This window comes from Alkalithermobacter thermoalcaliphilus JW-YL-7 = DSM 7308, from assembly GCA_001584565.1.
In the GTDB taxonomy this organism is placed as follows: Bacteria; Bacillota; Clostridia; order Peptostreptococcales; family Peptostreptococcaceae; genus Alkalithermobacter; species Alkalithermobacter thermoalcaliphilus.
This window is the reverse complement of the sequence record LSFY01000001.1, coordinates 112998-170668: the sequence shown is the minus strand read 5'-3', so window position 1 is coordinate 170668 and position 57671 is coordinate 112998. Positions and strand designations below refer to the sequence as shown.

The window sequence follows — 57671 nt, the reverse complement described above, 5'->3', positions numbered from 1 at the left end:
CATCTACTAAAGAATGAACTGTTCTTCCATACTTTAGATCTCCACAAATTGCTATTTTATGGTTTGAAAGATCCTTTTTTAGTGATTTTATAGTGAGTAAATCTGTAAGAGTTTGAGTTGGATGAAGGTGTGATCCATCTCCTGCGTTTATCACAGGAATTGAAGAATATTGTGAAGCAAGTTTTGAAGCTCCTTCTTTAAAGTGTCTTATAACTACTATATCAGCATAACTTGAAATAGTTCTTATTGTATCTTCAAGACTTTCTCCTTTTGCAACTGAAGAAGCATTTGGATCTGAAAAACCTATTACACTTCCTCCTAATCTAATCATTGCTGCTTCAAAACTAAGTCTTGTTCTAGTTGAAGGCTCATAAAATAACGTTGCTAAAATTTTACCTTTGCAAGCATTATTATATTTTTCTGGATTGTTCATTATTTCTTTAGATAAATCTAATATTTCTTTTATCTCATCTAAAGAAAACTCTTTTAGATCAATTAAATGCTTTCCTTTTAACATTTTATTTCCTCCTTTTTAGCCTCACTGGACTATTTTAAAAGACAAAAAACCTTCCTACATTTAGGCGTAGGAAGGCATACATATCCCTAGTATTATTTAACAACCTTCCTAGCCTCTCTGGACTAGCTTAAAGATAACATTTCTTCATAAAATAATATCATTTAATCTACATAGTGTCAACGTATTTTTGTTCGACAATAAGAAGTATATTTTTATATTTTCACACATATTTCCCGAGAAATAATTTGTTATTTGACCTTATTTGTCACTAACTAGGTGCGACCCTTGCATTAAAAAGTTTAATACAAGTTTTGCTTCTTCTTCATTTTCTACTTCAACTACAATATCATTAGGATTTTCATTAACTATATACATAGCTCCTATTATTGATTTTGCATTTACTGAGTATTCTCCAGATTTAAGATATACTTTTCCCTTTAGTTTAGATACAAATTCTACAAATCTATTTATATCTTCTACTTTTATGAAAGTAACTTTCATATAATCATCTCCTTTATATTATTTTTCAATTATATGATACACATAATTTGTTAAATCTAAACACAAAAAGAGAACCCCAAATGGGATTCTCTGAATAATTTTTTAGTATATTCCTTGTGCCATCATTGCTTCTGCAACTTTTTTGAATCCAGCTATGTTTGCTCCTGCAACTAGGTTGTAGCCAAATCCATACTCTTGTGCAGCTTCCATAGCATTTTTATGAATGTTTACCATTATTTGATGTAACTTAGCATCTACTTCTTCTCTAGTCCAAGCAAGTCTCATGCTGTTTTGAGACATTTCAAGAGCAGAAGTTGCAACTCCACCAGCGTTAGCAGCTTTAGCAGGTCCTACTATAACTCCATTAGCTAAGAAGTATTCTATAGCTTCATTAGTACATGGCATGTTAGCTCCTTCAGCTATATACTTAACTCCATTAGCAACCATTTGTTTAGCATGTTCTAAAGTAATGTCGTTTTGGATTGCACATGGCATTGCTATATCAACTTTAACATTCCATGGCTTTTCTCCTGGGAAGAACTCAACGCCGTATTTATCTGCATAGTCTTTAACTCTAGCACCTTTATTTTCTTTTAACATTTCAACTAAGTAATCTATTTTCTCACCAGTTACTCCTTCTGGATCATAAATATATCCATCTGGTCCTGAAAGTGTAACTACTTTTCCACCTAACTCAGCAACTTTTTGGCATGCTCCCCAAGCAACGTTACCAAATCCAGAAACAGCTACTGTCTTACCTTCAAAAGTTTCACCATTATGTTTAAGCATTTCATTACAGAAGTAAACAACTCCAAATCCTGTAGCTTCCGGTCTAATTAAACTTCCCCCATAAGATAATCCTTTTCCAGTAAGAACTCCGTTTTCAAATGCTCCTCTTATTCTTCTATAGTGTCCATACATATATCCTATTTCTCTAGCTCCAACTCCTATATCTCCAGCTGGAACGTCTACATCTGGTCCTATATGTCTATAAAGTTCTGTCATAAAGCTTTCACAGAATCTCATTATTTCAGCATCAGATTTTCCTCTTGGATCAAAGTCAGATCCACCTTTTCCTCCACCTATTGGAAGTCCAGTTAAAGAGTTTTTGAATATCTGCTCAAATCCTAAGAATTTGATTATTCCTGAGTAAACAGTTGGATGGAATCTAATTCCTCCTTTGTAAGGTCCAATAGCTCCATTGAATTGAACTCTCATACCACGGTTTACTTGTACATTTCCTTGATCATCAACCCAAGGTACTTTGAATGTTATCATTCTTTCAGGTTCAACCATTCTTTCTAAAAGATTAGCTTTTATATACTCTGGATGTTTTTCTAACACTGGAACTAAAGAATGAAGAACTTCCTCAACAGCTTGAATAAATTCTGGTTCTGAAGCATTTCTTTCTTTTACTTTGTTTATAACTTTTTCTATGTACTCCTTAGGACTTAAAACTTGATTTGTCATATTAGGAAAGCCCCCTTTTTATATTATATTTGTAGAAATTTGTTTTAATTTGTTGAAAACATTTTCCCGTTCCCTAGTTAGATTATAACATGCAAATTTTATATTTGTAAATATACTTTACGAATTATTTATCAAAGTATATTCTAACTACTGTTATATCAATTGATATTACATTTATAAGAGTCATCTTTTCTAAGGCTGTAAATATATCTTGTTGCATTTGTCTACACAATGGATATATCTTAGTATAATTTATTCCTATCTTTAAAGATACTTTTATTCCATTATTAAAATGAGTTATATTCAATGTATAATTTTTTAAATATTCTGTAAACTTTGTTATTTCGTAGTCAATTATCTGTGATATAGCTTTTTGTGAAATGAAGTATTTTCCTAAATAGCTAAATGTAGGTCTTACTAGTGTTTTTTCAAACTCCTTTTCTTGACTATCTCTATTTTTAAACAAAAGTTTTATAGGATTTCTAAATAATCCCGAAAAATGTCTTTTCACCTCAAATGTAGGAACAGGTACAATATGTATTCCCTGCTCTATTCTCATCTTTCTTGCAATATTTATTTCTTCTTCAGTTGCTATATCATATATGCTTATTTCTTTGTATACTTTTCCAAGCTCAAGTCTTTTACAAATCTTATCTATCATTTTTCTTGATGTTCCTATTACTAAAATCTTTTTTATGTTCTCACTTTTTATTGCTAGCTTTACTTTGTTTCTATGAGATAAATCCTCAAATATTGCTCTTTTTACAGCTTCCATCTTAGTAGGTGCATTTTTTGCAGAAATTCCAACTACTATTTTATTTTTATATATAAGTATACCATCATCTATTATGTAATCTATATCATTTTCATAAGCTACCTTTAATGCTCTATAGCTTTTTCCTGTTCCACTTGGTCCTACTAAAGAATATACTTTCATAAATTCTACCTCTCTAATTTTTTTATACTACATAGGAAAGTTATAATTTGCGTAATGTGCTTTAAATATTTCAAAGAAAGACTTTTTTCTTAATATTATATATTAAACAAAAGAAAAGGAAATTATGATTTTTAAAAATCATAATTTCCTTAACTGTTATTTTTCGAATAAATGTCTTGTGTTATTTGCTATTTTAACAAGAGCAAGCATTAAAGGTACTTCAACTAATACTCCAACTACTGTTGCTAAAGTTGCTCCTGATTGAAGACCAAATAAAGATATAGCAACTGCTACTGCAAGTTCAAAGAAGTTACTTGCCCCTATCATAGCTCCAGGTGCTGCTATGTTGTGAGGTAATTTCCAAACCTTAGCCCATCCGTATGCTATAAAGAATATAAAGAAGGTTTGAACAATAAGAGGCACTGCTATTAAAACTATATGAATAGGATTATTTAATATTACTTCTCCTTGGAAAGAGAAAATTATAATTAATGTAAGTAAAAGCCCTATTACAGTTACATTATCAAATTTTTTCAAAAACACATTTTCAAAATAATCTAATCCTTTTTTATCTATTATATATTTTCTTGATAAATATCCTCCTAAAAGTGGAACTACTATAAATAATACAACAGAAAGTAAAAGTGTATCATAAGGTACTACAACATTAGTTACTCCAAGTAAAATTGCAACTATAGGAGTGAATGCAAAGAGTAGTATAAGATCATTTACAGCAACTTGAACTAAAGTATATGCAGGATCCCCTTTTGTTAAGTGACTCCAAACAAATACCATCGCTGTACAAGGAGCTGCTCCAAGCAAAACTGCTCCAGCTAAATAATCAGATGCTAAATCTGATGGTATAAGTCCTTTGAATACAATTTTTAAGAAAAATGCTGCTATTAAATACATAGTAAAAGGCTTTATAAGCCAGTTTGTAACACATGTTACTGTAAGGCCCTTTGGTTTTTTAGTTGCCTCAACTATACTTGTAAAATCAATCTTAAGCATCATCGGATAAATCATAAGCCATATAAGTATTGCTACTGGAATAGATACTTTTGCATATTCAAATTTACTAAGAGTTTGTGGAAACTGTGGGAATAGTTGACCTATAGCTACCCCAACTATTATACATATAGTGACCCAAACTGTTAGATACCTTCCAAAGAAATCCAATCCAGCAGTTTTTTTAGTTTCGTTTACCATTTTACCACCGTTACAGAAAACTTATAAAACTTTATAAAGTTCTTGTCAAACCTTATAAAAGTTTACGTTTCCTTCCTTGTTCATCGTGTCCAGTTTCGAAAAATCTACTCCTGTTTATTTAACACTCCGAAGGCTTAAATTCCCGACTAACGAATCGGTACATATCAATAATAGCTTTAGGTGCTATGCTATTGATTTACCATAATTTTTTAGGTTTATACTTGCATTTAAGTCTCTATCTATCTCGTGCCCACATTCATCACATATAAATGTTCTTTCTGATAAAGAAAGTTTGTTTTTTAAAGCACCACATATGCTACAAGTTTTAGATGAAGGATAGAATGTATCTGCAAGTATAAACTTTATATCATTTAAGGCACATTTATATTCCATTTGTCTTTTAAATTCGTAAAATAGCTGCTCTTGTATAGATTTTGATAATCTTTTATTCTTTAACATCCCACAAGTATTTAACTTTTCCATAACTACATATTCTGGCTTGGCTTTCACCAAAGATGCAGTTATTTGATGAATATAATTATGCCTTATGTTTTTAAGCCTTCTTCTCATTTTTAAAACAAGGAATTCTAACCTTTTTATATTGTTAGTTTTTCTGTAACGGTATTCACCTCCGTTCATTTGAATTTTGTTTAATTCATATTTTTTAGATAGCTTTTTTTGTAATCTTTTTTGTCTTTTCTCAAGTTTTTTAACTTTACTTGTTTTATTTATGTTTTTGTACTTTTGTCCTGTACTTATTGTAGCTAAATAAAAACTTGGTTTACTTTTCTTTTTTGACTTAAACTTAGGAAAGTTTGCTCTACCTTCAAAGAAATTTTTATATGCAATACAGGCATCTTTTATAGCTTGTTTTGTTATATTATTTGAGTAATTGTTAAGCCAAGTATATTCTTTTGTCTTTTTTAACTCTGTTAATCTTTTTCTAAGTTCACAATCACCTAAAAACTTACCACCATTTTTATAATTTTCTTGCTGTGTTGCTAACGCAAAGTTATATGCCCATCTTGCAACTGAAGCACACTCAAATAATTTTGTTCTTTGTTTATTATTAGGTAAAAGCTTAACTTTGTAAGTTTTAATCATCTTCTAATAGCTCCTTAATCATTTTCTTGGCTTTATTTGCTTTTTTACCTTGTAGTTTGCAACTAAAAACTGTTATTATTTGTATTAAATCTTCTACAAGTTCTTGTTCTTCAGTTTTTTCTGTGTTATCTATTATTTCTATTGTAGTTCCATATTTTTTACATAAATTTTCAATAATTTCAAAACCAAATCTAATAAGTCTATCTTTATATAAAATGACTATTTTATCAACTTCTCTATTAGTTATCATGTCAATTAATTGATTTAATCCTTTTTTATTGTAGTTAATTCCACTTCCTATATCTGAAATAATTTTAAATTGATAACCTTTAGCAATCATATATGTTTTAACATTTTCTATTTGTCTTTCAAGGTCATCTTTTTGTTTATTACTTGAAACCCTACAGTATCCTATAGTTATTTTCTTTTTAGGGTTTATGCCCAATACTGAGTTTAACTGCTCTTGGCTATACATCCTGTGTCCACTATCTGTAATGTAAGCAGGTTTTAATTTTCCTTGCTTATCCCAATTTCTTAATGTTTGCTCTGTTTTTCCTATCAACTTAGCAAATTCACCTATACTATAATATTTCATTTCTATCACCTCATAATAATCATAACATGATGTTATAAAAATTATAAGGCTTTTATATGAATTTATAAATATTTTTTAACTGTTTGCACACCCCTTTTATTCTTCACATTTATTTTTTACTTTATTGCAAATACAATCATCACTATACGATGTTATTTGTTTCATAAATTGACATATAGATTCAATAGTTTTAGTATTTAGCTCGTAGTATATCCATTTTCCTTTTTTCTGACATTCTACAAGACCTGCCTGCTGAAGAATTTTCATGTGATGAGACACTGTCGGCTGTGTAAGTTCTAGGCCTTGAACGATATCACAAGCACACATTTTTCCGCAAGATAACATTTGTAATATAAGTAATCTATTTTTATCTGATAATGCTTTAAAAATTTCTATTTTTTCTTCCATTTGCATTCTCCTTTTATATATAGATATATTTCAATGTGTCTATATATATGATATATTTTTATCTATTTTCTGTCAATCCCATTTTTATTATTGACTATTATTAAATTATTTATTTTAAAATGTCTTTTCAAATTGTATTTATATGGATATAATAGTAATATCAGTTGTATCATTTAGATACTTTCTGATAATACTATTATTACTGCATAAACAATTAAGGAGGTAATTTAAATGGCTTACGTAATTACTGATGCTTGCATAAGCTGTGGAGCTTGCGAACCAGAATGTCCAGTTAACTGCATAAGTGCTGGAGATGACATCTATGTTATAGATGCAGATACTTGCATCGATTGTGGAGCTTGTGCTGGAGTATGTCCAGTTGACGCACCTCAACCAGAATAGTATACATAAAAAAGCTACCAATTTACTTGGTAGCTTCTTCATTTTCATTTAATAAATACGAAAGAGTGTATAAACTTTCTGTTAGGTGAACATTTTCAACAACAACATGCTCTGGTAGATGCAAATCTACAGGAGCGAAATTCCATATACCTCTTATACCTGATTTTACTAAAACATCTGCTATTTGTTGAGCTTTTTCCTTAGGAGTACAAATTACAGCAATATGAATATTGTTTTCTTTTACATACTCTTCTAAAATATCAATGTCTAATACTTCAATGTCTTTGATTTTAAGTCCTATAATTCTAGGATTAATATCAAATATTGCCTTCATCTTGAATCCTGATTTTTGAAATCCTGAGTAGTTAGCGATAGCTTGACCTAAGTTTCCTGCTCCTATTAATATCGTATTGTATTCTTTGTTTAGTCCTAATATCTTTCCTATTTCGTTATATAATTCCGCTACGTTATATCCATATCCTTGTTGTCCAAATCCTCCAAAGTTATTTAAATCTTGTCTTATCTGTGATGCTGTAAATCCTATTATTTGGCTTAATTCTTTAGACGATATGCGATTTACATCTTTGTCTAAAAGCTCTTTTAGATACCTATAATATTTAGGTAATCTCCTTATTACAGCCATAGAAATTTTCTTTGCCATATTTTTCACCCACTCAATACGATGTAATTTGTTTTTGTGATGATTATAACAAACCTTATATTTAATGTCAATTATATTTAAATGTTTTATATTGCATAAATATTTGTTTTATATCTTGTTTGCTTGATTATGTGGATACTAACATTTATAATCTTTATGAGGAGGGTAAAGTAATGATAATTTTGTCTTGTAACAATATAAACAAAAGCTTTGGAATAGATACAATACTTGAAAATGTAAGTTTTGCAGTAAATGAAGGTGATACGGTTGGCCTTGTTGGTGTTAATGGTACAGGAAAAACTACTTTATTTAATATAATATCTGGAAAATATGGGTATGATTCAGGTGATATATATATATCTAAAAATACTACTATAGGGTATCTATACCAAAACCCTGATTTTGACTCAAATAAAACTGTGCTAGATGAAGTCTTAACTGTATTTGAACATCTAATGAAAATGGAAAATGATCTTAGAAATTTAGAAATTCTTATATCAAATGAAAGTAAAAATTCTGAAAAACTTGAGTCTTTAATGAACGAATACTCTAGTATGTTAGAAGAATTTTCAAATAGCAATGGATATGGCTATAAATCTGAAGCTAGAGGAACTCTTAAGGGTTTAGGATTTAATGAAAGTGATTTTGATAAAAAGATAGATATATTGTCAGGTGGAGAAAAAACTAGGGTATTGCTTGCAAAGCTTCTTTTAACAAAGCCTGACCTTCTTCTTTTAGATGAGCCTACTAATCACTTAGATACAGACGCTATAGAGTGGCTTGAAAATTTTATAAAACAATATAAAGGAACCATATTTATTATATCTCACGATAGATATTTCTTAGATCAAACAGTTAATAAAATCTTTGAGCTTCATAATAAAAATTTAAGAACATATACAGGAAACTACTCTGACTATATAAAGAAATCTTATGCAGAAAAAGAAATTGAGCTTAAAAAATATGAACAACAGCAAACTTTAATAAAAAAGCAGCAAGATGTAATAGATAAGCTAAAATCTTTCGGAAGAGAAAAACATATTAAAAGAGCTAGGAGTAGAGAAAAAGCTCTTGAAAAGATAGATGTTTTAGATAAACCTCAGATGTATAGAAAAAAGGCAAAAATTAGATTCTTTCCTCAAGTAAGTAGTGGCTATGAGGTTTTGAGCGTAAGTAATCTATGTATGAAATATGATGATAAGCTATTGTTTAAGGATATTTCTTTTGATATTTATAAAGGTGAAAAAGTAGCTTTGATAGGTCCTAATGGAACAGGAAAATCTACTATCTTCAAGATATTGATGAAAGAAATTTCTCAAACAGAAGGAACTTTTAAACTAGGAACAAATGTAAATATAGGATATTATCATCAAGAACAAAAGACTTTAAATTTAGAAAATACTATTATAGATGAGGTTTGGCAAGCTAATCCATCTTTAAGTCAAACTGAAATAAGGACTGTTTTAGCTTCGTTTTTGTTTGAAGGTGAAGAAGTTTTTAAAGAAATATATAAGCTAAGCGGTGGAGAAAAAGGAAGGGTTGCTCTTGCTAAACTTATGTTATCTAAGGCTAATTTTCTACTTCTTGATGAGCCTACTAACCACCTTGATATAGATTCGAAACAAGCACTTGAAGATGCTCTATCTAATTATGATGGAACGGTATTTGTTATATCTCACGACAGATACTTTTTAAACAAAATCGCAGATAAAATATTAGTCTTAAAACAAGATAAAATAGAAGAATACTTAGGAAATTATGATTACTATATAGAAAAAAGAAACGAGTTAAGAGAAATGGCTCTTGAGGATACTCATGAAAAAAGCAAAACAAAACTAAAGGAAGAAAGAAAAAAAGAAAAAGAAAAGAAACAACTTGAGAAAAAACAAAAACTTGAAAGAGAAAAAATTGAAAAAGAAATTGAAAATATAGAAAACGAAATTGAAAACATAGATACACTAATGTGTCTAGAAGAAGTTTACTCTGACGAAGAAAAATCTAGGCAATTAAGCAAAAAAAGAGCATTATTGAGTGAAACTTTAGAAGATTTATATAGTAAATGGGAGAGTTTTTTATAAATGTAAACCTTTATTTTTTCTAGGTTGACATTTATTTTTTTCTCATGTAAACTCCAATTGTAAACCAATAAAATATTTAAAGTTGACAAAGGAGGATTTATGAAAACAAAAGACTTAATTTTGGTATCTTTGTTTGCTGCTATAACTAGTATATTTTCACAAATATCTATACCTATTCAACCAGTTCCATTTACTTTTCAGATTCTAGCAGTTGCTCTTTCTGGAGCTATCTTAGGAAAAAAATATGGAGCACTATCTCAGGTTATATATCTTTTACTAGGATCTTTTGGAGTTCCTGTATTTGCAGGATTTAAAGGTGGGTTTAATATATTAATAGGACCAACAGGTGGATATTTAATAGCATTCCCCTTAGCTGCCTATATAACAGGTATTTTTTCTAAAAAGAAAGATTGTTTAAACATTTTTATAGGTATGTTTATAGGACTTGTTGTTATATATATTTTAGGCATGTTTCAGCTAAAGTTTATTCTAAATTTAAGTTATTCTAAAGCCTTTAGTATAGGAGTTGCTCCTTTTTTAGTGTTTGATATAATAAAAATTTTTATAAGCTCTTTTATAGCAAGTCAAGTTTTAAAAAAATCTCGGATAAAAATACAAGCATAACAAAGAAGTTCTTTGTTATGCTTATCTTTGTCCTAGCTTTAGATTAGGAACTGCATTTAAATTTAAATCTGATACTTTTCCTTTTAAGTAATCATAATAAGCTGCACACCCTATCATAGCTGCATTATCTGTACATAAAGCAAGAGAAGGATATTTTATATCTATTTTATGCTCTTTTCCTTTTTCATCAAACATTTCTCTTAATCTAGAATTTGCTGCTACTCCTCCTGCTAAAACTATTTTGTCATATCCTTTAGTTATAGCTGCCTTTATAGACTTGTTTACTAAAACTTCTAAAACTGCCTCCTGAAATGATGCTGCAATATCTTCTACAACTATATCCTCATTTTTCATTTTCTTAGAATTCAAATAATTTAGTGCTGCTGATTTTAATCCACTAAAGCTAAAATCGAAACTTTCATCATCTATATATACTCTTGGAAATTCTATTGCATTTTTATTACCTATTTTAGATAACTTATCTATTTTAGGCCCACCAGGATATCCTAAGTCTAAAGCTCTTGCTATTTTATCAAATGCTTCTCCCGCTGCATCATCTCTAGTTTTTCCTAATACCTCATACTCGCCGTAATCCTTTACTTCAACTAAATGGGTATGTCCTCCAGAAACTATAAGGCATATAAATGGTGGATTTAGATCTTTGTGGTCTATAAAGTTTGCTGCAATATGTCCTTCTACATGATTTACGCCTATTAAAGGAACTGAAAGTGAAAAAGCTAAAGCCTTAGCACTCGAAAGTCCTACTAATAGTGCTCCTACAAGACCTGGACCATATGTAACCCCTATGATGTCTATGTCATTGAAAGTTAAATTAGCATCATCTAGTGCCTTTTGTATAACTGGCTGTATATTTTCTATATGTTTTCTCGATGCTACCTCTGGGACTACTCCTCCAAACTTTTTATGAAGATCTATCTGAGTTGAAACTACATTAGATAAAATATATCGCCCATTTTTTAAAACTGCTGCACAAGTCTCATCACAACTACTTTCTATTGCTAATGTTATTATATCCTTCATATTTACACTCCCTTATAAATCTTTCCACATTATAACAGCGTCTTCTTTGTTATCACTGTAATATTCAGGCCTTATTCCTACAGGTTTAAATCCATATTTTTTATACAAGTTTTGTGCTACTAAATTAGATTTTCTAACTTCTAGTGTCATAGATAAAACTTTATTTTCTCTGCATTTTTCTATTAAACTTTCAACTATTATATTTCCAAGACCTTTTCCTAGATAATCAGGATGAACTGCAATGTTAGTTATATGTCCCTCATCAACTATAAGCCATATTCCACCGTAAGCTATTACTTTTTTGTTATGCTCTATTACAACATATTTTGCTAGTTTATTAGAAAGTTCCTTTATAAATGCACTTTTAGTCCATGGAACCGAAAAAGAAAGCTTTTCTATCTCAACTAAATCATCAATATCACTTTCTTTTAAATCTCTAACTACGACATTATCCATTTTCTCCCATCCTTCTTTGTCTTTCCTCGTATTCAACTTCTGCTTGAGATTTTCGAATGTATAAAGGATTAGCTGTCATATAATCATCTATAATATTGTTTTTATATTTTTCAAGAGCTATCTGACATACACTAGATGCCCTAGGCACTTTGTGAGAATTAGGAGAAATATATATATTATTTAAGCTTTCAAGTTTTTCCTTATGTATATCTACTGCATCGCCTACTACAATTATTTGCTCATACCTATCTTTTATCTGATCTATTAAAACGTCTATATTTTTTACGCTTATATCCTCTATACACAAAAGAGAATTATTTTCCCAAGTATATTTTGAAGTATAAACATCATTTCGCTGTGCATCTATTATAGGACATATTATTCCCTTTGATAAATTCATATTAAATGCTAATGTTTCTAAACTATTTACACAAACTATAGGAATCTGTTTGCTATGAGCAATACTTTTAGCTGTTGCAACTCCTATTCTAAGTCCTGTGAAAGATCCTGGTCCTATACATACCGCTACAAGATCTATATCATCAACTGTAAGATTGCACTGGCTAAATATTTCTTGTATTATGGGCATTAGTTTTTCAGAATGGCTTTTATTAGAATTTATAATGTATTCACCTATAAGTTTATCTTCATCCATTATAGCAACAGCTGCAACTTTTGAAGAAGTATCTATTCCTAATACTTTCATTTTAACAACTCCTTAACTATTTTTTCATATTCTTTACCCTTAGGTAAAAATATAATTTCTCTTCCTTCTTTTACATAGTTAATTTCTATCCAAAGACATTCTTTAGGTATTATATCTTCTATTATGTTTGCCCATTCTATTATACATACTCCTTCTTTGTTTATATATTCATCAAATCCTATATCATACATTTCATCACTTGATCCTATTCTATATACATCAAAGTGATATAAAGGAATCTGCCCGTCGTATTCATTTACTATTGTAAATGTAGGACTTGTAATATGTTCATCTATTCCTAATCCTTTAGCTATACTTTGTGTAAGTGTAGTTTTACCTGCTCCTAAATCTCCTTTTAAGCAAAGTACACTTCCCTTTTTTAGTAATTTTCCTAATTTATATCCTATTTCTTTAGTTTTATTTTCATTTTCTAAAAACAACTTTTCCATAAAACCTTCTCCTATACATATTTTTTACAAAGAGAAAGTAGGTTAAAACCTACTTTCTTATAAGAATACGAACTCTTTTATATAATGCTATTGTTATTATAGATATAACACTTCCCTTTATTATGTTAAAAGGAACTATTCCATAAATTATCAAAGTATTCAAATCCACTATATATTTATTAACTGCGCTTGACATAGCTACTATAGCTTCGATTGGATAAAATCTTGAGTAAAAAGGTATCAATATATAATAGTTAGTAATACCTCCTACTAATGCCATAGCAAATGTTGCAACTATACACCCTATAACAGCATTTTTCTTTGTTTTATTTAGATGATAAATTGCTGAGGACACGAGTACAAAAGTAGATCCTATCATGAAATTTGCCAGTTCTCCAACTCCACCTGTTGATGTTTTAAATGCAAAGTGAAGTAAATTTTTTACAAGCTGTATAACTACTCCTGCTAAAGGTCCAAGGGCAAATCCTCCTATTACAGCTGGAACATCGGCAACATCTAACTTCAAAAATTCTGGAAAGAACATAAGAGGAGTTTGAATAAACATCATCAAAAACGACAAAACAGACAGTATTGATATTTTTACTAAACTAGACGTTGTAAAAGTTCTCTTTTTAGCAAACAAATTCTTACTCATATTATTCTCTCCTATTCATATTTATAAACTATATTGCCATCTATAATCGTATATAACACTCTACTTTGTATCTCAAGTGGGAAGCTATCCCATATAACGATATCTGCATCTTTGCCTACCTCTATAGATCCAACTTTATCATCTATTCCTAATACTTTTGCTGGATTTATAGTTATACTCTTTAAAGCATCTTCTACACTCATTCCACCTTTTACTGCTAATGATGCACATAATGGAAGATATTGTACTGGTATTACTGGATGATCTGTCATAAGGCACACAGTCATTCCCTTTTTGGCTAAGATTCCAGGAGTTTCAAATGTTAAATTTTTAAGCTCTATTTTTGATCTATCTGACAAAGTAGGTCCTACTATTGCTGGATATCCTTCCTTAACTAAGTGATCTACTATTAAATGTCCTTCAGTACAATGTTCTAAAGTAAGATTTAAGTCAAATTCCTTTGCTATTCTTATTGCTGTAAATATATCATCTGCCCTATGAGCATGTGCCTTTAGAGGAATTTCTTTTTTTAGTACTGGAATTAAAGCTTCGTTTTTTATGTTGTAGTCAGGTTTTTCATTTTCTTCGTCTTTTTCATGTAACTGTAACTTTTCAAAATATATCTGAGCTTCTTTTAAAGTTTCCCTCAAAAGTGCAGCCGTTGCCATTCTAGTCTGTGGAGATTTATCATGCTTTCCATAAACAGACTTAGGATTTTCTCCAAAAGCTATTTTCATTCCTATAGGGTCTTTTACTATCATATCATCTATTCTATCACCATATGTTTTTATAGCTATAAATTGTCCACCAATTACATTTGCACTTCCAGGTCCACTTGCAACAGTTGTAATTCCGCCTTCTAAAGCCTCTTTAAAATTCCTATCCATAGGATTTATAGCATCTATAGCTCTTAAATGAGGAGTTATAGGATCTGTTTCTTCGTTTCCATCTGCACCTTCATACCCCATACTATCTTCCCACATTCCTAAATGAGTATGTGCATCTATAAATCCTGGAAACACATACTTACCTTTAGCATCTATTATTTCACTGTCTAATGGGGCTTGTATTTCTTTTCCTATTTGAGCTATCTTTCCATCTTTAATTAATATATCCCCATTTTCTATTATTCCATTAGTTATTGTATATATAGTAGCATTTTTTATACATATCATAAAATTTATCCCTCCATTATAGGTATTTTGATTGTACATTTTGTCATCTCATTCTTTTTAGATTCTATAAATACTTCTCCACCATTTGATTCTACATTTTTCTTTACTAGACTAAGCCCAAGGCCTGTACTTTTTTCCTTTGTAGTAAAGAAAGGATCAAATACATTATCTATAACATCTTTGTCTATTCCTTCTCCTTCGTCTATTACCTCTATTACAACGTTTTTTTCCTCATCATATGTATTTATATATATACATCCACCGTTTTCCATTGCATCTACTGAATTAAATAGTATATTTATAAGTGCTTCTTTTATCTCATTTTCTTTAACTAATACCTCTTTTTGGCTTTTCATACTTAAAGCTATGTCTATGCTTTTTCCACTTATATATCCTGAATTTTCCCATTTAGGCCTTGATGTTTGTATTGCTCTACTTATTATATCATTTATTTTTATTTTTTTCTTCTCTTCTGGTATGTTTCTTGAAAAATCTTGTATTATCTTTATTTTATCAATTCCTTCTTTTGTTACATCAGCTATAGTATCTATGTATTCCTTTATATTGTACGCATCACTTGATATTTGAAGGATTTGAGTATATCCTTTAATTATTGCAAACACATTATTAAGATCGTGTACTATACCTCCTGCAATCTCTCCCATTATCTTTATTTTATTGGTACTTGCTTTTAACCTTTTACCTTCTTCTTTCTTCATAAATGTATATATAAAATCCCCTATACTTGAACATATTAAATTAATAATATAATCATTTTCTTTTCCCTTGTAAGACGCTTCTTTATATCCTAGTGTTAGTATTCCTACAATTTCATTATTTGAATGAATCCTATAACTATATGTAATATCTATATCTGAATGAGTATATTCCTTTTCTATTTTCTTGTCATTAAACAATATAGTTATAGATCCATATTGGGCGCTAGTTATATCAAGACAAGTTTTTATTGACTTTTCTGCTATTTTTTCTATATTATCATCAAAGCTAAAATCTATTATTGCATCATTTAAAACCTGAAGCTTTTTTTGATTTTTTTCAAGATCTTTTTTATCTGATTGTGCTCTTTGCATAACCTCAAATAAAAATCCTATATTACTCATTTCATCTGGCTCTATTTCTTGCCTTTTATATTTATCTACAAACACTACCTTATCATAATAAAGAACATATTGTTTTAATAATTGTATTGGAAAATCAGTTATATTTATATATGTAAGTATATTTATACTTTCATTACTTAAAATATCGTATATACACGATTTTTCTTTTCTAAGTAACTTTATGTTTTTTGCTATATAACTTGAAGTTATTATAAGATTTACATTTTCTGTATGGATAAGGTCATTGATTTTCTGAATATCTAAACTTTTTATATAATTTACCTTTCTTTTGTATATATCATCTATCGTATTAAATATATTGTCATCTCCTAAAAGTAAGCATATTCTACTAGAATTTTTTATAAATTCATCTATTAGATCTATTGCAAATATCTCTTTATTTCCTATCAAACATATCTTTTTTGCATTATCCATTATTTTCCTCCTGATTAAATTGTTCCAAAATCTTTGTAACTTCATCTATTCCAAAAGGTTTTTCTAGAATATGCTCTATAATAGTTTCTTTGCACTCATCTATATCTCCAAGCCAACCTGTCATAATTACAAACTTTAAATGCGGATATTTTTCTTTAACTATTTTGGCAAGCTCTATCCCGTTCATGCCAGGCATTGCCAAATCACTTATTACTATATCATAATTATTGATTTCTATCTTGCTAAGAGCTTCTTTTCCACTAAAGCAAATATCTACTTTCTGTACTATGTTCTTTAAAATTTCTCCTGTTGCCTTTGCAACAGCAACTTTATCATCTACAACTAAAAGCTTAAAATTAAATTTTGCTAATGTTTCATTTATATTTTTGGTTTGTATAAATTCTTCATGTTCTCTTGGAAGAGTTATTATAAATTTGCTTCCTGCTCCTTCTTTACTCTCAGCTTTTATATCTCCATTATGATCTTTTATTATTTTATATGAAACGCTAAGTCCAATTCCATTTCCATTTACACCTTTTGTACTAAAGAATGGATCAAATATTTTTGATAATACATCCTTAGACATTCCAACGCCTGTATCTTCTATCTCAACTATTACATATTCAGATGTATTATGAGTTGTTATTTTTATATTTCCACTTTCTGGCATTGCATCTATTGCATTATTCAATATATTTATAATTACCTCTCTTATTCCTGATTCTCTTCCCTTTATGTTATCAGATGATCTAAAGTCTTTTAGTATAGATATATTAACTCCACATAATCTTTTTTCTGACAGCTTGGTTTTGATCATACTTAAAGCTGTTTCTATTGCAGCATTAATATTAAACACTTGCTTTTCATGCGATCTACTACTTTTTGTAAATTCTTGGATTCTCTTTAGCATCTCTGCCCCATCTAAACAAGCCTTTCTTATTACTTCTAAATACTCTTTTATAATTTGATTATCGCTTTTTACCAAACATAATGATACATATCCTGAAATACTAGCTAATATGTTATTAAAGTCGTGAACTATTCCACTAGCTATCTCACCTAGAGCATTTAACTTTTCATTTTGAATAAGTATGCTATCATTTTTAGCTTTTTCTAAAAATGCATTTACTATATTCCTTGCACAATAAGTTGCTATTTTGAATATATCATCATTTTCATCTTTGTATATGCTTTTAAGGACGATATATATATTTGTGTATTGTCCTATATTTAATAAAACAACTTTTTTATTGTCTATATAAATAGTTTTTATCCCTTCATTTTCATCAAAATGTATGTATTCTATTTCATCTATCTTATAAGTTATATAATGACACACTTGAAATTTTTCATTATAGTACTTTAATATCCCACCACCATAAGCTCCTGTAGTTTGAACTAAAAACTCTAAAAACTCTTCTAAAAATTTGTCTATTTCTTCTATCTTATTTACATTTACTAAAAATTTATTTAACTTTTCTAAAGCCTTTACATTTTCATATGTTTTCTTTTTAGTTTCTACTGATTCTCTAAGGCTTTCTAATATTAATCTTAGCTCTTTTATTTTTTTATTACTGTATATTTCTATATCTTTTTCATCTTCAAATACTATAGCTTTATAATACGATGACATATCTAAAATCTGTTCAACGCTTAAATCTGCAACGTTGTAGTAGCAAAAATAATCATAGCCATATCTGTCAGCGTATTGTAATATATTTATTTTCTTTTCTATATTTTTTGGTGACCAAATCATAAGCTTTATTTTATCAAATCCTAATCTTTTACTTTCTTTTTCTATCTGTTGAATTTTATCTATATCTTTTAATATGTCATCTATTTCTACTAAGACTAATTTATTTTCTTTTATGTAATTTTTTATTTTAACAAGATAATCAGGATCTTTATCAGTTTTTATTAATCTGTTTATTACGAAAATAACTCTGGACTTTTCCTCTAAAGCTAAATCTATATATCTAATCATATATGCAAAGTTTTTTTCTAGTTGTGAACTTAAAATCAAGATATTTTTTAAATAAATTAAAAACTGTAGCTTTTTATCTTTATACATAAATATCCCCCTATAAATCTTTAATAGAAAGTGATACTCTTTGTTTTTGTATATCTACACTAATAACTCTAACATCTAATATATCTCCTACAGATACTATATTTATCGGATCTTTTACAAATTTATTGCTCATTTTAGATTTGTGTAAAAGAGCATCATTTTTTATTCCTATATCAACAAAAGCTCCAAAGTCTACTACGTTTGTAACTGTGCCTTTTAATATCATTCCTTCTTTTATATCTTCTATTTTTAATACATCTGATTTAAATATAGGCTGTATATTGTCTTGTCTTGGATCTCTTCCAGGTTTTTTTATTTCATTTATTATATCTTTAAGCGTAGGAATTCCTACATTTAAATCTTTACTCAATTGTTCTATCCCTATATTGTAAGCCTTACATTGTATATCAGATATATTTTTTTCTTTTATATCATCTAATGTGTATCCTAATTTTTTAATAAGATTTATACATATTTCATAGCTTTCAGGATGAACAGCTGTATTTTCAAGTGGATTTTCACAGTTACTTATTCTCAAAAAACCTGCACACTGAAGAAATGTGGATTTACCTAGCCTTTTTACTTTTTTTAGTTCTTCTCTTGATGTAAATTGTCCTACCTCTTCCCTATAAAGTACAATATTTTTTGCAATACTTTTATTTATTCCTGCTACATATTGCAAAAGTGAAATAGAAGCTGTATTTAAGTCAACTCCAACCGTATTTACAGCATCTTCAACAACTCCATTTAAAACTTCTTCTAACCTTTTTTGGTTTACATCATGCTGATACTGTCCTACCCCTATATGTTTTGGATTTATTTTTACTAGTTCTGCTAATGGATCTTGAAGTCTTCTAGCTATTGATACTGCTCCTCTTAGCGATACATTTACATCAGGATGTTCTTCATTTGCAATTTCTGATGCAGAATATACTGAAGCTCCTGCCTCATTTATTATGATGTATTTTATATCTTTATCTATCTCCTTTATTAGCTCTGATACAAACATTTCAGATTCTCTAGAGGCTGTTCCATTTCCTATAGCTATTATGTCTACATCATGTTTTTTTATCATCTCTTTTAGTATAGTTTTAGATTTTTCTATTTCATTTTGAGGTGGTGTTGGATATATAGTTTGAGTATCTATAAGCTTTCCATTTTTATCTACTACTGCTATTTTGCATCCCGTTCTGTAAGCAGGATCAAATCCCATTACTACTTTATCTTTAACAGGAGGTTTTAAAAGTAGCTTTTTTAAATTTTCTGAAAATACTTTTATAGCTCTTTCTTCTGCCATTTCTGTAAGATATGATCTTACTTGTCTTTCTATAGATGGATATATAAGCCTTTTGTACGAGTCATTTATACTATCTATTATGTATTTGCTTTCTTCTCTGTTTGGATCTTTTATATAAAGTGAAGATATTTTATTTATAATTTTATCGTCATTAATATCTAATTTAACCTTTAAATATCCTTCTTTTTCTCCCCTATTTATCGCTAGTACTCTATGAGAAGGAATAGTTTTTACTTTTTCACTATATGAATAGTAAATGCTATAAACTGAGTCTTCTTCGCTTGCTCCTTTTGATATTAATACTCCCTCATTTATCGCAATATTTCTTATAATCTTTCTTAAAGCTGCATCTTCTGATATAATTTCGGCTATTATATCACAAGCCCCACTTATTGCTTCTTCTACGGAGTTTACTCCTTTTTCTTTGTTTATGTATTTTTTAGCATTATTTTCTATATCTTTAGCGTTATAATTTATAATATCAAGTGCTAAACTCTCAAGATTTTTTTCTTTTGCTATGGTAGCTTTTGTTCTTTTCTTTGGTTTAAATGGAGCGTATATATCTTCAACTTCTTGTAGCGTTTCGCAATTTTTTATGCTTACTTTTATTTCATCTGTAAGTTTATTCATATCACTTATAAGTCTTATTACATCTTCTTTTCTTTTTTCTAAATTTCTAAGATATAAAAGTCTATCATAAAACTTTCTTAATACTACATCGCTAAGTTCTCCGGTCATTTCTTTTCTATATCTAGCTATAAAAGGAATAGTATTTCCTTCATCTATAAGTTTTATTGTATTTATAACTTGAAACCCTTTAAGATCAAATTCTTTCTTTAAAATATCTTTTATTTTCACAATTTTACCCCCCTATTAAATTTGTCACAAAGAAATTATAACAGAAAAAGAAAGGGTACTCAGCATTTTTTTTGCTTAAGTACCCATATTTTGACTATATTTTCTAAATTTTTATATTTTTTATCCTTTATCCCATTTATTTGTATCATTTACTACATAATCGTTAAGATGCCCTTTTCCATAAGTCGCTCCTGCTACAATCGCAGGCTTTTTTGGATTTATTCCTTCTTCCTTAGATATTTTTTCTCCTAGCTCACTCCATCCTTCATATAAAGGAGTTATAACTTTTATTGCATCTTTAAATTTTTGTATATCTTTTTTTGCCTGTCCATCTGTTATAAGTCTATTTATATATATATATAAACTTCTTAAGTTATTAGCTATATCAGAATCACCTTTTAATGTAGATAAAAGCTCTGCTAGAATATCCCTTATTTTATTTACTGCTCTTTCTAGTTTTTCTTTTTCATTTATATTTTCTATCGCTTCATTTATTGTATCTATTAATCCTTCATACAGTATAGCTACAAGCTGTGCATCATTAGCTGTCATAACTCTACTTGCTAAATATTCTTTTTCTATCATCTATATACCTCCTTTTAGCCTAGGAGTTTTAGGATATTTTGTGGCTGTTGATTAGCTTGAGCAAGCATAGATACTCCTGCTTGTTGAAGTACATTGAACTTAGTAAAGTTAGCCATTTCAAGAGCCATGTCGACATCTTCTATACGAGATAGTGAAGATGTTAAGTTTTCAGCTGTATTGTCTAAGTTTTTAATAGTATGTTCTAGTCTGTTTTGAGTTGCTCCAAGTTTTGAACGTTCAGCTGTTACTTTAAGTAATGCATTATCTATAACTGTTATTGCTGCCGAAGCTTTGTCTTCAGTTGATACATCAAGTGCATATTCTACTAAGTTTGAAGATATACCATCTGTTACATTAGGTATTGCTACATATGAAGCTCCTTTTACTCCTGGATTTCCTGTAGGCTTATTCGATGATATTCTAAGGCTTAATGCTCTTATATCTCCTATTTCAAGTCTAAATCCTTGTCCTGAGTTTGCTCCTATTTGAAGGTTTGTATTGAATTCTTTTAAAGTTCCTTCTAGGTTTATTAGGTTTCCTTCAAATCCTATTTTTTCTGATATTACTATAAGTTCTTTTGAGTTATTATTTCCTACTTCAAATTCAACACCTTGTAATTTTATTGTTGTTGCTATTTCTGATACTATTTCTTCTATTGTTTTAGGTTCATGTTCTCCATCTACTAATTTGCTTATATCTACAGATTTATTTGTTCCTACATAAGGTTCTATAGAGCTATCGTAAAAGTCTATTCTCTCATTTCCTATTGTTATGAATGAACCTCTTTGAGGAATATCTGTAAAGTAGAAAGACCCTTTAGATGTTCCGCCTGAGTTTTCTGCTTGTCCTATGCCTTGAACTGTTGGTACCCCATTTATATTTGGAATCTCTCCACCAAATAATAAATTTAGCGCACTTCCTGTTATTTTTATATCTTGTCCTCCGCCAGGTTTTGTAGTTTTTATCTCTATTTGGAAGCTGTCATTAAATGTTGCTACTGCATCATCTCCTAGAGCATCATTTATTCTTGTAAGAAACTCTTTTGCAGTTAATGTTTCATTTGTTTCACCTGTAAAACCTTGTAGATTGACTTCTGATTTCTTACCATTTATTTCTATAGCAAGGTCTTTATTAGAAAAATTTATTTTCAATATTTCATCTTCACTATCTACTCCTAGTGATTTTGTAATTACTCTAGCAGGAGCTCCTGTTGACATTCTGTGAACTATAGTATTACTATTTGGGCCTTCATTTCCTCTTAATATCTTTCTTGTGTTGTATTCTGTTCCGTTTCCTATACGATTTATTTCTGATGTCAATTGATTTATCTCATCTTGTATTGCACTTCTATCTGCTTCTGTCATAGTTCCATTAGCAGCTTGTACTGCAAGTTCTCTCATTCTTTGAAGCATTGCAGTAATTTCTGCCATAGCTCCTTCTGCTGTTTGAACCATAGACACTCCATCTAATGTATTTCTTGAAGCTATTTTAAGTCCACTTATCTGTGCTCTCATCTTTTCAGATATAGCCATTCCTGCAGCATCATCTGCAGCTTTGTTTATTCTTTTACCTGAAGAAAGTTTTTCAAGAGATTTTGAACCTGCTATGTTATTTATATTAAGTAAACGATGTGCATTCATTGCAGATATATTATTATTTATTCTCATTATAGTTCTCCTTTCTTTTACTGTAATTTCACATATATTTTATCGACAATAAGTTTTATAACTTTAGCGTTTTTTATCTAATTTATCTATATTTTCTATAAACAAAATCATTCCTTTTATCATATCATCTACCTCTTTTGGTAGATTTTTATTTTTTTCTTCTTTTTTAGTATCTTTATTTTCCATAAATCACCTCTAGATTTTTATATCTAAAAATCCTGTACTTGTATTTATTTGTTTTTCTTCGTCTTTGATTATTGTTTCATTATCTCTTACGTAAAATGTTATATTGCTTATGTTGTATCCTAGGCCTTCAAATATAGTTTTAACATTGTCTTTGTTATTTTTTATATAGGTTTTGTAAGTTTCGTTTTCAGCTCCTATTTTTAGGTTTATATTTTTTTTGTATATATCCATATATACATTTAAGTTTCCGATAGTTTTTGTGTCTATATTAAAGGCTATCGATATTTCTTCTTTTTTCATCAGTTTATTTTTATTTTTTTGTTTTATATAAATTTGAAGATTTGTAAATGTATTGTTTATATAAACTGGAAGCTGAATAAAATCATCTTGTTTTGATATAATGTTTTCAAATTGGATTACTTCTTTTAGTTGATTTATCTTTTCTTTTATTAAGTTTTTGTTTTCAGAATCTAAGTTGTAATTGTTTATATTGTTTATTTCTTTTTCTATTTCTTCTTTTATATTTTGAATATCTATTTGTGATTTTTTTATTTTTTCTGTTATTTTCTTACCTAGGTTTTCAAGTTTTGTAGCTATTTCTTGTTTTTCATCTTTTAAGATTGTAGTTATATCTCCTATTATATGTCCTATTTGGTTTTTGTTTTTAATAAGCATTGAAGCATTTTTTATATTCTTGAGTACTAAAGGTACTTCGTTTTTCATAAGAAGCGATATTATGTTTTCTTTTTCTTGTGGTTTTAAAGTTTCAAGTTGTGTATAGTTTTTTATTGTTTGTTCTTTTTCATATGTTTTAATTTTGTAACTATCTACGTATTTTGATAGCTTTTCTAGCTCTATTTCTCTTACGTCTTCTTTGTTTTGTATTACCATTTTCGCTGTTATGTTTTCTTTTATATTTCTAAAGTGCTCATACTCTCTTTGTACTTTTTCTATGTTTCCTCTGTCTACATTTATGTTGTTTTTCATTAGAGCTTTTATGCTATCTACCATTTGCTTTTTATCTTTTGTATTTGTTTCGTACTTTTCTAGATAATTTTTTTCTTTTTCTGTTAGCTCTCTTATGCTGTTTGTTTGTTTTATTTCGTCTACTGTTTTTTCTAGCCTTTTTAGTGTCATTGGTAGTTTATTTTTTACTTGGAATGCTATTGTTGTTAAGTCTAATTCTTTTAGTTTTTCTAGTGTATTTTTTACTTCTATTATTCTTTGAGTTTGAGCCTTTAGATTTATTTCGTTTTTTTCTTCTATTTTTAACTCTTTATCTTCTATTTTTAGTGTATCTAGTTTTATATCTAATTTTAGTTTGTCTAGTTTAAAGTCTATATTTCTTTTTATTAACTGTATAAGTTCTTTTTCTGTTATTTTTTCTAGAGAATTTATTTTTTCTAATATTTCTTTTGCCTGCTCTTTGTGTATGTCTTCTATTTTTTCTTCATCTTTTATACTTTTTATTTCTTCAACTAGCTTTGTTATATCTTCTTTTTCTATATCTATTTCTTTTTTTACAAGTATTGCTGCTTTTTCAAGGTCTAATGTTTTTATTAGTTCTTTTAATGAATCCTTCATTTGATAGATTCTTTGTATGTTATAGCTGTTTATTTCTAAGTCATTTTTTATAAATTCTTTACAAAGACTTATATTTTCATTATTTACTTTTATATCAATATCTTTAAGCAAGTCTTTTATATCTTCTTCGAGCAATTTTAATTGTTTATCTGTAACCTTATTATAAGGTGTGTTTTGCTGATAAAGTTTTGATATATATATTCCTGTATTTTGGGATTTTATTTCGCTTTTTCTTATATAGTTTTTTATTTTATATATATTGTCTATTGTAGCTTCTAAGTTGTTTTTTACAACATCTACTAGTGTAGAGGTGTCTATATCTTTTAGTTTATCTAACTTATAGAATGTATCATTTATTTTTTCTATTGTTTTTTTGGTTATACTTACATTAGCTTTATACAAAGCTTTTATTATATCTGTTATGTCTTTACCCATAGGGCTTCCATAGATTTGTTTTGCTATATGACTTGCTTCATCTGTAGATATTTCTTTTTTCTTGAATATTTTAAAGAATGAAAATCCTTCTTTTTCATTCTTTACTTCATCTATTGCCAAAGCTATTTTATGAAGTGATTCATTTTCTATATCTATATCTTTTTGTATTACTTTTAAAGCAGTATCATAGTCAAGGTTTATGGATATTTTATCTAAGTATTCTTTGCTTATAACGAATGAGTTTATATTTTCTTTTGTTAGTTTTATATCGTTTAAATCTAGTATTTTTGCTGCCTTTAGTGTTTGTTCATTTATTTGAACATCTAATAATTTAAGTACTGTTTCATATTTATCTTTATCTTTTTCATCTATTATTTCTTCTTTTCTTATGCTTTTTATTTTTTCTATGTTTTTTTTGTCTATTAATACAGTATCTCCTTCTTTTGCCTTTATTCCTTGTTTTAGTTTTATTTGTAATACTTCTTTATCGGTTTCTACTTTTATTTCATCTTCACTAGATTGTATTATTTTTCCTTTTATATTGTTTGAAACCTTAAATAGGTTATAAGCATCTGTTACATATGGAGATATTTCTAACATCTTAGCTTCCAAAATTATCCCTCCCCATCTTCAATATATTTTATCGACACTTTTCTTTATTTTCTTTAATATAAAGTTTTTATTTTTCTTGCCGATATTGTATAATATGACTGTAAGAAAGAGAGGAGTTGATCCTTTGAATAATATACAACAGGTAAGAAATATAAATTATATAAATAATGTAAATACAAATAAGTATAAGGATATTCAAAGAAAAGAGTTTGTAGAAAAGTTTGAGAAAATAAAGTCAGATCAAGTAAAAGAACATCTGAAAGGTCTTTATGATAAAATAGTTGAAACTTCTGACAAGATAGGCGAAAAATTATATCTACAAGACCTACTTCAGTATAAAAAGCTTGTTAGGGAATTTTTAGATGTAGCTGTAAAAAATTCTCATGTATTTCATCAAGAAAACTTCTTAGACAGAAGAGGTAGACATAGAATGTATTCTATAGTAAAGCAAGTCGATAGAGAACTAGATTCTCTAACTAAGGAGTTTTTAAAACAAGAGGTAGACAGGCTTTCTATCATAAAAAGACTTGATGATATAAGAGGTTTACTTTTAGATACATTTATGTAAAAAAGTCTTCCCAAATTGGAAAGACTTTTTTATTTTGACATATGTTTTAAATATTCATTTATAAATAAATCTATATTTCCGTCCATAACACTTTGTATATTTCCTATTTCTGCATTTGTTCTATGGTCTTTAACTAATGTATATGGATGAAAAACATAAGATCTTATCTGACTTCCCCAAGTTATTTGAGTATACTCTCCTTGAAGGTCTTCTATTTTTTCTTTGTTTTCTAACTGTTTTAGTTCTATTAGTTTTGCCATTAGCATTTTCATTGCTGTTTCTTTGTTTGCATGCTGTGATCTTTGATTTTGACATTGAACAACTATTCCTGTTGGAATATGAGTTATTCTTATTGCAGATTCTGTTTTGTTTACATGTTGCCCTCCTGCCCCTGATGCTCTATAAGTATCTATTTTTAGATCATTAGGGTTTATGTCTATACTTATATCATCATCAAGTTCAGGAATTACATCTACGGATGCAAACGAAGTATGTCTTTTCCCAGATGAATCAAATGGAGATATTCTAACAATTCTGTGAACTCCCTTTTCACCTTTTAAATATCCATATGCGTTTATTCCTTCAACTAAAACAGTAGCACTTTTTATACCTGCTTCAGGATCTGCCTGTAGATCCAGCATAGAAAATTTATATCCTTTTTTCTCTGCCCATCTATCATACATTCTAAGAAGCATTTTTGCCCAATCTTGAGCATCAAGTCCTCCACTTCCAGCGTGAATAGATAATATCGCATTATTTTTATCATATTCTCCACTTAAAAGTGTTTTTGTTTTCATTTCATCAAGTCTTGATATAAGATTTTCTATTGATTTTTCTATGTCTTTTTCAAGAGTTATGTCGTTTTCTTCTTGGCAAAGTTCAATCATTATCTGTATATCTTCTAAGCTTTTTTGTATATCCTCAAATTCTTGTAGTGTTTCTTTTAAGATTTTATCCTTTTGTAAGATGAGCTGAGCTCTTTGACTATCTTCCCAAAAATTTGGTTCAGACATTTCTACTTCAAAAGATTTTATATCTTCTTTTATTCCTTCTATGTCAAAGAGAAACACCCAACTCTTGTATTGTTTTTGTAATTAGGTCTAATTTAAAGTTATACTCTTGGATATTAAGCACCATATCACCTACTCTTTTCCACAACATTTTTTGTACTTTTTGCCACTTCCACAAGTACAAAGCTCATTTCTTCCAACTTTTTCTTCTTTAGTTATAGTTTTCTTTACATCTTTTCCTTCTGATAAACTATCCATATCTATTACTTGTTTTCTTTCAACTCTTTGCTCTACTTCGATATTAAATAGGAATCTTAAAGTTTCTTCTTGGATAGAGTTTATCATATCTTCAAACATTTCAAACCCTTCCATCTGATATGCTATTACAGGATCTTCTTGCCCTATAGCTCTAAGTCCTATACCTTGACGAAGTTGATCCATAGCGTCTATGTGATCCATCCACTTAGTATCTACAACTTGAAGAAGTATTACTCTTTCTATTTCTCTCATTCTATCAGTTCCAACTTCATTTTCTTTCTTATCATATAGAGAATATGAAAGATCTAGTAATATATTTTTTATCTTTTCTTTGTCTAATTCTTCTATATTTCCAAAGTCTATACTTCCTTTAGGTAAATATATTGAATATAAATGTTCTTTTAGTCCATCAAGATCCCACTCTTCTGGATATCTTCCATTAGCAGTATATTCATCAACAGATCTTTGAACTATTTTTTCAATCATAGACATTATATTGTCTTTTATATTTTCTCCTTCTAATACTCTTTTTCTTTCTGCATATACTATAGTTCTTTGTTTATTCATAACATCATCGTACTGAAGGACATGCTTTCTTGCAGCAAAGTTTTTACTTTCTACTTTTCTTTGAGCACTTTCTATTGATCTAGATAGCATTTTATGCTCTATAGGAGTATTTTCATCCATTCCAAGTTTTTCAACTACTCCCATAATTTTTTCACTTCCAAACAGTCTCATTAAATCATCTTCAAGACTTATAAAAAACCTTGACATACCAGGGTCTCCTTGACGACCAGCACGTCCCCTTAGCTGATTATCTATTCTTCTCGATTCATGTCTTTCTGTTCCAAGTATACAAAGTCCTCCAGCTTCTATAACTTTTCTTTGTTCTTCATCTGTTTCATTTTTTATTTTTTGGTAAATTTCTTTGTATTCTTCTTTAGCCTTTTTAACTTGTTCATCTTCTATTTCAATATTAGATGTAGCTAAAGATATAATATCGTCGCTATATCCTCTTTTTCTTAATTCCTTTTTTGCTAAAAATTCTGGATTTCCTCCTAAAATTATATCTGTTCCACGACCTGCCATATTAGTAGCTATAGTTACAGCCTTAAATCTACCTGCCTGAGCTACGATTTCAGCTTCTTTTTCGTGGTGTTTTGCATTTAATATTTGGTGAGGAATTCCTCTTCTTTTTAACATAGTTCCTATCAATTCTGAATTCTCAATTGATATAGTTCCTACAAGTACAGGCTGACCTGTTTTATATTTTTCTTCTATCTCGTCTACAACTGCGTTTAATTTTCCTTTTACAGTTTTATATATAACATCTGGCATATCTTTTCTTTGAATAGGTTTATTAGTTGGAATCTCAACTACGTCCATTCCATATATAGACTTAAATTCTTCTTCTTCTGTTTTAGCTGTTCCTGTCATACCTGCTAATTTTTCATACATTCTAAAGTAATTTTGGAATGTTATAGTTGCTAGTGTTTTAGACTCTCTTTGAATTTTAAGTCCTTCTTTAGCTTCTATTGCTTGATGAAGACCTTCTGAATATCTTCTACCAAACATAAGTCTTCCTGTAAATTCATCTACTATAACTATTTCTCCATCTTTTACTACATAATCTACATCTTTTTTCATAAGTGCATGTGCTTTAAGAGCTTGGTTTATGTGATGGAATATTTCTATGTTTTTAATATCTGTTAAATCTTCAATTTCAAAAAACTTTTCTGCTCTTTTTATTCCTTCTTCAGTTAATGAAGCTGACTTTGCTTTTTCATCTATTGTGTAGTGTTCTTCATTTTTTAATGTTCTAACAAAAGTATCAGCTTGATTGTAAAGAGCTGTTGATTTTTCTCCTTGTCCTGAAATTATAAGAGGAGTTCTAGCTTCATCTATAAGGATAGAGTCAACTTCATCGACAATAGCATAGTTTAAATCTCTTTGTACCATTTGCTCTTTGTATATAACCATGTTGTCTCTTAAATAATCAAATCCAAATTCATTATTTGTACCATAAGTTATATCGCAATTATAAGCATGTCTTCTTTCTTCAGGAGATTGTCCATGAACTATAACTCCAACAGAAAGCCCTAAAAATTCATACACCTTTCCCATCCATTCTTTATCACGTTTTGCTAAGTAGTCATTAACCGTAACTACGTGTACACCCTTTCCAGTTAATGCATTAAGATAAACAGGACAAGTTGCAACTAATGTTTTACCTTCTCCTGTTTTCATCTCTGCTATTCTTCCTTGATGAAGAACTATTCCTCCAAGAAGCTGAACTTTATAGTGTCTCATTCCAAGTACTCTTTTTGATGCTTCTCTTACAACTGCAAAAGCTTCTGGTAATATATCTTCAAGTGTTTGCCCATTATTTAATCTTTCTTTAAATATATTAGTCATATCTTTAAGCTGTGAATCTGTCATAGCTTCAAATTTAGATTCAAGTGATTCTATTTTATCAACTATTTTATTCAGTTTATTTATCTCTCTTTGCTGAGTTCTAAATAATGTATCTAAAAGTCCCATAATTTCACATCTCCTTTTTTCCATATAGTATATATTTTATCACAAAAATTAAAAAGAGTGGATACTTATCCACCCTTTTAATCTATTCCGGCTCGATTATACCATAATCTCCTTCTTTTCTTTTATATACTATATTCATCTCATCTGTTTGAGCATTAGTGAATACAAAGAAGTTATGTCCTAAAAGTTCCATCTGAAGTATTGCTTCTTCCTCACTCATAGGTTTAAATCCAAATTTCTTTCTTCTTACTATTTTTATTTGATCTTCATTGCTTTCTTCTCTATCTTCACTTATATTTTCAAATCTTATACTCTGATGTCCTTTATCTATAAGTCTTGTTTTATATTTTCTAAGCTGTCTACTTAATTTATCTACAACTCCATCTATAGCAGCATATAAGTTTTCTTCACTTTGTTCTGCTCTAATTATACTTCCACTTATAGGAATAATAGTAACTTCTATAGTTTGTCTAGCTTTTTTAGCTCTAACTGTAGCCCTTACCTCTACTTCATTTGTAAAGTACTTCCCTAGTTTCCCCAATTTATCTTGAACTGCAGTTTTTATTCCCTCTGTTAGTTCTATGTTTTTACCTACTATTTTTATGTCCATAGTTTCATCCCCTTTCGATTTGTTAAGATAAAATATACATTATTACTTATTTATATTTTACCCAAGTAAAAATTATTAAAACATTTTTATTTATAACCTTTTTGTTTTTTATCTAAAATATATTTACGACATATTTTTCATATTTTTATAATATTTTAACTATTATTTTTTGAATCAGTGGATAATGTGTATACTTTCTTGTGGATAATGTTAATAACTCTGTGAATAAGTTATATTTCAATAAATATTCTGTGGATTTTTTTGTTGTAAATTTATCTAATGTGTCGAAGTTTTTTCTTTTTTTCAACAAAAAAAGCATCCCTTTGGATGCTTTTTTCTAGCTATAGCTGACCTGGTCTTTGACCCCACACTCGCCTGCTGGAGAGTTCGCTCGGGGTTGCCTCACTACTATCTCTCTCGACTTTATGTCGGCAGGACTTACTTCTAAGCCGCACCATGATCATTAACCCGCTTTTAGGTTAACTTACGTGGATTCTTTCGCCTGCGACTGGCATGAATTTTCAACCACAGACCTATAGCTAGCATTTCAATATTTTATCATGAACTATTGAATAAATCAATAATTTGACAAATATGCTTAGATATGATATCATATTGGAACATATCTGTCAAATCCAGTTTAAAGTTCTTATTTTCTCATCTAATTATATATCAAAATGTCAAATTTTTTCAGTCCGTTGACTTTAATGTATTTTTCTTAAAAATATCTAAAAAGGAGGTTTTATATGGAAAGAAAAAGAGAGATATCGCTAAAACGTGCTGATGAATTAAAATCTAGAATACAAGATTACCTAGATGTTAAAGATTCAATTCCTAAAGGTTTATATATGCAAGATATGTTTGAAAAATCTAAAAAGAAAATCATGCAAATCTTAAATGCAACAGAAAGTGACTGGAATGATTATAAATGGCAGTTAACTAATAGAATTACAGATGCAAAAACCTTAAGTAAATTTATAAATCTTTCCGATGAAGAAATTAAGCAAATAGATGAAGTTGGCAAAAAATTTAGATGGGCAATTTCACCATATTATTTAAGTTTAATAAATCCAAATGATAAATACGATCCAATCAAACTTTTATCAATTCCAACCATATTAGAACTATCAGAGTCAGATGGTCATTTAGATCCTATGGGAGAAGAATATACTAACCCTGCAGGAAGCATCACTAGAAGATATCCAGACAGATTAATTATAAATGTTACAAATGAATGTGCTATGTATTGTAGACACTGTCAAAGAAGAAGAAATATAGGTCAAAAAGACCAGCACAAATCTACTGAAATAATTCAAGAATCTATCGATTATATAAAAAGCTGCAAAGAAATAAGAGAAGTTTTGTTGACAGGTGGAGATCCCCTTACTCTTTCTGATGAAAGGCTAGAATGGATTTTAAAAGAACTTAGACAAATTCCTCATGTAGAAATAATAAGAATCGGTTCTAGAACTCCTGTTACTATGCCTCAAAGAATTACAGACAATCTTGTCAACATGTTGAAAAAATACCATCCAATATATTTAAACACTCATTTTAATCATCCTCAAGAAATAACTCAAGAATCTAAAAAAGCATGTGAAAAATTAGCCGATGCAGGAATCCCTCTTGGAAATCAAGCTGTATTACTTAATGGAATAAATAATGATAAGTATATAATGAGAGCTTTAAATCATGAATTACTTAAAATAAGAGTAAAACCTTATTATATATTCCACGCAAAACAAGTAAAAGGTACTACACATTTTAATACATCTATAGATGATGGTTTAGAGATAATGGAATATTTAAGAGGATATACTTCAGGTATGGCTATTCCAACATATATAGTAAATGCTCCTAAAGGGCAAGGAAAAACACCTATATTCCCACAGTATATATTATCTAGAGGAAAAGACTACGTAATGATAAGAACTTGGGAAGGTAATGTAATAAAATATAAAAACAACCCTACGGTAAATTTCAAAGATATATATTAAAGGTTAGAGTAAACTACTCTAACCTTTATTTTTTATTATCTACAAATATACCTTGAACATAATTATATTTTGTATTATAACCTTTATTTGCTTTAATTGTTGTATTTATAGATTTCATTTGCGTTTTTATTTTATCCATTTCTATTTTTAGCTTTTTTTCGTTTTCTTTTTCTAATATCGATATTTTTTCTAAAACAAACATTATATCTGATACTATATTTTTTAGTTTTTTTAGCTTAGGGTAGTCTCCTTTGATATCTTCTAAAGAATCTACACCTAACTCTTTTTTGAGTTTTGAGTACAAATCATAAAACTGTTTATCTAAATCATTTATTTCGTCTATTCTAGTTTGTTTTTTTTGTATTATATCTAAAAGACTATTGTCATCTTCGTTTTTTATATAGCTTTCTTGAAGTTTTGTAAGTTCATATATTTCTAGGAGCAATATATGTTTTTTCTCACTTATATCCATAAGAGTAGTTATATGTTTGTCCATAAAATACCCTACTTTCCTTTTCTTGCAATGTGCATTGCCTGTTTCCAAGTATCTCTAAATTCTACTACAAACTCTTTTACTTCTAAAAGTATTTTTTTATCTTTTTTTATATTCGCTTCGACTAATCTTCTATATAAATAGTCGTATAAAGCTCTTAAAGTTTTTGATATTTCGTAATTCATATTTAATGTAATGTTAAGCTCATTTATTATATTTTGAGCCTTTATTATATTAGTATTTGCAAGTTCTATATTTTTTTGTTCTATACCTATGATAGCTAAATTTATAAACTTTATGCACCCTTCATAAAGCTTTAATGTAAGTTCTTCTGGTGTTGCAGTATTAATTGATTGACTTTGATATGTTAAATATGGATTAGTCATAGCCATAAAATCTACCCCCTAATTATCTCATTTGACCCATTTGAGCCATTAACCATCCGCTTTGTTCTGCCATTTTTGCCATAGCTTTCTCTAAAGCAGTAAATCTTCTCCAGTAAGACTCTTCTATTCTAGAAAGTCTCATATTTTCATTATCTATCTGTCTATCTATATTTCTAATATCTCTATCTATTAAACTTATAGACGAACTTTTAGTAACAAAATCTATAAGGATATTTGCTCTAACATTTCTATATAAAGATGCATTATCTCCTGTACCAGATCTATTTATAATGCCTTTCATTCCATCTATTAGATCATCATAGATTCTATTTATTATACCTGTTTCTTTTCTTTTTTGAGATGGATCAGAAGCATTTGAAGTTTTAAAAAGTAGATTTATAACAGCATCTGGATCATCTTGAATTGCTCTTTTTAATCTATCTTCATTTATTGTAAGCTTTCCTCTGTCTTGGTAATTTCCTGTTGTAATTCCTATTTCAGTTAAGTGCGAAAATCCTACTAATCTATTATTTCCATCACTATATACACTTTCATAAAGACCTGATCTTGTTGAGTTAAGAATTCTATTTATAGTTTCATCGCCTCTTAAAAGACCAGATTTAGCCTTTTCTTCCCAAAGTTTTATAGTTTCTTCATCTAGTGCTTTTCTTTCTTCTTCTAAAAGCGGTTTATAGTCTCTATATCTTTTTTCTGTTACAATTTTATTTAGATTGTCTATAAGATCGTTGTATTTATCTACAAATGATTTTATTTTTTCATATACTCCATCTACATCAGTATCTATTCTTATAGTATACTCTTGATCTTCATTTGCAGATCTTAAGTCTATATTTATACCATTTATTCTAAACTGATTAGTGCTGTAAGCAATATTCTCTGCACCATTAAAGTCTATTATAGCATCTGTTCCTTTATACTCTGTATTTTCCATATTTAATTTAAATAAATTATTAAATACATCGCGAGTATCGTTATCTATCTCTATTTTAGCTTCAGATCCAGTGTTGGTAGTAGACAAAAGTAATCTTCCTATATTAGCATCATAACTTGCTCTAACCTTTGTCTTAGAAGATACATCATTTATCGCTTTAACAACGTCAGACATTCTAAAATCTGAATTTAAAGTTATATCTTCTCCATTTATTTTTATAGTAAAATTACCTTCTTCATCCGTTGATAAAGTAAAACCTTCTATTTCTTCAGCTAATTGACTCAAAGTCTTATTGTCTCCTCTATCTTGAATAGCTTCTTGACTTGCTACATTAACTCCACTAGCTAAACTTTTTACTCTTATAGTATGAGTTCCATTCATAGCTGAAGTTGTTGCTGTAGCTGTAAGTACACTGCTATCTGATGAAGTTGCTCTTTTTATCCAAGTAAAGTTATTTGTTGAGCTTGTAAGTGAACTTATTCCAAAATCTCTTCTTGTATCTAATATAAAATTAGCTATACTTTTGTTTATATCATTATATCGTTCTTGAGTCCATACCTTTATTTGCTTTTGTTGATTAAACTTATTAAGTCTTAGTCTTTCAGCATCCATTAGCTGCTTTATCAATCCCTCTGTGTCTATTCCAGAAGCTAAACCTCCTATTCTCAAGTTAGATCACTCCTTATACTTTTTTATCTACAAATAATCCTGTTTTTTCTAGCATATCATATACCATGTCTAAAATCTTTTCTGGTGGTATTTCTCTTATAACTTCTTCTGTTTTGTTATCTATAACTTTTACTGTTATTTGTTTTGTTTTTTCGTGTATTGAGAATTTAAGGCTTGTATCCATTCCTAAAAGTTCTTTATTAGCCTTTTCTATCGCTTCTATAAGTTTTCTTTCTCCTGGAAAAGATACATTTTCTTCTTTATTTTTTATTTCTTTTGATACATCTGCTTTTTCATTTGACTGCTTAGGTAAATTGTCTTGCTTGTTAAGATTTACAGTATTTATATTTTGTATAGAATCAATTCTCATATAAATCCTCCTTACACACTTTTATATTTAATATATCGGCAAATATTTATATAGTTTATATATCATTTTAAAAATTTCTCCCTAAACAATAAAAGACCCTTAAAAAGGATCTTTTAATACATTTTTTAGCTTGTTTATATCTATTTTAGAAATAGCTTCTTTATTTTCGCTTTCAACAGCTTTTCTTATCTCACTTCTTACTATTTCTATATCTTTAGGAGCAGCTATTCCAAGCTTTACCTTGCCACTAGATGCTTCTAAAACTTTTATTTCTATGTTGTCATTTATTATTATACTTTCATTTGTCTTTCTGGTAAGTACTAACATTTTAAGCACCTACCTTTTTGAATATATTATACCTTAGTGGATAATTTTCATCTAATATTATTTGTCTTCCTTTTCTTTCTTTATTATTTATTATTATAGGTGCTTGAAGATTTGTTCTCATCTGTTTTATATCTTCTGGTATCGTAACTACTGTATATATAGATAAATCTTCATGTGAGTTTATGTTTAGCTTTTTCATTGTAGTCTCATTTATCTCAAACTCATATTCTTTATTTACTAAGAATGGATTGATAAGTATTAAAGTTACATCTTCTTGTATTGATTGAAGAAAACTAAATACCATATCTTCATCTTTTATTATTACAAACTCTGTTAGATTTTCAAATCCAGGTATTCCTTCTTCAAAGGTTATTATATCTTCATTTTTTACCTCTATTTCACCAAAATTCATAGTTTTTATTTTCAATTAAAACACCCCTTAGGTTATCTTAAAAAATCAACTAATGTAGGCTGTATTATTCTTGCTCCAATCGCTAATGAAGCTTTATACACACTTTCATACATATTAAGATACATTATTGCTTCACCCATATCTGTATCTTCTGTTTCAGATAACAATTTTGTAAAGTTTATTTTTGTATCTTCTATCCTATTTCTTATTACTTCTATTGTAGATATTCTAGCTCCTACATCTCCTTTTAGTCTTAATATATTTGATATATTATCATCTATATCTTGTATGCTTTTTGATACTTGTTCATTATCTCCTTGTTCAAGCCTTTTTATAAGTTTATCTATATCTGATATTAATTTGGGCTTGCCTTCTTCTTGGATATCTCCAAACACTTCAATACCTGTTAAATTTACTTTAACCGTAGCTGATATACCTACTTGATATTCTATGTGTTGATCTTTTAGTTTATTGTAGTCTATTTTAGAATTTATACTTCCATCTTCATTTAATAACTTTTCTTCTGTAGAATATCCTGAAAATATATGTCTTCCCACATAAGTATCATTTCCACATCTTATTAAGTGATCTTTAAGCTGAACTACCTCTGCCTTTATTTTATCTAAATCATCTGGTGTCATTGTTCCATTAGACGCCTGAACTGTAAGCTCTCTTATTCTTTGAAGTACACTATTTATTTCATTTAAAGAGTGTTCTGTTTTTTCAAGAACTGAATAAGCATCTGATACATTTCTATTAAACTGATCGTTTTGAGATATATCTGTTCTTATTTTAAGAGTTCTAGATACTAATATCGGATCATCAGAAGGCCTGTGAATCTTAACTCCTGATGCAAGATCGTGCTGAACCTTTGACATTCTCTTTAAATTGTTGCTCATATTCATTGTCATTCTGTTTATCATCATAGAATTAGTAATTCTCATATTTATCACCTATCCTTAAAGCCCTACTCTTCCAAGTCTATTTATAAGAACATCTATCATCTCATCCATAGCTGTAATCATTCTAGCTGCAGCATTGTATGAATGTTGGAATTTAATCATATTTGCCATTTCTTCATCTAAAGAAACTCCTGATATTGACTGTCTTTGATAATCTACTTGTTGAATAAGAATTTCCTGATTTTCTGACATTCTTCTTGCTTCTTGCGCGTCAACTCCTAGATTTGATACTAATGATTTTAAAAAGTCATCAGGAGATCCCCAATCAAACATATTATGATTATCCCTTATTTTAGATAGTAAAAGTGCATTAGATCCATCTCCAGGAATACCCCTTCCATCTTCATAGGCATTTTTTGCAGCAGCTATATAATCAAGATCCATTTCTATTAGCTGTGATATTTTTATATCTCTTGCTGCAACAGACCCTATATCAAAAAAGTTGTTTCCTGTACCTGTATCACTTAATCCATATCCTTCAGAATGCACTTTGTTAAACTCTTTGGCAAACTCTTTTGTAAACTCATTTAATTTATTTATATAATACGGTATTCCCTTAAAGTTTCCATCTGCATTATCCCTCATATCAAATTGAGCTCTAAGCTGTCCATTAAGTCCACTTATGTCTATAGTAGAACCAGAATCCCACCTTAAATTTCCTATCATAACCCCATCTATATGTGGATGCTCAGTTCTATTTTCTAAATTTAAAAGATCTACCTTATCATGAGATACAAGTGCTTGCCCGTTTATTAGTATACTCATTTTTCCCGATCCTGAATTTGATAAATTAGGATCTTTTATTTCTGTTATTTCTACTTTTACAAGTTTTGATAAATTATCTATTAATAGATTTCTTTGATCTCTAAGGTCATTTGCACTACTTCCATCAAGCTCTGCTCTATATATAGCATCATTTAGCTTTGCTATATCTTTTGCATAATTGTTTATTTGTGATACTGTAGTTTTTATCGCAAAGTCCATATCTCTTGCCATTTTTTCAAACTGTCTGTACATATGATTTATAGTGTTACAAAAAGCTATTGCCCTTTGTCTTACTAAAGCTCTTACAGTAAGCGATGATGGGTCTTTACTTAATTCTTGAATAGATGAAAAAAACTCATCCATTACATTCCTTATTCCGCTATTGCTAGGCTCATTTATTATCGCTTCTATTTCAGACAAAGTTTCATATCTTGTTTGCCACTCACCAAAAGAAGTATTTTCATTTCTAAACTTTACATCTAAAAATTCATTTCTAATTTGAGTTATCCTTATAGCCTCAACTCCAGCCCCTAGCATACCTCTTCCTCCTGGAATTGCTAAAGGCGAAAGCTGAGTTTGCTCTACTCTTTGCCTACTATATCCTGGTGTTTGTGCATTTGCTATATTATGTCCTACTACATCTAGTGCTCTTTGCGCAGTAAATAGCCCCGTTCTTGCTATGTTAAATCCAAAAAAAGTGGATCTCATACTTTTCACTCCTTAATATTTTGCATCGAAAAAGTTTGTATCTGAAATTGAATTTTCTTTCTTTTTACCATAATTATTTGGCTTTGGCCTACTCGTTAAAAGGTTAAAATTAAGCTGTATATATTCAAGAGAAAATTCTATTAGTTTATTGTTTAAGTCATTTATTTTCTCAAGTTCAAATAATATACTCTTGAGCTTATCTGATTTTTGTTGTATTTGTATAGCTTTTTGTTTGTCTACACTTTCTATTACTTGTTTTATATTTGTTATTTTATCTACATTAAGTTCTCTTTCTAAATTTGTTAATACAGCTCCTCTTAACTTTTCAAGTGTTATAATTTTTTTTACAATATCTTGTTCCTTAAAAGATATATAGTTTAGCTTTTTTGCATCATTGTTTATTATTAGTTCTTTTTTTTCATTTGAAAGAGAAAGAAGTTGATTATTTAAGTTTATCTGTTCATCTAGTATCTGTATAAACTGATCTATAGAGTTCATACTAACATCTCCAAACTATATTTTATTATTTATAATTGCTTTTGCTAAATTTTCAATATCTACAGTGTAGTTTCCGCTTTCTATTTGCATCTTTATTTTTTCTACTTTTTCATCTCTTACATCAGGAATATCTTTTATAGCTTTCATTGCAATCTGATAGTATTTACCAGCATCAGATATTTCAATTTTATCTTCTTTTTGATATGATTTATTTATAGTTTGCATCTTAGTTTTGTTATATGCTTTCATTACACTTTGAATATTACTTATTCCGCTTATCTTCATAAAAAACACTCCTTATTATAGTCTTATGATATTATTATCGACCAAATGGAGTGTTTTCTTTACACCTTATTTTTTATTTTTTAACTTTTGATATATGATAAGTTTGTTTATTTTTATTTGTATTTATAGATTTTGCTGCTGTTTCTAATTCTTTTTGAAGAGCTAGTTTACAAGTTTCACAATACCTTCCACTTTTTATGCTTTTTCCACATCTTTCACATGATAAAATTGCATTTGCTTCTTCTGCTATCTCAATTCTTTCTTCTTTTAAAAACTTTAATATTTTCTTTTCAGAAACTCCTGTTTCTTCAGAAACCTCTTTTATAGTTGACTTAGGATTGTCATAAAGATAATCTCTTACCTTTACAAAATCATCATAATCATCATCTCTACACTTTGAGCAATACTTTTCTCCATTTACACTGCCAAATGTTCTGCCACATTTGCTGCAATTTATAAGCTCCATAAAAACACCTCCTAATATATATTTCTTCCTGTTGCAAATGCTAAAACATATATTTTACCTGCTCCGTTTTCTTTTAAAACCTTAGACATTTCATTTGTTGTTGATCCTGTAGTAAATATATCGTCAATTATTAAAATATCTTTTGATATTATTTTATTTTTTTCCTTTGTTATAGTAAATGAATCTTTTAGCTCAAGTTCTCTTTGTTTTTTAGTTAGTTTTGAAAGATATCTAGTTTCTTTATTTCTTTGTACAGTGCTTATAACTTCTTTATTTAAAAATTTTCCAAGATTATTTGCTATTAAAAAAGATTGATTAAATCCCCTCACTTTTTCTCTTTTTCTATGAAGAGGTACATACGTTATATAGTCAAAGCTTATGTTTTCATAGTCTATCTTGTCTTTCATAACTTGAGCTATTGGATATGCTAAAAAAGTTTTTCCTCCATATTTAAGAGAATATATTATCTTGTGTATATTTTCATCATATTCAGTACAAGAAAATGCTCTATCAAAAAAATAATCTTTATCTATGCACATAGGACATAATTTTTGTTTATAAAACAGTGTTAAAGGTTTTGAGCATTTATCGCAGCCATCTTGAATAAAATTTATCTTTTCAAAACACATTTTACATAAAGAGTATGTATTGTCTTTATGTATAGGACATTTGCACACAATACACTTTATATTTCTCGGATATATATAATCTAACAAAATATCTATCATATAGATTCACTCTTTTCTTAATCTATCAGTCCTTCTTGCCTAAACATAGAGAGTTTATTTTTTAAGTTTGAATATCTGCTATATATTCTGTTATTTTTTATCATAAAATCTAAATACTTTATATCTCCTACTAAAACAACAAGTTTTTTAGCTCTTGTAACTCCTGTATATAAAAGATTTCTAGATAAAAGCATAGGGGGTGCCCAGCATATTGGCATAATAACAACAGGGAATTCACTTCCTTGACTTTTGTGTATAGTAGTACAAAAACTGTGTTCAAGCTCATCTAGTTCACTGTATTCATATTTTGCAATTTTATTTTCATCAAATATGACATATATTATTCTTTCCTCTTTATCTATTTCATATATATACCCTATATCTCCGTTATATACTCCTTCTCCTTTTTCTGACTGATCACAAGTTTCCCATTTTTTGTTGTAATTATTCTTTATTTGCATTACCTTATCTCCAACTCTAAATATTCTATTTTGAAAAATTTCTTCATTTTTAAACTTACTTTTTGGGTTTAATATGTTTTGGAGCATATTATTTAAATTTATAACTCCTAAATCACCTTTTCTCATTGGAGATAGTATCTGTATATCTTTAAGCTTGTCTATCTTGTAGTAGTTAGGTATTCTTTTATCTACAAGGTTTAATATTTCATTTAATATATCTTCATTTTCTGTTCTTTGTATAAAATAAAAGTCTTTATTTTTCTGATTAAGTAGTACGCTTTCTCCTTTGTTTATTTTGTGTGCATTTACTATTATCATGCTTTCTTTTGATTGTCTAAATATTTCATCTAACTTAACACAAGAAATTATATTAGAAGATATTATATCTTTTAAAACATTTCCTGCTCCAACTGATGGCAATTGATCACTATCTCCTACAAGAATAACTTTTGTTCCTAGCTTTATTCCTTTGAGAAGATTATACATAAGTATTATATCAACCATAGATACTTCATCTATTATAACTACATCAGCATCTAATGGGTCGTCTTCATTTTTCATAAATACAAGTTCTTCATCATCTTGAGAATATCCCATCTCTAAAAGTCTATGTATTGTTTTCGCTTGTTTATTTGTAGTTTCGCTCATTCTCTTTGCTGCTCTTCCTGTTGGGGCAGCTAATACTACTTTCATATTTATACTTTCAAATATTCTTATTATAGTATTTATAGTAGTAGTTTTTCCTGTTCCAGGCCCTCCTGTTAAAACAAATACTCCATTTTTTATAGCTTCTTTAATTGCCTTTTTTTGATTTTGGGCTAAAGTTATATTTTCATCTTTTTCTATTTCATTTATTTTTTCGTCTATATCTATCTGTAGATCTTCAAATTCATAACTTGCAAGCTGAATAATTTTTTTACAAACTCCATTTTCGCTTATATAATATGGGATTAGATAAACATTTTCTTTTTCTATTTGAACTTGGTTATCTAATGCAAGAGAAATTATTTCATCTTTTATATAGCTTTCTTCTATATTTAGTATTTCTTTTGCTTTATTTACTAAAATATTTTTAGGCAAAAATGTATGCCCTTCAGATGTACTTTGCTTTAAAGTATATATTATTCCTTGAGCTATTCTATCTTTTGAATATGGACTTATTCCTAACTTTTTTGCTATATCATCAGCAAGTTTAAATCCTATTCCTTTTATATCTTGTGCTAATTTATACGGATTTTCTGTTACTATTTTTATAGAGTTGTTTTTATATTTTTTATATATCCTAAAACATATATTAGGTCCTATTCCGTATGGAGCTAAATTTATTATTAAATTTCTAAGTTCTCTTTCTTTTTCAAAACTTTTACCTATCTGCTCTGCCTTTTTTCTTCCTATTCCATCTATTTGAGTTAATAAGTCAGGATTTGATTGTATTATATTTATTGTATCTACACCAAATTTTTGAACTATCTTTTCTGCTATTTTAGGCCCTACTCCTTTTATCATTCCTGATGATAGATATGCTATTATTCCATCCACTGAAGATGGAGTATCTATCATGAAAGATTCAACTTCAAATTGAGGTCCATATATTTTGTGATTTATCCATTTACCAGTTACTTTTATAGTTTCTCCAAGAGATAATGTCGGCAAACACCCAACTATGGTTATTTCATCATCATCAGTTTCAAGTGTTGCTACTGTATATCCGTTATCTTCGTTTTTGAATATTATTTCATTTATCATACCTTTTATATTTTCCATAGATGCACCTCTTAATAATACCTATAAAGATATTATAACAATAAAAAATACCCGATATCAAATATCGGGTATTTAAAATTATTCTCCTAAAGCTTCTTTTCTTAAGATTTCAGCTTTATCAGTTTTTTCCCAAGGAACATCTATATCAGTTCTTCCGAAGTGTCCATAAGCTGCTGTTTGTCTGTATATAGGTCTTCTAAGATTTAAGTTTTTGATTATTGCTCCTGGTCTTAGGTCAAAGTGCTTTTTAACAAGCTCTACTAGTTTCTCTTCTGATACTTTTCCAGTTCCAAAAGTTTCAACTAGTATAGATACAGGCTCTGCAACTCCTATAGCATAAGCAAGTTCTATTTCGCATTTATCTGCAAGTCCAGCTGCTACTATATTCTTAGCAACGTATCTAGCTGCATATGCTGCTGATCTATCAACTTTAGTTGGATCTTTTCCAGAGAATGCTCCACCACCGTGTCTTGCATATCCACCGTAAGTGTCAACTATTATCTTTCTTCCTGTAAGTCCTGCATCTCCTTGAGGTCCACCTATAACGAATCTTCCTGTTGGGTTTATTAAGAATCTAGTATTTTTATCTAATAAATTAGAAGGTACAACTTTATTTATAACATGCTCTATCATATCTCTTTCTATAGTAGCATGGTCAACTTCAGGTCCATGTTGAGTAGATATAACTATAGTATCAACTCTTACTGGTTTATCATCGTGGTATTCTACCGTTACTTGAGTTTTTCCATCTGGTCTTAAGTAAGATAAAGTTCCATTTTTTCTAACATCAGCTAATCTCTTAGCTAATTTATGAGATAAAGATATTGGAAGTGGCATAAGTTCTTCAGTTTCATTGCAAGCAAATCCAAACATTATACCTTGGTCTCCAGCACCTACTGCTTCAACTTCGTCTTTCATTTCTCCTTTTTTGCTCTCTAAAGCTTCATTAACTCCCATTGCTATATCAGGAGATTGCTCGTCTATAGAAGTAAGTACAGCACAAGTATCACAGTCAAATCCGTACTTAGCTCTTGTGTATCCTATTTCTTCTATAGTGCTTCTAACTACCTTAGGAATATCTACATATGCACTAGTTGTAATTTCTCCTGCTATTAATACAAGTCCTGTAGTAACACTAGTTTCACAAGCAACTCTAGCTTGAGGGTCTTTAGCTAATATAGCATCTAATATAGCATCAGATATTTGGTCACATATCTTATCTGGATGTCCTTCTGTTACTGATTCTGAAGTAAATAATCTTTTTACCATCTTTTTTACCTCCTTTATTTATTCTTTTTTATTATTTCCTTTTTAAATGAACAAATTCTTTCTTTAAAAAGAAGACTTTGTCAAAACACATAGGAAATTATAACCTTCCCATAATTTATTAATTCCTATGTATTATAAAATTAAAGCCTCTTCCACACAAGAAGAGGCTAATTTTTCAAGCTATCCTCATCTTGCAGAATGTCCTGCAGGAATTAGCACCGTACCCATTAGGGCGGTTGCTGGGCTTCATAGGGCCTTTTCCCTCCACCTCTCTTGATAAGGCATCAAGATTTATGTAATTTTTCTCACTTGTCTTAGTATACTATTTAAAATATAGCTTGTCAATACTTTTTTATATTAAATGATAAGAAAGTAAAAGTACTATAATTCCTGCTATCATATTTCCTAGGGTGATAGAAATTAAGGCATCCTTTATTCTAAACCTAAGAATTGATGCAATCATAGATCCACTCCAAACTCCTGTAGATGGAATTGGAAGTGCAACAAAAACAATAAGACCGAGCATTTTATATTTCCTTATATTTTTCCCTTTTTTGTTTAATTTAATGTCAATGAAGTGGCCTATTTTATATAAATATTTATTGTTTTTTATCCACTTTATTATATGTCTAAACGTAAGTATTATAATAGGAGATGGAAGTATTGATCCTATAAGGCAAGTTATATAAACATGAATTGGATTAAATCCAAGGGATATTCCATAAGGTATTGCTCCTCTTAATTCTACAACTGGCATTAAAGACATCATTAAAAGTAAAATTTCTTTTCTTATAAATTCCAAAGATCTCACCTCCAACACTATAATTATATCATATTTATCATTTTCATATTTTATGATCGCATCTCATATAGTGTATTACTAGGAGGTGCTATCTTGTGTATATAGTTAAAGCAAATTATAAAGAAGATGATTGTGTAAATATTCTAACTACAGCTTTAAAAGAAATTATAAACAACAAAACTGTAATTGTGTGTATAGGTACTGACAGATGTATAGGCGACTCTTTAGGCCCTATAGTTGGAACTATGTTAAAAAACAGCGATTATAAATATCCTGTGTACGGAACTTTAGAAAGTCCAATACATGCACTTAATATATATGAAGCTCTAAGCGAAATAAAAAAGAAGCATCCAGATGGATTATTTTTAGCACTAGATGCCTGTTTGGGAGATAAAGAAAACATAGGTACTATTCAAATAAGAAAAGGTCCTATCCTACCTGGGAAAGGTGTTGGAAAAACACTTCCACAGACAGGAGATTTTTCAATAGTTGCTATAGTTGACCAAATCGATGAAGATATTAAATTTACTTTCAATAATATAAGACTTAATTTTATAGTAGAAATGTCAGAGATTATAGCAACCTCTATTATACTTGCAACATAAGTATTAATATAGGTATTGTAAATGCTGAAAGTAATGTTGTTAAGAAAACACCTTGAGATGCTAATATATGATCACTTTCGTATCTTGTAGCAAATATAGCTGCATTAGCTGCACACGGCATAGAAGATATTATTGTAGGTATACCAAGCATCAAATGTTCTAGCCTAAAAATATTTTTCAGGATAGCATAAATCAAAATAGGTATAAAAATAAGCCTTATTATCGATACTACAATTAGTTTTGAATTTGAAAATGCCTTATCTATTGTAGATCCTGCAAGTACTGATCCTACAACCATCATAGCTAATGGGGTTGTTGTATTTCCAACTAAATTAAGCACATCATATATAGGTTTTGGAATAGATATTGAAAATAAAAATAAACTATAACCTATAGCAACTGCTATTATTCCTGGAGTGGAAAATACCCTTTTTATATTCATTGAATCTTTATTTTCTGAGCTTCTAGATATAATAAAAACTCCTAAAGTCCATATGAGAATATCAAATATCATGTTAAATATGGAAGTATAAAATACTCCTATTTCTCCATATATAGAATTTATAACTGGATATCCCATAAATCCTACATTCGGAAATATAATTAAAAACTGAAATACATCTCTTTCCTTTCCTTTTATGTTTGAAAATTTAACTACTAAAAATGATATTCCTATTACTATTGTATAAACAATTACTGATATCCCAAGAATACTTATACTTTTTTTAAACATTTCACTTGAAAAACTATATTGCATAGATTTTATTATAAGAGCTGGCAATGTAATGTTTAATATCAAATTGCTTAAATCTTTATTTGAATCTTTAGTTATAATTCCTTTTTTATTAGATATATACCCTACTAATATAAGTAAAAATAACACTAGTATTTGATTAAATATAGAAATAAAGTTCATAAAATCACCTCTTCAAAATTAAAGGGCCCATTGCCCTTTAATTTTTCATAAAATCATTTACCTTATTCATTAATCCTTCTACTAAATTTTCTAACTTTTCGTCTACATCAGTAGAAGATTTTCCATTAACTGAAAAATAAAACTTTATTTTTGGCTCTGTTCCTGATGGCCTTATAGCACACCAAGACTCATCTTCCATTTCATAAATTATTACATCAGATTTAGGAAGGTTATCTATACCTTTACTATAATCTTTCATTTGTTTTACTTTGTATTTTCCTATATTTTCAATAGGATTTTGTTTAAAATGCTTAATCATCTCTTTTATTTTTTCAGATCCTTCTTTTCCTTTTAAAGTTAAAGATTTCAGTCCTTCTTTATAGTATCCATATTTTTCATAAAGTTCTAGTAATCCTTCATAAAGACTCATTCCTCTGGTGTAGTAATACGCTGCCATTTCTGCTATAAGCATTGATGCTACAACTGCATCTTTATCTCTAGCATGAGTTCCACATAAATATCCATAACTTTCCTCATACCCAAATATAAAAGTTTTTTCTTTTGTTTGTTCAAATTCTTTTATTTTCTCTCCTATGTATTTAAATCCTGTAAGTGTATTTAAAACTTCAACTCCGTAATTTTGTGCAACGACTTGACCAAATTTTGATGTTACTATAGTCTTTATTATTACTGAATTATCAGGTAAAGACCCTTTATCTTTCTTGTTTGAAAGTATGTACTCAAGCAAAAGAGCTCCTGTTTGATTTCCAGTTAAAACTACATATTCTCCATCTTTATTTTTAACTACTGCTCCAACTCTATCACAATCTGGGTCTGTTCCTATTATTATATGAGCATTTTCTTTTTTTGCAAGTTCTATAGAAAGATTAAATGCTTCTTTTTCTTCTGGATTTGGATAAGCTACAGTTGAAAAGTTAGGATCTGGATTTTCTTGTTCCTTTACAACTAAAACGTTTTTAAATCCTACTTCCTTTAGTACTCTTCTTACCGGCTTATTACCTGTTCCATGGAAAGGTGTAAATACTATTTTAAACTCATCTGAAACTTTCTCTATTATATCTGGCCTTAGCGATTGCTTTTTAACGACCTCTATAAATGCTGTGTCTTGATCTTCTCCTAATAGATTTATTAATTCTTTATTTCTTGCAAGATCTTCGTCTATAGTTGGAATTACACTATAATCATTTATTTTTTCTATTTCCCCGATTATTTCCTGAGCAATATCAGATGTTACCTGTGCTCCATCTTCCCAATACACTTTATATCCATTATATTCAGGGGGATTGTGACTTGCAGTTATTACTATTCCAGCTATTGCTCCTAAATTTCTTACAGCAAATGATAATTCAGGAGTGGTTCTTAGGTCATCAAACAAAAACGATTTTATTCCTAAAGAAGCTAAAGTCTTAGCAGCTTCTATCGAAAACTCTTTTGACCTATGTCTACAGTCATGAGCTATTACAACTCCTCTTTTTCTTCCCTCTTCTCCTTTTTTATTTATTATGCAATTTCCAAGTCCAAATGTAGCCCTTCTTACAGTATATTTATTTATTCTATTAGTCCCTGCTCCTATTATTCCCCTCATTCCAGCAGTTCCAAATTCTAAGTTTTTATAAAACCTATCTTCAATCTCCTTTTGGTCATCTCTTATAGCTAAGAGCTCTGTTTTTGTTTCTTCATCAAAATATGGGCTGTTCATCCATTCATTATATATCTTTATGTACTTCATAAAAAACCTCCTTTTGTTTATTATATTTTATCATACTTCTAAATTATATGAAAAAAATCCTCTAAAATTTAGAGGATTTTAAAAATTAGAAGATTTTTTATCTACTATAGCAAACATTAAATTTCCACTGCAAACAAGATCTTCTCCTACATAGGCTTTAGCTTGTGCTTTTCCTATGCCCCTTCTCATCGCAATTAGCTCAACTTCCATTTTTAATACATCTGAAGGTCTAACTTCCTTTTTAAATCTTACATCATCTATTCCTGTAAATACTCCTAGTTTCCCCTTATACTCATCTAGTGATAAAATAGCTATCGCACCTACCTGCGCCATGGCCTCAACTATAAGAACTCCTGGCATTAATGGATATTCTGGAAAGTGACCTTGAAAAAACGGCTCATTTACTGTAACATTTTTTATTCCTACAGCTCTTTTTCCTGGTTCAAGTTCTAATATTTTATCTACTAGTAAAAATGGATATCTGTGAGGAATTATATTTTTTATTTCATCAATATTAAGCATTTGAAACCTCCTTTTAATACCTAGTGCTAATTTATATTTATTATACCATCTACACCGTTTTTTTAAAAGAAAAAAGATAAGAATAAGAATTCTTATCTTTTGATAGTTGTCTTCGTAAATTGATCATATATAAGTTTTGCAAGTCCTAGTTGAGAAGTTTTAGAGGCTTTATTTGATAACTCATCGATATACATTTCTTCAAATATGCTTTTAGCATGAGATTTATCTTCACTTTGAAATACATTAGCAGTTTTTTGCATTTGTTTAAACATTATTTTTATAAATTCTGATTCAAGCTGTTTGCATGCATCCATTAACTTTTTATTATCTTTTGCATTATCTATATCGCTTTTTATTTGATCTAAATTTATATTATTTATTCTCAATCAAATCACCTATCTTCTAAGGTTATTAGCTATTTGCATCATATCATCTGCAGTTTGAATAGTTTTAGAATTTATCTCATAAGCTCTTTGTGCTGTTATAAGTTTTATCATTTCATCTACTATCTTAACATTAGAAGTTTCTAAAAAACCTTGATATATCTTTGTATTTCTTCCTCTTTCATTTAATGGAATTTCTTGCCCAGATGCAAAAGTTGCCTTAAATAAGTTTCTTCCTACAGCTTCTAACCCCTCTGGATTTATAAATTGTGATATTTTTATTCTTCCTATTGTCTGTATTTCGTCATCTTCAAGTGTTACTGATATAAATCCGTCTTCATCTATATTAATATCTTTCATATTGTTTGGAATTAATATTTCTTTATCTTCATCTGATAAAACTGCATATCCTTCTGATGTTACAAGCTTTTTATAGTCACCTTCTATGCTTAACTTAAAAGATCCATCTTTTGTATAAAGCATTTCTCCAGATAAAGATTGTACTACAAAAAATCCAGGACCATCTAAAGCTAAATCTGTTTTATTATCTGTTCTTTCCAGATTTCCACTTTCAAACATTCTAGTTGTAGCAGAAGCCATAACACCATGACCTATTTGAAGATTAACAGGTTTTCCTTGTCCATCATTTAAGTTTATTTTTTTAGCAGTTTCATATAAAAGGTCCTTAAATTCTATTCTTTGTTTTTTATAAGAAGTTGTATTTACATTAGCTAAATTGTTAGATATTGTATCTATATTAAGCTGCTGTGCTTTCATTCCACTTGCAGCAGTCCACATAGCTCGCATCATTTCTTATCACTCCCACTATAATTTACCGATTTCATTGACAGCCTTGCCTAGTATCTCATCGTATGATCTTATAATCTTTTGATTGCTTTCATATTCCCTCAGTACATTTATCATATGGATCATTTCATTTACTATATCTACATTTGATGTTTCTAAAAATCCTTGAAAAATCTGTCCATTAAACTCTTCTATAACAGGATCTATTCCTTCTTCCATTTTATAAAGAGAATGCCCTTCTTTTCTTAACCCATTTACATTTAATATATTTACTATGTCTAAAGTATCTAAATACTCTCCATTTACATATATTTGGCCAAGTTCATTTATATCAAAATCTTTATTTAAAATTATAGGTCCATTTTTTCCTAAAACTAAATAACCATCCATAGTTACAAGCTGTGATCTTTCATTTATGAAGAATGCACCATTTCTTGTATATCTTTCTCCATTAGGTGTTTGTACTTTAAAAAAACCATCTCCATTTATAGCAAAGTCTAGTGTATTTTTAGTTTCCATCATTTGCCCTTGTATAAAATTTGTCTGTATTCTATCTATTCTAAGACCAGCATTAACTGTTCCTATAACAGTTTTAGGAGGATTATATAAAATGTTTCCTACTACATTTGCTCCAGTTATTATGTTTCCATTTTGATCTATTTCAAACTCTCCATTAACTTGTATTCTATTTCCATTTTTATCTAATACATAATTTCCTGTTGTAGTATCTATTTCTCTGTTTATATCTCTTGTGTATGTTTTTAAATATCCTTCATTGTCCACAGCAAATCTTATTTGTCTGCTATAACTTTTTCCTCTATGACTTTCAACTGTAAAAAATCCATTTTTAGCTTGAATATAATACCCTTGTCCATCTCTTTTTATATCTAAATTATCATTTAAAGGCTTATAATTTGTAGTTCCATTTATTTTATGAACTAACTTTTCAGAAAAAGCCTCTGTTAAAACTAAATCTTTTTTAAATCCATTTGTATTTGCATTGGCTATATTGTTACCTATTACATCTATTTTCTTCTGATTTGTCTGCATTGCAGAAGTAGCAGTATAAAGACCCCTGAACATATTATCACTCCAAAAAAAATTATTCTACCTATATTATATCGTAAAAATAAATAAGACCTTTATATGAATATTAAGGAAATATAATTATATTTTTACTTTTATTCCTCCGCCTCTTTGAAGTACATTTAGTGAATTTAAAGCTTCTCCTGTTCCCTTTGCAACACAAGATATAGCATCATCAGCTATGTTAACTTTTATTCCCGTTCTTTGTTGTATTAATTTATCTAATCCCCAAAGAAGCGATCCTCCTCCTGTCATCACAATTCCTCTTTGACTTATATCTGATGCAAGCTCTGGAGGAGTTTTTTCTAAAACACTGTGCATAGCTTCTGCTATTTGAGAAACACTTTCTTGTAAAGCTTCTAACATTTCTGTTGAATTTATTTTTATAGTCTCAGGTAGTCCTGTAACTAAATTTCTCCCTTTTACATTCATAGAAGCTTCTACCTGTCTCTTTGATGCACAACCTATATTTATTTTTATTTCTTCTGCTGTTCTTTCTCCTATTAGTAAGTTGTGCTTTTTTCTTATATATTTTATTATCGCTTCATCAAATTTATCTCCTGCCATCTTTATCGAAGCACTAACCACTACTCCACCTAGAGAAATTACTGCTATATCGGCTGTACCCCCTCCTATATCTACTACCATATTTCCTGTAGGCTGAGCAATATCTAATCCTGCTCCTATAGCTGCAGCTATAGGTTCTTCTATTATATATACTTGTCTTGCTCCTGCTTGTCTTGTAGCTTCTTCAACTGCTCTTTTTTCTACTTCAGTAACTCCAGACGGAACACATACCATAATTCTAGGCATAAAAAATTTAAATAGTCCTTTTCTTCCCAATACTTTATCAACAAAATATTTTATCATTTTTTCTGTTGTATCATAATCAGATATAACCCCATCCTTTAAAGGTCTTATAGCAACTATGTTACTTGGTGTTCTTCCTATCATTTTTCTAGCTTCTTCACCAACTGCTAATACTTTATCATTTTTTTTATCTACTGCTACAACTGAAGGCTCTTTTAACACTATACCTTTTCCTTTTACATATACTAAAACCGATGCAGTTCCTAAATCTATTCCTATATCAGGCAAAAATTTGCTCATTATTATCTCTCCTATCCATCTTATATTCATCAACCTTCTTTATTCTACAAAAATATACAAAAAACCTCTTTTAGTCAAGAAAAAAATGCAGGATATCTATCCTGCATCTTTTTGGGACTTGCTTATATATTTTAATTTTGTAGCCATTCCACCTCTTATGTGTCTTTCAGATTTATTCTTATCTAGCACACATTTTACCTCTTTAGCAAGTACAGGATTTATCTCAAATAATCGTTCTGTAACATCTTTGTGTACTGTACTTTTGCTAATTCCAAAGTTTTTGGCCGTTTCCCTTACGGTAGCACCTTCTTTTAATATATACTGTGCTAGTGATAAAGCTCTTTTTTCTATATATTCTTTCAATCTTCCCCCCCCTAAGCTACCATTTTACTTATATATATGATCTTTATATATAAAATAGAACAGGCTTAACCTTTAGTTTAAGGTTAAGCCTGTATAAACTTTATTTTATTAAAGAAAGGGGATTTATATATTTTCCATCTTTTATAGCTTCTAAATGTAGGTGAGGGCCTTCTTTGCTCTCTACAATAGACGTATTTCCTACAGATCCTATAACATCTCCTGCTTTTACAAAATCTCCTTCTTCAACTAATACCTCTGTTGATAAGTTTCCATATAAGGTATATAACTGTTCGCTATGTTTTATTTTCACAGTTACTCCGTGTTTGCTGTTTCTTGTTATCTGTACTACTTCACCATCTTTCATAGCTCTTACAGGAGTATTTTCGCTCACTTTTATATCTACAGCTTTATGTAATTCCCATTGTTCTAAAGTTGGTGAGTAGCTAAGAGTTGAATCTGAAAACTCTCTGATTATTTTCCCTTCAACTGGCATAACTGCTAAAGGCTGTGAATTTTTATTTTGAGCTGCTTCCTTTTCTAGTTTTTCTTTCGCCTTTTGTAAATTTTCATTTGGATTAGTACTTGCAGTTACAGCGTCTTCATCATCCTTTATAAGATGAATTTCACCTTCTGAATCCGCTAAATCCTTCTCATCATCTAAAAGCTCAGAATATTCTAGGTTCTTAAATCCACTATTGGTCATTAAGTTGTCTACACTGTTTTTAGTAGCCCAAACAGCAGTAAATGCTACTAAACACACACACAGGAATAAAACTAAATAAAAGCTATCTTTTTCTAATATTTTCTTGAATTTGTTGTTTTTATTATTTTCCACGCTTTCCACCTCCACATCTATATTTTCTCCTGTTTTGAAAATTCTATACAAAAAAAGAAGAGACTTTCGTCTCTTCTTAATATATTTTTTGTATATCCACACCTTTAAAATAATGCTTTAAAATTTCATCATACTTATAACCTTGATTAGCCATTCCATTTGCTCCCCATTGACTCATTCCAACACCATGACCATATCCCCTTGTTTGTATACTTACATATCCATCTTTAACACTTATTTCAAAATCTGCTGAATTTAAGTTCAATGCACTTCTTACATCTCTTCCTCTAAGCTTAACAGAACCTATAACTACTTCCTTAACAGATCCTCCTGTTGTTCTTGACAATATATTTATATCTTTTGATAAATCATTTGAAAATTTCATATTGTTATAGATAGATTTTAACTTGCTCTTAAACTCTTTTTCCGTCATCTTAACCACTGCAATAAGTCTTGGAGACCCTTCTTCATGCGGGCTTTCAACAGATCTTAAATAGGGAACCTTTGCAGCAAATACTTCCTCAGAATTTTCTGTTTTACCTCCACTTGTCGAATGATAAAGGGGCTCTACCACTTTACCTTCATACTTTAAAATCATACCCTTAGTATCTTGTACTGCTTTTTTTACTTTCGGCCACATATCATTTACCCATTCTTTCCCATGAGCATTTTTTAACTGATCTAAACTTAAGTATTCTTGACAGTGAGTATGATCTGTACACACAACTGCTCCTGGATGCTTATCATTATTTTCTCCACCATTTTCCATTTTATAAAATACATACGTTCTTGCTGCTATAGCCTGCGCTTTCAAAGCTTCCTCGTGAAATGTAGCGGGCATTTCAGATGCTACAACATTATATAGGTATTCTTCTATATTCATTTTCTCTATTTTATTTGTTCTATGATTGTACACATTTATAGTTGTAATATCTTTGTCTTTAATTGTTTCACTATTGTTTATTACAGGCTTATCCGTTCTATAAAGAGCAAATGTTAATATTACTGGAAATATAATAAGTATTATAAATGTATAGATAATAATTAAAAAAGGGTTTTTCATAGACCTCCTCCTCTGATAGTTTCACTTAACTAAAGTCTATGAAAATACCCTTTAATTTATTCATGTATTCTTTCTATATTAGCTCCTAATGATCTAAAGTTTTCTTCTATGTTTACATATCCTCTATCTATGTGATAAGTTTGTCCTATTATAGTTTCTCCTTCAGCTACAAGACCTGCAAGTATAAGTGCTGCTCCTGCTCTTAGGTCTGTGGCATTTACCTTAGCACCTTGAAGGTTTTTACATCCCTTAACTACTGCACTTCTTCCTTCTATAGTTATAGATGCTCCCATTCTATTTAACTCTTGAACATGCATAAATCTATTTTCAAACACAGTCTCTATTACAACAGATGTTCCATTTGCTATCGTTAAAAGTGCCATAAATTGAGCCTGCATATCTGTAGGAAATCCTGGATGAGGAAGCGTTTTTATATCTACAGCTTTGATTTCTTTTGGACCTATTACTCTAACTGCATTTTCCATTTCATATATTTGGCAACCTACTTCTCTTAGTTTTGCAATTACAGGCTTTAAGTGATCAAGTAAAACATTTTCTACTAGTATATCTCCCTTTGTTATAGCTGCAGCAACCATATATGTTCCTGCCTCTATTCTGTCAGGTATTACGGTGTGGTTTGCTCCATGAAGTTTGTCTACACCTACTATCTTTATAGTATTTGTTCCTGCTCCTTTTACATTAGCACCCATCTTGTTTAAGAAGTTAGCAAGGTCAACTATTTCTGGTTCTTCTGCAGCATTTTCTATTATTGTTGTTCCCTTAGCTAAAACAGCTGCCATCATGATATTTTCAGTTGCTCCAACAGATGGAAAATCTAGATATATTTTAGTTCCAACCAAAGTTTCGCATCTTGCTTCAACAAATCCATGGTCTATGTCAACATCGCATCCTAATGCTCTAAAACCTTTTAAATGTAAGTCTATAGGTCTTGTCCCTATAGCACAACCTCCTGGCATAGATATTTTTGATATTTTAAACCTTGCAAGAAGTGGCCCCATAACTAAGAATGAAGCTCTCATTTTTCTAACTAAATCATAAGGTGCTTCAAAATTTACTATATTACTAGCATCAACAGTTAATGTATCATTTTCATACTTAACATATGCTCCTAGATGCCTTAGTAGATCTGATATAACATGAACATCTCTTAAATTAGGCACTCCCTGTATAACTGATTTTCCTTCAGCTAAAAGTGTAGCTGCTATTATAGGAAGTACTGCATTTTTAGCCCCATTTATTCTAACTCTTCCTTTTAAAGGTCCGCTTTTTCTTACTATTATATTAGCCATTTTTTTCATCCCTTTCTTAATATTCTAATACTATAAGTGGTGTTCCTATATAAATATACGTCTTGTTATCATATTCACTGTATCTAACTGATACATTTACATTTACTTTTCTTTTAGCAAATGATATATACTCTTTTATATTTTTTGTATAACCAGTTAAAGATATAAATCTATCATCTATTATTTCTTCTACTTTTTCTGCTCCAAGTTTTTTTAGTACATAATTAGCTTTATTTATATAATCTACATTTCCTTCATAAGATCCAATTAAACAAGTATATATATCTACCTTTTCAGAATATTTGGATAAAATATCCCTAACTTTTTCATAATTACTCACTATACTTTTATACACTTGATTTGACTGAATGTCAATAATAATATGTGTCTCTTCCACATTTTCACTTAGTTGGCTTTGTACTATAACTGATACATTTTCTAAATTTTCATTTTGTGTATATGTATACATTTGTCTAAATCCATTTTCTTCAGATTTTGTATAATTTAAATCACTTTTTCTTATTCCGTATATACTGTTTAGAGAGTCTATTATCTCTTCCATTTCCTTAAACTCTAAAAATCTATCACTTATTTCTACATGTCCATTTATATAGTATCCTTCAAAATTAGAATTAGTCTTTTCAAAAACATTTAAAATCTCTTCATAACCATTTTCTCCTTGTGCCTGAGATATACTTAATATACTTACAAATAATACTAAAATAATTGCAAAACAAAATAATCTTTTCATAAAAAAATACCCCCATCTAAATTTTATTTTGATATTTTCATTATTAACAATTTAGACAGGGGTTATACCTTTAGTTTTTATATTAAATTTTAAAAATCTCTACCTGCTCCTCCACCACCTGAGCTTCCACCTTTTCCTGAAGATCCTCCAGGTCCTCCTTTATAATGTCCTCCTCTTAAAAAAGACCTTAAGATCATTCCTGTAAAAAATCCCTGAGCAAATCTATGATCTGCCCAGAATATAAAAAACACAAAAAATACTATTATTATTTTAGGAATTAACCCTATATCATCATTTTGTGATGTATTTATACTATATATATTGTTATATTTTTCAAATATGTTGCTATCTTCATATCCATATTCTTTGTTTACATTCTGTGCTAGTAGATAAAATATCTTTCTTATTCCTTCATCGTAATTAGCATTTGATAAATCACCTTTTGCATAGTCTAGTATTTCTCCTACCTTACCATCAGGTAATGCTCCTTCTAGACCATATCCTACTTCTACTCTTATCTTTCTTTCATTAGGAGCAAGGAGTACTAAAATTCCATTATCGTACTTTTTATTTCCTATTTTCCACTTTTCAAATAATTTTACAGAATAGTCTAAAGTATCATGCCCTTCTAGGCTTTTTACTGTAACTACTACTATTTGTGGCATTTCTTTTGTCTTTTCGTAATTTAAGTTTGTATTTATTATAAATTTTTTTGTATCTTGGGATAAAATATTTGCAAAATCTGCTACATAAAATTCATTTGTTTGATTAGGTAAATTTATACTAAATACTGTTATGATATTTAAAAGCACTATTAAACATACAGTAGCTATTATAAATAATTTATTTTTTCTCAATTTTATCCCGCCTTTTAAAACTTAACTTTTGGAGCAGCTTGAGCATCTTTTGATGCTTCAAAATAGTTTCTAGTTTCAAACCCCATAGCCTTTGCCATTAGGTTAGTTGGAAAGCTCCTTATCTTCTTGTTGTAATCTCTAACTACTGCATTGTATCTATCTCTTTCAACCGA

The 57671-nt window shown here is 29.2% G+C and carries 60 protein-coding genes and 1 riboswitch (2 of these 61 cut by a window edge); of the genes, 6 read left to right on the top strand and 54 right to left on the bottom strand.

The window, feature by feature from the left end; translation table 11 throughout:
* The 8 genes from pyrB to JWYL7_RS01040 form a co-directional block, all read right to left on the bottom strand.
* Positions 1-517, bottom strand: the 5' portion of a protein-coding gene (gene pyrB / locus JWYL7_RS01075) for an aspartate carbamoyltransferase (protein WP_066067667.1). The gene continues 401 nt to the left of window position 1, outside the view; 517 of the gene's 918 nt are visible here — the first part of the coding sequence; the start codon lies at positions 515-517; the stop codon falls past the left edge of the window.
* A 258-nt stretch (positions 518-775) separates the two neighbouring features.
* Complete coding sequence (locus tag JWYL7_RS01070) at positions 776-1018, bottom strand: HPr family phosphocarrier protein (protein WP_066067664.1); 243 nt, start codon at positions 1016-1018, stop codon at positions 776-778.
* Positions 1019-1120: 102 nt separating this feature from the next.
* A complete protein-coding gene (gene gdhA / locus JWYL7_RS01065; RefSeq protein ID WP_066067661.1) occupies positions 1121-2488 on the bottom strand; it encodes an NADP-specific glutamate dehydrogenase in 1368 nt (455 codons plus the stop codon).
* A 124-nt stretch (positions 2489-2612) separates the two neighbouring features.
* Entirely contained in the window at positions 2613-3425 is an 813-nt protein-coding gene (locus tag JWYL7_RS01060; RefSeq protein WP_066067659.1) for an Asp23/Gls24 family envelope stress response protein, read from the bottom strand.
* Positions 3426-3581: 156 nt separating this feature from the next.
* Entirely contained in the window at positions 3582-4634 is a 1053-nt protein-coding gene (arsB, locus tag JWYL7_RS01055) for an ACR3 family arsenite efflux transporter (RefSeq protein ID WP_066067656.1), read from the bottom strand.
* A 183-nt stretch (positions 4635-4817) separates the two neighbouring features.
* Positions 4818-5738, bottom strand: a complete 921-nt coding sequence (locus JWYL7_RS01050; RefSeq protein ID WP_066067653.1) for an RNA-guided endonuclease InsQ/TnpB family protein — start codon at positions 5736-5738, stop codon at positions 4818-4820.
* Positions 5731-6333: an IS607 family transposase gene (locus JWYL7_RS01045; RefSeq protein ID WP_066067650.1), complete on the bottom strand. Its 603-nt coding sequence runs from the start codon at positions 6331-6333 to the stop codon at positions 5731-5733. Before JWYL7_RS01045 ends, JWYL7_RS01050 begins: the two co-directional genes overlap by 8 nt.
* A 96-nt stretch (positions 6334-6429) precedes the next feature.
* Positions 6430-6741, bottom strand: a complete 312-nt coding sequence (locus JWYL7_RS01040) for an ArsR/SmtB family transcription factor (protein ID WP_066067647.1) — start codon at positions 6739-6741, stop codon at positions 6430-6432.
* Positions 6742-6972: 231 nt separating this feature from the next.
* On the opposite strand from JWYL7_RS01040, the gene fdxA reads away from it, so the two are divergent.
* On the top strand, positions 6973-7143 hold the full coding sequence (gene fdxA / locus JWYL7_RS01035; protein ID WP_066067644.1) for a 4Fe-4S ferredoxin: 171 nt from the start codon (positions 6973-6975) through the stop codon (positions 7141-7143).
* 22 nt (positions 7144-7165) lie between these two features.
* Here the strand turns inward: fdxA and JWYL7_RS01030 are convergent, their stop codons facing one another.
* Entirely contained in the window at positions 7166-7804 is a 639-nt protein-coding gene (locus JWYL7_RS01030) for a redox-sensing transcriptional repressor Rex (RefSeq protein ID WP_066067640.1), read from the bottom strand.
* Between the two features lie 173 nt (positions 7805-7977).
* Between JWYL7_RS01030 and abc-f the strand changes: the two genes are divergently transcribed.
* Together abc-f and JWYL7_RS01020 are read left to right on the top strand one after the other, a co-directional pair.
* Positions 7978-9882 (top strand): ribosomal protection-like ABC-F family protein, encoded by a 1905-nt coding sequence (abc-f, locus tag JWYL7_RS01025; protein WP_066067637.1) that lies wholly within the window; start codon positions 7978-7980, stop codon positions 9880-9882.
* Between the two features lie 99 nt (positions 9883-9981).
* A complete protein-coding gene (locus tag JWYL7_RS01020; RefSeq protein ID WP_066067634.1) occupies positions 9982-10506 on the top strand; it encodes a biotin transporter BioY in 525 nt (174 codons plus the stop codon).
* Positions 10507-10527: 21 nt separating this feature from the next.
* Here the strand turns inward: JWYL7_RS01020 and tsaD are convergent, their stop codons facing one another.
* The 13 genes from tsaD to JWYL7_RS00960 form a co-directional block, all read right to left on the bottom strand.
* Positions 10528-11547 carry a tRNA (adenosine(37)-N6)-threonylcarbamoyltransferase complex transferase subunit TsaD gene (tsaD, locus tag JWYL7_RS01015; protein ID WP_066067631.1) on the bottom strand — a complete coding sequence of 340 codons (1020 nt, stop codon included), beginning with the start codon at positions 11545-11547 and terminating at the stop codon, positions 10528-10530.
* Between the two features lie 12 nt (positions 11548-11559).
* The gene (rimI, locus tag JWYL7_RS01010; protein ID WP_066067628.1) at positions 11560-12003 is read right to left on the bottom strand and encodes a ribosomal protein S18-alanine N-acetyltransferase; all 444 of its coding nucleotides are present in this window, start codon (positions 12001-12003) and stop codon (positions 11560-11562) included.
* Entirely contained in the window at positions 11996-12709 is a 714-nt protein-coding gene (tsaB, locus tag JWYL7_RS01005; protein ID WP_066067624.1) for a tRNA (adenosine(37)-N6)-threonylcarbamoyltransferase complex dimerization subunit type 1 TsaB, read from the bottom strand. The genes rimI and tsaB overlap by 8 nt, the downstream gene beginning before the upstream one ends.
* On the bottom strand, positions 12706-13158 hold the full coding sequence (gene tsaE, locus JWYL7_RS01000; protein WP_066067621.1) for a tRNA (adenosine(37)-N6)-threonylcarbamoyltransferase complex ATPase subunit type 1 TsaE: 453 nt from the start codon (positions 13156-13158) through the stop codon (positions 12706-12708). Before tsaE ends, tsaB begins: the two co-directional genes overlap by 4 nt.
* A gap of 49 nt (positions 13159-13207) precedes the next feature.
* Positions 13208-13813: an ECF transporter S component gene (locus JWYL7_RS00995; RefSeq protein ID WP_066067616.1), complete on the bottom strand. Its 606-nt coding sequence runs from the start codon at positions 13811-13813 to the stop codon at positions 13208-13210.
* Between the two features lie 11 nt (positions 13814-13824).
* The gene (locus JWYL7_RS00990; protein ID WP_066067613.1) at positions 13825-14988 is read right to left on the bottom strand and encodes an amidohydrolase; all 1164 of its coding nucleotides are present in this window, start codon (positions 14986-14988) and stop codon (positions 13825-13827) included.
* A gap of 5 nt (positions 14989-14993) precedes the next feature.
* Entirely contained in the window at positions 14994-16544 is a 1551-nt protein-coding gene (locus JWYL7_RS00985) for an ATP-binding protein (protein WP_066067610.1), read from the bottom strand.
* Positions 16537-18615: an ATP-binding protein gene (locus tag JWYL7_RS00980; RefSeq protein WP_066067606.1), complete on the bottom strand. Its 2079-nt coding sequence runs from the start codon at positions 18613-18615 to the stop codon at positions 16537-16539. Before JWYL7_RS00980 ends, JWYL7_RS00985 begins: the two co-directional genes overlap by 8 nt.
* A gap of 10 nt (positions 18616-18625) precedes the next feature.
* The gene (locus JWYL7_RS00975; RefSeq protein ID WP_149683749.1) at positions 18626-20770 is read right to left on the bottom strand and encodes a Tex family protein; all 2145 of its coding nucleotides are present in this window, start codon (positions 20768-20770) and stop codon (positions 18626-18628) included.
* A 120-nt stretch (positions 20771-20890) separates the two neighbouring features.
* Positions 20891-21355 carry a flagellar export chaperone FliS gene (locus tag JWYL7_RS00970; RefSeq protein WP_066067601.1) on the bottom strand — a complete coding sequence of 155 codons (465 nt, stop codon included), beginning with the start codon at positions 21353-21355 and terminating at the stop codon, positions 20891-20893.
* A gap of 14 nt (positions 21356-21369) precedes the next feature.
* On the bottom strand, positions 21370-23022 hold the full coding sequence (locus tag JWYL7_RS10455) for a flagellin N-terminal helical domain-containing protein (protein WP_066067598.1): 1653 nt from the start codon (positions 23020-23022) through the stop codon (positions 21370-21372).
* Between the two features lie 63 nt (positions 23023-23085).
* Positions 23086-23208, bottom strand: a complete 123-nt coding sequence (locus tag JWYL7_RS10710; RefSeq protein WP_331721902.1) for a hypothetical protein — start codon at positions 23206-23208, stop codon at positions 23086-23088.
* A 9-nt stretch (positions 23209-23217) separates the two neighbouring features.
* Entirely contained in the window at positions 23218-25839 is a 2622-nt protein-coding gene (locus JWYL7_RS00960) for a DUF6240 domain-containing protein (protein WP_066067595.1), read from the bottom strand.
* A gap of 124 nt (positions 25840-25963) precedes the next feature.
* On the opposite strand from JWYL7_RS00960, the gene JWYL7_RS00955 reads away from it, so the two are divergent.
* Positions 25964-26407 carry a YaaR family protein gene (locus JWYL7_RS00955; protein WP_331721901.1) on the top strand — a complete coding sequence of 148 codons (444 nt, stop codon included), beginning with the start codon at positions 25964-25966 and terminating at the stop codon, positions 26405-26407.
* 29 nt (positions 26408-26436) lie between these two features.
* On the opposite strand, the gene prfB is transcribed toward JWYL7_RS00955, so the two are convergent.
* The 3 genes from prfB to hpf form a co-directional block, all read right to left on the bottom strand.
* Positions 26437-27541 (bottom strand): peptide chain release factor 2 gene (prfB, locus tag JWYL7_RS00950; protein ID WP_334292126.1). Its coding sequence is split into 2 segments (ribosomal slippage): positions 26437-27465 and positions 27467-27541, totalling 1104 coding nucleotides; the frame shifts between segments, so codons are not numbered across the junction.
* Positions 27542-27549: 8 nt separating this feature from the next.
* Positions 27550-30216: a preprotein translocase subunit SecA gene (secA, locus tag JWYL7_RS00945; protein ID WP_331721900.1), complete on the bottom strand. Its 2667-nt coding sequence runs from the start codon at positions 30214-30216 to the stop codon at positions 27550-27552.
* An 82-nt stretch (positions 30217-30298) separates the two neighbouring features.
* Positions 30299-30826, bottom strand: a complete 528-nt coding sequence (gene hpf, locus JWYL7_RS00940) for a ribosome hibernation-promoting factor, HPF/YfiA family (RefSeq protein WP_066067589.1) — start codon at positions 30824-30826, stop codon at positions 30299-30301.
* Between the two features lie 746 nt (positions 30827-31572).
* Between hpf and eam the strand changes: the two genes are divergently transcribed.
* Entirely contained in the window at positions 31573-32823 is a 1251-nt protein-coding gene (gene eam / locus JWYL7_RS00935; RefSeq protein WP_066067586.1) for a glutamate 2,3-aminomutase, read from the top strand.
* A gap of 25 nt (positions 32824-32848) precedes the next feature.
* Here the strand turns inward: eam and JWYL7_RS00930 are convergent, their stop codons facing one another.
* The 15 genes from JWYL7_RS00930 to JWYL7_RS00860 all read right to left on the bottom strand — a co-directional run bounded on the left by JWYL7_RS00930 (position 32849) and on the right by JWYL7_RS00860 (position 45140).
* Entirely contained in the window at positions 32849-33319 is a 471-nt protein-coding gene (locus JWYL7_RS00930) for a flagellar protein FlgN (protein ID WP_066067583.1), read from the bottom strand.
* Positions 33320-33327: 8 nt separating this feature from the next.
* Positions 33328-33708 (bottom strand): flagellar export chaperone FliS, encoded by a 381-nt coding sequence (gene fliS, locus JWYL7_RS00925; RefSeq protein WP_066067580.1) that lies wholly within the window; start codon positions 33706-33708, stop codon positions 33328-33330.
* A 16-nt stretch (positions 33709-33724) separates the two neighbouring features.
* Complete coding sequence (gene fliD, locus JWYL7_RS00920) at positions 33725-35323, bottom strand: flagellar filament capping protein FliD (protein ID WP_066067578.1); 1599 nt, start codon at positions 35321-35323, stop codon at positions 33725-33727.
* A gap of 13 nt (positions 35324-35336) precedes the next feature.
* Entirely contained in the window at positions 35337-35693 is a 357-nt protein-coding gene (locus tag JWYL7_RS00915) for a flagellar protein FlaG (RefSeq protein ID WP_066067575.1), read from the bottom strand.
* Between the two features lie 99 nt (positions 35694-35792).
* Positions 35793-36020, bottom strand: a complete 228-nt coding sequence (csrA, locus tag JWYL7_RS00910) for a carbon storage regulator CsrA (protein WP_066067572.1) — start codon at positions 36018-36020, stop codon at positions 35793-35795.
* A 1-nt stretch (position 36021) separates the two neighbouring features.
* Complete coding sequence (gene fliW / locus JWYL7_RS00905; RefSeq protein ID WP_331721899.1) at positions 36022-36447, bottom strand: flagellar assembly protein FliW; 426 nt, start codon at positions 36445-36447, stop codon at positions 36022-36024.
* 17 nt (positions 36448-36464) lie between these two features.
* Complete coding sequence (flgL, locus tag JWYL7_RS00900) at positions 36465-37376, bottom strand: flagellar hook-associated protein FlgL (protein ID WP_066067568.1); 912 nt, start codon at positions 37374-37376, stop codon at positions 36465-36467.
* 15 nt (positions 37377-37391) lie between these two features.
* A complete protein-coding gene (gene flgK, locus JWYL7_RS00895) occupies positions 37392-38867 on the bottom strand; it encodes a flagellar hook-associated protein FlgK (RefSeq protein ID WP_066067565.1) in 1476 nt (491 codons plus the stop codon).
* 12 nt (positions 38868-38879) lie between these two features.
* Complete coding sequence (locus JWYL7_RS00890) at positions 38880-39365, bottom strand: flagellar protein FlgN (protein WP_066067562.1); 486 nt, start codon at positions 39363-39365, stop codon at positions 38880-38882.
* 15 nt (positions 39366-39380) lie between these two features.
* Positions 39381-39650, bottom strand: coding sequence for a flagellar biosynthesis anti-sigma factor FlgM (gene flgM / locus JWYL7_RS00885; RefSeq protein ID WP_066067559.1), 270 nt, complete (start codon positions 39648-39650; stop codon positions 39381-39383).
* 73 nt (positions 39651-39723) lie between these two features.
* The gene (locus JWYL7_RS00880; protein WP_066067556.1) at positions 39724-40116 is read right to left on the bottom strand and encodes a hypothetical protein; all 393 of its coding nucleotides are present in this window, start codon (positions 40114-40116) and stop codon (positions 39724-39726) included.
* Between the two features lie 11 nt (positions 40117-40127).
* Positions 40128-40844: a ComFC family protein gene (locus JWYL7_RS00875; protein ID WP_066067552.1), complete on the bottom strand. Its 717-nt coding sequence runs from the start codon at positions 40842-40844 to the stop codon at positions 40128-40130.
* A gap of 17 nt (positions 40845-40861) precedes the next feature.
* A complete protein-coding gene (gene recD2 / locus JWYL7_RS00870) occupies positions 40862-43069 on the bottom strand; it encodes an SF1B family DNA helicase RecD2 (RefSeq protein ID WP_066067548.1) in 2208 nt (735 codons plus the stop codon).
* A 78-nt stretch (positions 43070-43147) separates the two neighbouring features.
* The gene (gene metK, locus JWYL7_RS00865; protein ID WP_066067545.1) at positions 43148-44338 is read right to left on the bottom strand and encodes a methionine adenosyltransferase; all 1191 of its coding nucleotides are present in this window, start codon (positions 44336-44338) and stop codon (positions 43148-43150) included.
* Positions 44339-44521: 183 nt separating this feature from the next.
* A riboswitch (SAM riboswitch) is annotated at positions 44522-44621 on the bottom strand.
* Positions 44622-44690: 69 nt separating this feature from the next.
* Entirely contained in the window at positions 44691-45140 is a 450-nt protein-coding gene (locus JWYL7_RS00860; protein ID WP_066067543.1) for a COG2426 family protein, read from the bottom strand.
* A 95-nt stretch (positions 45141-45235) separates the two neighbouring features.
* On the opposite strand from JWYL7_RS00860, the gene yyaC reads away from it, so the two are divergent.
* Positions 45236-45745: a spore protease YyaC gene (gene yyaC / locus JWYL7_RS00855; RefSeq protein ID WP_066067540.1), complete on the top strand. Its 510-nt coding sequence runs from the start codon at positions 45236-45238 to the stop codon at positions 45743-45745.
* Here yyaC and JWYL7_RS00850 read toward each other — a convergent pair.
* The 14 genes from JWYL7_RS00850 to JWYL7_RS00785 all read right to left on the bottom strand — a co-directional run.
* Positions 45729-46661, bottom strand: coding sequence for an AEC family transporter (locus JWYL7_RS00850; RefSeq protein WP_066067537.1), 933 nt, complete (start codon positions 46659-46661; stop codon positions 45729-45731). The genes yyaC and JWYL7_RS00850 overlap by 17 nt on opposite strands.
* Positions 46662-46698: 37 nt before the next feature.
* Positions 46699-48411, bottom strand: a complete 1713-nt coding sequence (locus tag JWYL7_RS00845; protein WP_066067534.1) for a phospho-sugar mutase — start codon at positions 48409-48411, stop codon at positions 46699-46701.
* Between the two features lie 78 nt (positions 48412-48489).
* Positions 48490-48933, bottom strand: a complete 444-nt coding sequence (fabZ, locus tag JWYL7_RS00840; RefSeq protein ID WP_066067531.1) for a 3-hydroxyacyl-ACP dehydratase FabZ — start codon at positions 48931-48933, stop codon at positions 48490-48492.
* 92 nt (positions 48934-49025) lie between these two features.
* Positions 49026-49319 (bottom strand): rod-binding protein, encoded by a 294-nt coding sequence (locus JWYL7_RS00835; protein WP_066067528.1) that lies wholly within the window; start codon positions 49317-49319, stop codon positions 49026-49028.
* Between the two features lie 9 nt (positions 49320-49328).
* On the bottom strand, positions 49329-50126 hold the full coding sequence (gene flgG, locus JWYL7_RS00830) for a flagellar basal-body rod protein FlgG (RefSeq protein WP_066067525.1): 798 nt from the start codon (positions 50124-50126) through the stop codon (positions 49329-49331).
* Positions 50127-50141: 15 nt separating this feature from the next.
* A complete protein-coding gene (locus tag JWYL7_RS00825) occupies positions 50142-51206 on the bottom strand; it encodes a flagellar hook-basal body protein (protein WP_066067521.1) in 1065 nt (354 codons plus the stop codon).
* A gap of 84 nt (positions 51207-51290) precedes the next feature.
* On the bottom strand, positions 51291-52349 hold the full coding sequence (locus tag JWYL7_RS00820) for a rod shape-determining protein (protein ID WP_334292116.1): 1059 nt from the start codon (positions 52347-52349) through the stop codon (positions 51291-51293).
* Positions 52350-52415: 66 nt separating this feature from the next.
* On the bottom strand, positions 52416-52682 hold the full coding sequence (gene spoIIID / locus JWYL7_RS00815) for a sporulation transcriptional regulator SpoIIID (protein ID WP_066067519.1): 267 nt from the start codon (positions 52680-52682) through the stop codon (positions 52416-52418).
* Positions 52683-52782: 100 nt separating this feature from the next.
* A complete protein-coding gene (locus JWYL7_RS00810; protein ID WP_066067516.1) occupies positions 52783-53517 on the bottom strand; it encodes a M23 family metallopeptidase in 735 nt (244 codons plus the stop codon).
* Between the two features lie 76 nt (positions 53518-53593).
* On the bottom strand, positions 53594-54580 hold the full coding sequence (spoIID, locus tag JWYL7_RS00805; protein WP_066067514.1) for a stage II sporulation protein D: 987 nt from the start codon (positions 54578-54580) through the stop codon (positions 53594-53596).
* Positions 54581-54636: 56 nt separating this feature from the next.
* Positions 54637-55890: a UDP-N-acetylglucosamine 1-carboxyvinyltransferase gene (gene murA, locus JWYL7_RS00800; protein ID WP_066067509.1), complete on the bottom strand. Its 1254-nt coding sequence runs from the start codon at positions 55888-55890 to the stop codon at positions 54637-54639.
* Positions 55891-55906: 16 nt separating this feature from the next.
* Positions 55907-56641: a YwmB family TATA-box binding protein gene (locus JWYL7_RS00795; RefSeq protein WP_066067506.1), complete on the bottom strand. Its 735-nt coding sequence runs from the start codon at positions 56639-56641 to the stop codon at positions 55907-55909.
* A gap of 89 nt (positions 56642-56730) precedes the next feature.
* Entirely contained in the window at positions 56731-57498 is a 768-nt protein-coding gene (locus JWYL7_RS00790) for a TPM domain-containing protein (RefSeq protein ID WP_066067503.1), read from the bottom strand.
* A gap of 14 nt (positions 57499-57512) precedes the next feature.
* Positions 57513-57671, bottom strand: the end of a protein-coding gene (locus JWYL7_RS00785; RefSeq protein WP_066067500.1) for a LemA family protein. Its footprint extends 396 nt past the window's final position; the window shows 159 of its 555 coding nt (coding positions 397-555); its start codon lies beyond the right edge, outside the window — the gene reads right to left on this strand; its stop codon occupies positions 57513-57515.

Coding starts and splice junctions, on each gene's coding strand:
- JWYL7_RS01070 (WP_066067664.1), bottom strand. CDS start 1,018: ATGAAAGTTACTTTCATAAAAGTAGAAGATATAAATAGATTTGTAGAA.
- gdhA (WP_066067661.1), bottom strand. CDS start 2,488: ATGACAAATCAAGTTTTAAGTCCTAAGGAGTACATAGAAAAAGTTATA.
- JWYL7_RS01060 (WP_066067659.1), bottom strand. CDS start 3,425: ATGAAAGTATATTCTTTAGTAGGACCAAGTGGAACAGGAAAAAGCTAT.
- arsB (WP_066067656.1), bottom strand. CDS start 4,634: ATGGTAAACGAAACTAAAAAAACTGCTGGATTGGATTTCTTTGGAAGG.
- JWYL7_RS01050 (WP_066067653.1), bottom strand. CDS start 5,738: ATGATTAAAACTTACAAAGTTAAGCTTTTACCTAATAATAAACAAAGA.
- JWYL7_RS01045 (WP_066067650.1), bottom strand. CDS start 6,333: ATGAAATATTATAGTATAGGTGAATTTGCTAAGTTGATAGGAAAAACA.
- JWYL7_RS01040 (WP_066067647.1), bottom strand. CDS start 6,741: ATGGAAGAAAAAATAGAAATTTTTAAAGCATTATCAGATAAAAATAGA.
- fdxA (WP_066067644.1), top strand. CDS start 6,973: ATGGCTTACGTAATTACTGATGCTTGCATAAGCTGTGGAGCTTGCGAA.
- JWYL7_RS01030 (WP_066067640.1), bottom strand. CDS start 7,804: ATGGCAAAGAAAATTTCTATGGCTGTAATAAGGAGATTACCTAAATAT.
- abc-f (WP_066067637.1), top strand. CDS start 7,978: ATGATAATTTTGTCTTGTAACAATATAAACAAAAGCTTTGGAATAGAT.
- JWYL7_RS01020 (WP_066067634.1), top strand. CDS start 9,982: ATGAAAACAAAAGACTTAATTTTGGTATCTTTGTTTGCTGCTATAACT.
- tsaD (WP_066067631.1), bottom strand. CDS start 11,547: ATGAAGGATATAATAACATTAGCAATAGAAAGTAGTTGTGATGAGACT.
- rimI (WP_066067628.1), bottom strand. CDS start 12,003: ATGGATAATGTCGTAGTTAGAGATTTAAAAGAAAGTGATATTGATGAT.
- tsaB (WP_066067624.1), bottom strand. CDS start 12,709: ATGAAAGTATTAGGAATAGATACTTCTTCAAAAGTTGCAGCTGTTGCT.
- tsaE (WP_066067621.1), bottom strand. CDS start 13,158: ATGGAAAAGTTGTTTTTAGAAAATGAAAATAAAACTAAAGAAATAGGA.
- JWYL7_RS00995 (WP_066067616.1), bottom strand. CDS start 13,813: ATGAGTAAGAATTTGTTTGCTAAAAAGAGAACTTTTACAACGTCTAGT.
- JWYL7_RS00990 (WP_066067613.1), bottom strand. CDS start 14,988: ATGATATGTATAAAAAATGCTACTATATATACAATAACTAATGGAATA.
- JWYL7_RS00985 (WP_066067610.1), bottom strand. CDS start 16,544: ATGGATAATGCAAAAAAGATATGTTTGATAGGAAATAAAGAGATATTT.
- JWYL7_RS00980 (WP_066067606.1), bottom strand. CDS start 18,615: ATGTATAAAGATAAAAAGCTACAGTTTTTAATTTATTTAAAAAATATC.
- JWYL7_RS00970 (WP_066067601.1), bottom strand. CDS start 21,355: ATGATAGAAAAAGAATATTTAGCAAGTAGAGTTATGACAGCTAATGAT.
- JWYL7_RS10455 (WP_066067598.1), bottom strand. CDS start 23,022: ATGAGAATAAATAATAATATATCTGCAATGAATGCACATCGTTTACTT.
- JWYL7_RS10710 (WP_331721902.1), bottom strand. CDS start 23,208: ATGGAAAATAAAGATACTAAAAAAGAAGAAAAAAATAAAAATCTACCA.
- secA (WP_331721900.1), bottom strand. CDS start 30,216: ATGGGACTTTTAGATACATTATTTAGAACTCAGCAAAGAGAGATAAAT.
- hpf (WP_066067589.1), bottom strand. CDS start 30,826: ATGGACATAAAAATAGTAGGTAAAAACATAGAACTAACAGAGGGAATA.
- eam (WP_066067586.1), top strand. CDS start 31,573: ATGGAAAGAAAAAGAGAGATATCGCTAAAACGTGCTGATGAATTAAAA.
- JWYL7_RS00930 (WP_066067583.1), bottom strand. CDS start 33,319: ATGGACAAACATATAACTACTCTTATGGATATAAGTGAGAAAAAACAT.
- fliS (WP_066067580.1), bottom strand. CDS start 33,708: ATGGCTATGACTAATCCATATTTAACATATCAAAGTCAATCAATTAAT.
- JWYL7_RS00915 (WP_066067575.1), bottom strand. CDS start 35,693: ATGAGAATTGATTCTATACAAAATATAAATACTGTAAATCTTAACAAG.
- csrA (WP_066067572.1), bottom strand. CDS start 36,020: ATGTTAGTACTTACCAGAAAGACAAATGAAAGTATAATAATAAATGAC.
- flgL (WP_066067568.1), bottom strand. CDS start 37,376: ATGAGAATTACTAATTCTATGATGATAAACAGAATGACAATGAATATG.
- flgK (WP_066067565.1), bottom strand. CDS start 38,867: ATGAGATCCACTTTTTTTGGATTTAACATAGCAAGAACGGGGCTATTT.
- JWYL7_RS00890 (WP_066067562.1), bottom strand. CDS start 39,365: ATGAACTCTATAGATCAGTTTATACAGATACTAGATGAACAGATAAAC.
- flgM (WP_066067559.1), bottom strand. CDS start 39,650: ATGAAGATAAGCGGAATAAGTAATATTCAAAGTGTAATGAAAGCATAT.
- JWYL7_RS00880 (WP_066067556.1), bottom strand. CDS start 40,116: ATGGAGCTTATAAATTGCAGCAAATGTGGCAGAACATTTGGCAGTGTA.
- JWYL7_RS00875 (WP_066067552.1), bottom strand. CDS start 40,844: ATGATAGATATTTTGTTAGATTATATATATCCGAGAAATATAAAGTGT.
- recD2 (WP_066067548.1), bottom strand. CDS start 43,069: ATGGAAAATATAAAAGGTATGATAAATGAAATAATATTCAAAAACGAA.
- metK (WP_066067545.1), bottom strand. CDS start 44,338: ATGGTAAAAAGATTATTTACTTCAGAATCAGTAACAGAAGGACATCCA.
- JWYL7_RS00850 (WP_066067537.1), bottom strand. CDS start 46,661: ATGAACTTTATTTCTATATTTAATCAAATACTAGTGTTATTTTTACTT.
- JWYL7_RS00845 (WP_066067534.1), bottom strand. CDS start 48,411: ATGAAGTACATAAAGATATATAATGAATGGATGAACAGCCCATATTTT.
- fabZ (WP_066067531.1), bottom strand. CDS start 48,933: ATGCTTAATATTGATGAAATAAAAAATATAATTCCTCACAGATATCCA.
- flgG (WP_066067525.1), bottom strand. CDS start 50,126: ATGATGCGAGCTATGTGGACTGCTGCAAGTGGAATGAAAGCACAGCAG.
- JWYL7_RS00825 (WP_066067521.1), bottom strand. CDS start 51,206: ATGTTCAGGGGTCTTTATACTGCTACTTCTGCAATGCAGACAAATCAG.
- JWYL7_RS00820 (WP_334292116.1), bottom strand. CDS start 52,349: ATGAATATAAGATGGATAGGAGAGATAATAATGAGCAAATTTTTGCCT.
- spoIID (WP_066067514.1), bottom strand. CDS start 54,580: ATGAAAAACCCTTTTTTAATTATTATCTATACATTTATAATACTTATT.
- murA (WP_066067509.1), bottom strand. CDS start 55,890: ATGGCTAATATAATAGTAAGAAAAAGCGGACCTTTAAAAGGAAGAGTT.
- JWYL7_RS00795 (WP_066067506.1), bottom strand. CDS start 56,641: ATGAAAAGATTATTTTGTTTTGCAATTATTTTAGTATTATTTGTAAGT.